Origin of the sequence: Streptomyces sp. 2A115, assembly GCF_052245575.1 — a bacterium.
Taxonomy (GTDB): Bacteria; Actinomycetota; Actinomycetes; order Streptomycetales; family Streptomycetaceae; genus Streptomyces.
The window spans coordinates 55,987-108,423 of record NZ_JBQQCG010000036.1; the positions used below are offsets into that span (position 1 = coordinate 55,987).

Consider the following 52,437-nt stretch of genomic DNA (forward strand, 5'->3'; position numbering starts at 1 on the left):
TCCTCGCCGGCCGCATGCTCGCCCCGCTGACCCGCATCACGGACGCCACACACATGGCCACGAAAGGATCCCTCTCCCACCGGATCCGGCTGCCGGGCCGCAGGGACGAGTTCCGCGACCTCGCCGACGTCTTCGACGGCATGCTCGAACGGCTCGAAGCGCACGTCGCCGAACAGCAGAGATTCGCGGCCAACGCCTCTCACGAGTTGCGCACCCCGCTGGCGGTCTCGAAGGCACTTCTCGAGGTGGCCCGCACCGATCCGACACACAACACCGGTGAAGTCATCGACCGCCTCCACGCCGTCAACGCCCGAGCGATCGACCTCACTGAGGCATTGCTCCTGCTCAGCCGCGCTGAACAGCGGTCCTTCAACCGAGAACAAGTCGACCTGTCTCTCCTGGCGGAAGAAGCCACCGAAACGCTCCTCCCCCTGGCAGAAAAGCGTGGCATCACCATCGATACCTCCGGCGACATCACCCCCACCGTCGGCTCACACGCGCTCCTGCTGCAGCTGACCATGAACCTCGTGCAGAACGCGATCGTCCACAACCTGCCTGAACAGGGCACCGTGTGGGTCAATACCAGCGTTCGCCCCGAGACGGTGCTGCTCACTGTCGAAAACACCGGCCAGAAGCTCGCCCCACAGCTGGTCTCGACACTCACCGAACCATTCCAGCGCGGCACCGAACGCATACACGCCGACCATGAAGGCGTCGGCCTCGGCCTCGGCCTGGCGATCGTCAAAACCATCACCCGAGCACACCACGGAACACTCACCCTCACCCCGCGCTCCGCCGGCGGGATCCGCATCACGGTGGAGCTACCCGCGATATCCCCGCACACCGACGGGTGAAGAATCAGGTAATTGATCCCGCGACCACCGCGGTAAACGGCCACCGCGGTAAATCTGCGACAAGAGAACTGAGGGCAGGGGCCTGAAATCCCCACAGATGGCGCCGTCATTATTTCGAGAATATCGAATACGAAAGTCCAGGCGCCGGCGCATGAAGCGGCGGACGGGGCCGAGACAGGTCGCCGGTCCGTTGACGCGCGGACCGGCGCGAAAGATGCCGTCGGGCTGCCAACCTCGCTCAGGCCCCCGGTTCCTCCGGTGTCGCCGGCGGCTCGGTGGGCGTCGGCGCGGGCGGACGGAAGAGGACGGCCCGGGCCACGGGCGGGGCGAACAGGGCGGTGACGGGCGCGGAGAGGGTCAGTACGGAGCGGAAGGCGCGCCCCACGACGGGGTCGCCGGGGTAGCGCTCCTGGACGCGCCGCAGATACCAGTCGGCGACGCTGTCCGCGAGCCCGACTGCGACCGCGTTGCCGATCGCGCCCGGCATCTTGCGGTCCGCTCCGGCGGAGATGTCCCACGCCTGCCGGGACGCCGCGAGGAGTGCCCGCTGCACGTGCCGCGTCGTGGGGGTCCGGCGCGGATCGGCCAGCGCGTCGCGCAGGGCGACCGCGCTCATCGCGGCGACGGCCATCCCCTGCCCGTAGATCGGGTTGAAGGTGCACAGGGCGTCACCGGTGGCGAGGAATCCGGCCGGGCGGCGGCCGGGCAGATCGTAGCGGCGCCGGACATTCGCGGTCCGCCGGTAGCCGAACGCCGGCGAGAGCGGTTCGGCCTCGTCCAGCCACCGGTGCAGGAGCGGATGCGGCAGCCTCTTGGCGTACGTCACGAACTCGTCGTCGCCCGTGGGCGGTTCGTCGCCGCGCAGCCCCGAGACGATGACCAGATGGGTGCCGTCCTCCAGCGGCAGCGCACCGCCGGCATGGACCTGTGCGGCGTCGGGGTAGACGTAGTAGCCGACGGTGTCGCCGTCGAGGACGCCGCTCCTGCCACGGTAGACGCGCGAGGCGTACGCGAGCCCGGTGTCGATGGTCTCCTCGTGCGGGGCCTCGGCCCCGATCGCCGTCAGCCACTGCGGGGCCTTCGTGCCGCAGCCGGAAGCGTCGACGACCAGGTCGGCCTCAAGGGCCCGCTGCTCCCCGCGGGCGTCGCCGGAGCGGTCCCGCAGCAGCACACCCCGCACGCGCGAGACGTCACCGAGGAGCCCGACGACTTCGGTCCCCTCCACCGCACTGATCACCGGGTTGGCGAGAACCCACCGCCGCACCCGCTCCTCGAGCTGCGCGCGGGAACCCGTGTAGATGTGCGTCGTCGCGGGCAGCCGCCGCAACCAGCGCCCGGTCTGCCACAGCACCATGTCCGACGGCATGCCCACCCGAGGCGCCCCCGCCGCCCGCAGCTCCGCCACGAAGCCCGGCAGCAGCGACTCCACGGCCACCTGGCCGCCCTCCAGCAGGACATGTGGATGCCGGCCCTGCGGTACGCCTGGCCGCGGCTTCATGCCGTCCGGGAACCGGTCGCGCTCGACGACGGTCACCCGGTCCGCGTGCCCGGCGAGGACGTGTGCCGCGAGCAGCCCCGCGAGGCTCCCGCCCACGACGACCGCATGCCGCCCGCCCCGGCCGCCGCCCTCCACGCTCCAACGGCCCGTTTCTCCGGCAGAGTTCACCGATCCGCTCCCCTGGTCGCCACGTCGCGAGAAGGCACCAGTATCCCGCTCCGCAGGTCCAGTTGACCGTGTTCCAGCCGCCCAGCGCGTCCCGGATACACCCGCCGGATCGCTCCCCCGGCCACACCGTCAGGCGCGGTACGACAGCAGGGTGTCAAGGAACTTCTGCGCGTCCGGTTCCTTGATCAGATTCCCGGGGCGGACATCGAACAGCCACAGACCCCGTCGGGCAGCACCGCCACGAAGTCCGGGATGTGCCGGCTGCGGCCCTGCCCGTGTTCGAAGTCCAGGCCGAACGGCTGCGGCAGCGCGCCTCCCACCGAATGCGCCCATAACGCGGTGCTGACCGGATTTCCACCGTCGAAATCCTGCCCCGTGTCCTGATCCATCCGGAAAAACGGGCAGCGAACGGGCACGATCCAGTCCGCGAGCAGACATCGGCTTCCCTCGCCCCGGAGTCCTCCACCGCATCAACCAGGGGCTCCGCGCTCCAGAGAACGGGCACATTCGGTCACGAACCGCCCCGCGATGAACCTGTTCAGTAACCGCAATCGCCTTGTAGAAATTGGGCCACCAGAGCCCGAACGGGCCGAGCTCCGGAAGCAGCCCACTCGGGCGCAACTTGCGGAGCCGTGAACGGAGGTGTCGCCGTGGACACCGAGGAACGAAGACGTGGAATCCTGGAAACGGCACGCCGTGACGGATCCGTTGACGTCGGAAAGCTCGCCGCCGACCTCGAGGTCTCCAAGGAGACCGTGAGGCGAGATCTGGCCCTGCTGGAGAGGCACGGACTGGTCCGGCGTACCCATGGCGGTGCCCATCCCGTGGAGAGCGCGGGCTTCGAGACCACACTCGCCTTCCGCACCACGATGCACGTCCCCGAGAAGTCCCGGATCGCGGCCGCCGCGGCCGCACTGCTCGGAGACGCCGAGACCGTCTTCATCGACGAGGGCTACACCCCGCAGCTCATCGCCGCCGCCCTCCCCCGCGACCGGCCACTGACCGTGGTCACCTCCTCGCTGACCACGGCGGGCGCCCTGTCCTCCGCCGAGAACATCACCGTGTTGCTGCTCGGCGGCCGGGTACGCGGCGGCACCCTTGCCACAGTCGACCACTGGGCCACCCGTATGCTGTCCGGCTTCGTCATCGACCTGGCGTATGTCGGCGCGAACGGCATCTCCCGCGAGTACGGACTCACCACGCCCGATCCCTCGGTCAGTGAGGTCAAGGCCCAGGTCGTCAGGACCGCCAGGCGCCGCGTGTTCTCCGGGGTCCATACGAAGTTCGGTGCCTCGAGCTTCTGCCGCTTCGCGGACGTCACGGAGTTCGAGGCGATCGTCACCGACGCCGGGCTGCCGGCCTCCGAGGCACATCGCTACTCGCTGCTGGGCCCCGAGGTCATCCGGGCCTGAGCCGCTTCATCCCCCTCCCCACCCTCGCAAAGCCGGGGGCCTGGTTCCCCATGCCCTCGAAACATCCCCTGGAGTCAGTCATGCGCGCACGAAGAATGACCCACGTCCTCATCACGGCCACCGCCGCAGGCTCGCTGCTGGCCGCATGCAGCGGGGCGGGCGGCTCCACATCCGGCGGCGGTGACGGGGAGAGCATCAATGTGCTGATGGTCGGCAACCCGCAGATGGAGGACATCGCGAAGCTGACGAAGAGCACGTTCACGAAGGACACCGGTATCAAGGTGAACTTCACGATCCTTCCCGAGAACGAGCTGCGCGACAAGGTCACCCAGGACATCGCCACCAAGGCCGGCCAGTACGACGTCGCCACCGTCGGTGCGTACGAGGTCCCTGTCTGGCACGAGAACGGCTGGCTGCACGAGCTGGGCTCGTACGCCGACAAGGACTCGTCGTTCGACAAGGGCGACCTGCTCAAGCCCATGGTGCAGTCCCTGTCGGGGGCGGACGGCAAGCTGTACGCCCTGCCGTTCTACGGCGAGTCCTCCATGCTCATGTACAACAAGGAGGTCATGGCGGAGAAGGGCATCACGGTGCCGGAGCGGCCGACCTGGCAGCAGGTCGCCGACATCGCCGCCAAGGTCGACGGTGGTCGTCCCGGGATGAAGGGGATCTGCCTGCGCGGCCTGGCCGGCTGGGGCGAGCTCGGCGCGCCGCTGACGACGATGGTCAACACCTTCGGCGGCACCTGGTTCACCAAGGACTGGAAGGCACAGGTCAACAGCGGTGGCTTCAAGAAGGCGACCAACTTCTATGTCGACCTGGTGAAGAAGCACGGTGAGGCGGGCGCCCCGCAGGCCGGCTTCACCGAGTGCCTCAACGCGATGAGCCAGGGCAAGGTCGCGATGTGGTACGACGCGACCAGCGCGGCCGGGTCACTGGAGGACGCCAAGTCCAGCAAGATCGCCGGCAAGGTCGGCTACGCCTACGCACCGACCGTCGAGACCAAGAGCAGTGGCTGGCTGTGGACTTGGGCCTGGGCCATGCCCAAGACCACGAAGAAGGCCGACGCCGCCTCGCAGTTCATGCTGTGGGCCTCCAGCAAGAAGTACGAGCAGCTGGTCGGCGAGGAGCTCGGCTGGGCGCGGGTTCCCTCCGGCAAGCGAGCCAGCACCTACGAGATCCCCGAGTACAAGACGGCCGCCGCGGCCTTCGGTGACATCACCCTGAACTCCATACAGGAGGCCGACCCCACCAACCCGGGCGTCCAGCCCAGGCCCACGGTGGGCGTCCAGTTCGTGGCCATCCCCGAGTTCCAGGACCTCGGGACCAAGGTGACCCAGGAGATCTCCGCCGCCATCGCCGGCAAGACCAGCGTGGACAAGGCGCTCGACAACGGCCAGAAGCTCGCCGAGGAAGTCGCGAAGAACTACAAGTGACCTCCGCTGCCCGGCCGGCCCTCCGGCCGGCCGGGCGCCGCTTCCCCCTACCCGGCCGTCATTGGCGGAGGAAAGTTCCCATGACCACGCTCACCGCTCCCCCCAGGACAGCTCCACCACCCGTCCGTCCGCGGACGCCCTCGGGCATCGGCAAGTGGCGGCGGCGCATCCCGCTGCTGCCGGCGCTGATCTTCGTCGTCATCGTCACGCAGCTGCCCTTCGTGGCCACGTTGATCATCTCCACCTTCCAGTGGAACATCCTCAAGCCGGGAGAACGGCACTTCACCGGCCTGTCCAACTACGCGTTCGTCTTCACCGACGACCGGCTGCGCGCGGCGGTGCTCAACACCGTCATCCTCACCGCATCGGTGGTGCTCATCAGCGTGGTCCTCGGACTGGGTCTGGCGATGCTGCTCGACCGCCGGTTCGCCGGCCGCGGCCTGGCCCGCACCCTGCTCATCGCCCCGTTCCTCGTCATGCCGGTCGCCGCCGCGCTGCTGTGGAAGCACGCCATCTACAACCCCGACTACGGACTGCTCAACGGCACCTTGAACGCCGTATACCGGTTGTTCGGCGCGGACAACGGCCCCACCGTCGACTGGATCTCCTCCTACCCCATGCCGGCCGTCGTGCTCTCGCTGGTCTGGCAGTGGACCCCGTTCATGATGCTGATCCTCCTGGCCGGCCTCCAGGCGCAGCCCGGCGACGTCCTGGAGGCGGCCCGCGTCGACGGGGCCTCGGCCATGGCGACCTTCCGCCACATCACCCTGCCGCACCTGCGCCAGTACCTCGAGCTGGGCATCCTGCTCGGCACGATCTACGTCGTACAGACCTTCGACGCCGTCTACACCATCACCCAGGGCGGCCCCGGCTCCCAGACCACCAACCTGCCCTACGAGATCTACCTGACCATGTTCCGCAAGTACGAGTACGGCGAGGCGGCCGCCGCCGGCGTGATCGTCGTACTCGGCTCGATCGTGATCGCGACCTTCGCGCTGCGCACCATCGCGTCGCTGTTCCGCGAGGAGGTATCCCGATGACCGCTCACACAGCAGTCACCGCCCCCGGGGCGAGACTCAAGAAGCTCCTCCGCCGCCACGACGACCCCACCGGTACGCCCCGGCTGTCTCCCCTGTGGACCTTCGTCGCCTGGCTCGCCACGCTGGCGTTCTTCGCGCCGGTGGCCTGGATGGTTCTCACCTCCTTCCACCAGGAGGCCGACGCCGCGACCAACCCGCCGACCCCCTTCGCCCCGCTCACCCTCGACCAATACGAGCTGCTGTTCAGCCGGGACATCACCCCCTTCCTCCTCAACTCGGCCATGGCCAGCATCCTTTCGACACTGCTGGTGCTCGCCCTGGCGGTGCCGACGGCCTACGCGCTGTCCATCAAGCCGGTCGAGAAGTGGACCGACGTGATGTTCTTCTTCCTCTCCACCAAGTTCCTGCCCGCGATCGCGGCCCTGCTGCCGGTCTACCTGATCGTCAAAGAGGTCGGGATGCTGGACAACGTGTGGACGCTGGTCGTCCTCTACACCGCCATGAACCTCCCGATCGCGGTGTGGATGATGCGCTCGTTCCTCGCCGAGGTCCCCAAGGAGATCCTGGAAGCGGCCGAGATGGACGGCGCGGGCCTGCTCACCGTGCTGTGGCGGGTCGTCGCACCGGTCGCCATGCCCGGACTCGCCGCCACCTCGCTGATCTGCTTCATCTTCAGCTGGAACGAGTTCATGTTCGCCGTCAACCTCACCGCCACCCAGGCGTCCACCGCACCGGTGTTCCTCGTCGGCTTCATCACCAACGAGGGCCTCTTCCTGGCCCGGCTGTGCGCCGCGGCCGTGCTGGTCTCCCTGCCGGTCCTCATCGCCGGTTTCGCCGCCCAGGACAAACTCGTCCGCGGCCTCTCCCTAGGAGCAGTCAAGTGAAAGCCGCTGTCATCGAGGCCCCCGGCAAGGTCACCGTCACCACCGTGCCCGACCCCACTCCCGGGCCGCGCGAGGTCGTGGTCGACGTGGCGGCCTGCGGGCTGTGCGGGACCGATCTCCACATTCTGCAGGGCGAGTTCGCACCGACCCTGCCGGTCGTGCCGGGGCACGAGTTCGCCGGGGAGGTCGTGGGCCTCGGCAGCGAGGTCACCGAACTCGCGCTCGGCGACCGGGTCGCCGTGGACCCCTCCCTGTATTGCAACGAGTGCCGCTACTGCAGGGCCGGACGCAACAACCTCTGCGACCGGTGGCAGGCGATCGGAGTGACCGTGGCCGGTGGCGCCGCCGAGTACGCCGTGGCGCCCGTCGCCAACTGCGTACGGCTGCCCGACCACGTGGACGTCCAGGACGCGGCCCTGATCGAGCCGCTGTCCTGCGCCGTGCGCGGCTACGACGTGCTCAACAGCAGGCTCGGCTCCCATGTGCTGATCTACGGCAGCGGGACGATGGGCCTGATGATGCTGGAGCTGGCCAAGCGCACCGGAGCCGCCTCGGTCGATATCGTCGACGTCAATCCCGAGCGGCTGACGACGGCGAAGAAGCTGGGCTGCTCCCAGGCGGCGCTCTCGGCCGACGAGTTGGGGCGGCCGACCGGCTGGGACGTGGTGGTCGACGCGACCGGCAACGCCGCCGCCATCCAGGACGGCCTGGAACGGGTCGCCAAAGCCGGGACGTTCCTGCAGTTCGGGGTCTCCGACTACGCGACGACGGCCACCATCTCGCCGTACCGCATCTACAACCAGGAGATCACCATCACCGGGTCCATGGCGGTGCTGCACAGCTACGAACGCGCGGCGGAGCTGTTCGCCACCGGGGTGCTCGATCCCCAGGTCTTCATCAGCCACCGGATGCCGCTGACGGAGTACCCGCAGGCACTGGACCAGTTCGCCGCCGGCCAGGGACGCAAAATCGTCGTACTGCCCTGACCCGGCCCGCACGATGCGCCCGTCGGCGGCACACGGCAGCGATGTGGAGGCCGGAGAAAGCCCCGGCGGGCAAGGTGACCGCATGGAAACCGGCGGGAGGACGACGACCACACGGTTGCGCGCGTGATCAGTGGCCGGCCGTCGCGATGAGGCGTCGCAGCGCGGCGTGGGCGGGTGAGCCCCAGCTGGGCTTGCCGCCGGGGCGGCCGTGGACGCCGGCGTCTCCGATGAAGACGCAGGCGAGGGCGCGCAGCACCGCCCAGCCGCGGGCGCGACGCAAGGTCGCGGCGTCCGGGGCCGGCTGGTAGGCCCCGTGGAAGCGGTCGGCGGCGCCGTCCGGCAGCAGGATCCAAGCGGCGGCGAGGTCGAATGCCGGGTTGCCGGGCAGCGGCCCGCCGCTCGTGACGCCCAGCACCAGCCGCTGAGCACACGAGCGGCCGACCGAAGCGCTCAGTCACACACGTTCGCGTGAAGTCCCCAAGGAACTCGCATCCCAAAATCGAACAGGCGTACCATTGCCGCGTGGCTGCGACCTATGACTTCCCGAGTGACCTCCTGGCCGGTCAGGAGGAGCTGCATCAGGTACGGGCCGAGCTTCTGGCCCTCCTGAAGCGGCTCCCCTGGTCGGTCGAGCCCCTGGACGGCTTCAGTGACGAGCACGGCTGGCGCAAGGTGGAACGCCCCGCGTCCCCCGGCTGGACCGCCGACGAACAGGCCGAGGTGGAGAAGCTCCGCCGACGAGAGCGAGAGCTGGCGGTCTTCGTGACCTGCCACCGCTTCTGGTCGGAGGTCACGACAGCGGACAAGGTGGACGCACGGATGAACCTGAAGCACGCCCAGGAGACGGAGCAGGGCTCCGCGTAGGGTCCGCAGAACGCGAAGACCCTCGGCCGAGATCGACGGTGGTCCTCGTTCCGGAGTGGGCGCGGATGGCTTCGAACCGGCGGCATCCGTCCCGCGGCCCTGGCTCCGGCCTCCCCCTCTGGTGCCTGCCGCCGGGCCCGGGTACGGTCCGCCCGCATGGCCTTGAGTTACAACGATCACTACCACCCGCTGCTGTTGAAGCAGGTGCCGTACGGAGCAAGAACGGTCCTGGACGTCGGGTGCGGCACGGGGCGGTTCGCACGGCTGCTCGCGAGGCAGGGACTGGACGTCGAGGCGGTGGACGCCGACGCGGACGTCATCGAGGCGGCGCGAGCCGCCGGGGGCGGCCCCCGGTACCGTCAGGCCGACGTGCGCCAGGCCCAATTACCCGACTCGCACTACGACTTCATCTCGTGCATCGCCAGTCTCCACCACGTGCCGTTCGACACGGTGCTGACCTTGCGGAAGGCCCTCGCCCCGGGCGGCGTTCTGGCGGTGCTGGGGCTCTATCCGATCAGGACGGCGACCGACTTGGCGTGGGCTCTCCCGGCGCTGTCCCTCCTCAGGGCGAACCAACTACTGGAGAGGCGCCGTCCCGGCCCGTCCGTTCAGGCTCCGATCGCCTGGCCGCCTCCGCTGACGTACGCCGAAACCCGCGCCGAATCCGCCCGCCTCCTGCCCGGCTCGACCCTGCGCCGCCTGCTGTTCTGGCGGTACCTGTTGATATACCGGGCCTAGAGAGGCAGGGCCCTCCACGTGGGCTTCCTGGCGCGTCAGTGGCTCGATGCCATTCAACGACCGAGAAAGACCAAGGCCCAGGTCTCCGGGTTGCCACCGGCTGACCTGGGCCTTTCTCACGTCCTGGAACTGGTGGGCGCGGACGGTTTCGAACCGCCGACATCCGCCTTGTAAGGGCGGCGCTCTACCACTGAGCTACGCGCCCAGGACGAGTCGACAGCCTACATTGCCCGGAGGACTGCCCGGCAAACCCGTATCCGCCCCCGGCTTCTGATTCCGGCCCCCGGTTCCGGCTGCCCGTTCCGGGCTCCAGCCCCGGTCGCCGGTCCCGCGCGATGCGGGGGTATGCCCTACCCCCGATCCGGGAGCGGCCCGGATCCCCCGGCGGGCCCCGGCTCCGTACGGTCGAAGAACGTCCCAGCCACCGTACGGCCGAGGGCGTCCACAGCCAGGGGGAGTCCGCCATGACCAGTCGTATCCGCCGTTCCGCCGTCCTCGCCGGGGCAGGTGTCGTCGCCGTCAGTCTGTTCGCCGTGGGATGCGGCGCCAGTGCCGGGGACGATGAGGAACCCGAGCGGCGTTCGTTCGCGCTCAGTGGCCGCACACTGACCGTCGACTCCGATGACTCCGCGCTCGAACTGGTCGCCGCGGACGTCGACAAGGTCGAGGTGACGCGGTGGTTCGAGGGCAGTGTCGTCGTCGGGGAGGACCCCGAGGTGACCTGGGGGATGAAGGGCGACACGCTCAAGCTCAGGATGAACTGCTCGGGCGTGGTCGCCGACTGCTCGGCCAAGCACCGCATCGAGGTGCCGCGCGGCGTCGCGGTCACCGTGAAGGACGGCGACGGCAGCGTGCGGGCCCGGGGCTTCGAGGAAGCTCTCAGCATCCGGTCGGGCGACGGTTCCCTCCGCGTGGAGGACACGAGCGGGCCGCTGACCCTGCGTACCGGCGACGGCTCGGTCACCGCGACCGGCGTCGACTCCCGGCAGGTGGACGTGAACACGGGGGACGGGTCGGTGCGGCTGGAGCTCGCCGCCGTGCCGGACCGGGTCGAGGCGCGGGGGCAGGACGGCTCCCTCACCATCGATTTGCCGGACGACGCGACGTACCGCGTCACCGCCGGTACCGCGGACGGATCCGTGGATGTGTCCGTACCCCGTGACGAGCGCAGCAGGCATGTGGTGTCGGCCCACACTCAGGATGGGAAAGTCACGGTGCGTACCGCGAACTAACCGGCCCGTGTGTTCGTCCTTACCTGGTGGGAGAATGACACCGGGCAGGGTGGATGACAGCACGGGAGAGGGAAGTGACGGCGACACCTTCGCAGCCGTACACGCCGTTTGTGCCACGGGCACAGCAACTACCTCGCCCCCGTGCCGGGTTCAGGGTCACGGGGGCGCGTGGTGTTGCCCGTGACCTGCTGACTCTCGTCCTGCTGCCGCTTCCGTTGCTCGCCCTGACGCTGCCCGCCGCGTTCGCCGGCGGCGGCACGCGGCGTTGGTTCGGCGGGCGCTCCGAGAGCCAGCGGGCCGAGGCGCAGGCGGCCAAGGACGCCGCGGCGGCCGCGTTCTACGAGCTGGACACGGCACAGCGCGATCTGCGGATCTCGATCGAGACCATCACGGCCGTCGACGACTCCCCCGCGGCCCGGCGCGCGGTCTCCGGCTTCGAGACGCTCGGCCGCCGCATCGACGAGGCCAGCAGTACGTACATCAACGCGGTCGACGCCCACGACCTCGACCGCGACGATCTGGAAGCCTCCGTCGCCGCCCACGCGCGCACCGAGCTGGCCAAGGCCAAGGACGAGCTGGACCGGGTCAAGAAGGAGCTGGACCGCTTCGAGGAGGGGCTCGGCCCGCTGCTCGGCAAGGCCGAGACCCAGCTGGCCCGGCTCGCCCCGGCCGTCGAACGCGCCCGCCAGGCCCTGCTCGCCGCGTCGAACGCCCTCGATGCCGTACGGGGATCGGGGCTCAAGGCCGACGATCTCGCCGCCCGTCTCGCCGCACTCGGCCCCGAGCTGACCAAGCTCAACCAGGGCGCCGGGCAGCACGGCGTGCCGGAGACGCTCGAGCGTGCCGACCGGGTCGCGCGGGACGCCGAGGCGGTGCGCGCGGAGGCCGAGCGGCTGCCGGAGCGGGCCGCCGAGATCGACCGCCGTCTCGTGTCGCTGCGTACGCGCGCGCAGGCGCTCACCACTCGCTCCGGGCAGGTGGATCCGGTGCTGAGCGAGTTGCGGCGCCGGTTCACGGCCGCGTGCTGGCAGGACCTGCAGCACGTACCGGACCAGGCCGAGGAGACCGTACGGCAGGCCGAGCGGAAGCTGGCCGAGGCTCGGACGGCCCGCGACGAGCAGCGCTGGGCGGACGCCACGTCGCTGCTGTCCACGGTGCGGGCGTTGCTGAACACGACAGACGAGGCCGTGTCCGCGGCCGGAGATCGGCTGCGGCGGCTGAACGAGGTGTCGAAGGACCCGCAGCGGGAGATCGACCGTACGCGGTTCGCGATCCGGGATGCGCAGCGGCTGGCGATGGCCGGGCGCAATACACCCGACCCGCGGCACGCCCGGCCCCTCGATGACTCGGTGGCTCGGCTGGAGCGGGCGATCGGCACGCTGGACGGGCGTCACCCGGATTATTGGCACTTCCTCACCGAGACCGAAGCGGTGCGGGGGACTGTGGCTCGGGTGGTTTCGCAGATCCGTGAGGAGCGTGGGGGCGGGGCGTGAGGGGTAGTTCTTGCGTCTGCGGGTCGTGGGGGCTGATCGCTCCCCCACTCTCGGCTTCTCCCCCACTCTCGGCTGCGCCGCAAAACCCCTTGGGGGCGCCCTGAGCGGGTGCCGCCCGCTAACCTGTGCGCATGCCTCGCTACGAATACCGCTGCCGGACCTGCGGTGACACCTTCGAGAAGAGCCGTCCCATGGCCGAGTCGTCCGCACCCGCGGCCTGCCCGGCCGGCCACGACGACACGGTGAAGCTGCTGTCGACGGTCGCCGTCGGCGGCTCGGCCGCGGCGCCCGCACCCCGCGCGAGCGGTGGCGGAGGCGGCGGTGGGGGCGGTTGCTGCGGCGGGGGCTGCTGCGGCTGACCCTCTCGGTTGCCGGCCGGCTGAGCCTTCCGGTCCGCTTCAGTCTGGCTTCAGCTTCCGTTCCCTAGCGTCACCCGTGTGACCGACAGCAGCGCACCGCAGTGGATCAACAGCCTCATGGACACGCTCGGGGCACCGGGCGCGGGCATCGCCATCGCCCTGGAGAACCTGTTTCCACCCCTGCCGAGCGAGATCATCCTGCCGCTGGCGGGGTTCGCGGCGAGCACCGGACAGATGAATCTGTTGGCGGCGCTGCTGTGGACGACGGCCGGCTCGGTCGTAGGCGCGCTCGCGTTGTACGGCGTGGGGGCGCTGCTCGGCCGCGAGCGCACGGTGGCGATCGCGGCCCGGCTGCCGCTGGTGAAGGTCGCGGACATCGAGAAGACGGAGGCCTGGTTCTCCCGGCACGGCACCAAGGCCGTGTTCTTCGGACGGATGATCCCGATCTTCCGCAGCCTGATATCCGTGCCCGCGGGCGTCGAACGCATGCCCCTGCCCGTCTTCCTCGGCCTGACCGCACTGGGCAGCGCGATCTGGAACACCGTCTTCGTTCTCGCCGGCTATCTGCTCGGCGAGAACTGGACGGATGTCACCGGGTACGTGTCGACGTACTCGAAGGTCGTGCTGGTCGCGGCGGTGCTCGCGGTGCTCCTCTTCGCGGCGGTACGGCTGTTCAGGCCGGGGCCGGGCGGCCGACGGCGCGAAAAGGAACGCGCAAAGGAACGGGAAGAGGCTCGGGAAGGGGCACGGGAAGAGGTTCGGGAAGGGGCACGAGAACCGGCCGCCGACAGCCCTACCGGGACCCACACCCCTCCCCGTACCGACACCCCTACCGGCACCTCTACCGGGACTCCCGCAAGAACTCCCGCAGAATCCGCTCGCCCGCGATGACACCCCGCTCCGGGAGGGACGTGATCCCGGGAGCCGTCCACCCCGCGTCGGCCAGTTCGCCGTGGCCCGGGCGCCAGGCCCGGTCCGCGGCCAACAGCAGGTCGGCGTCGAGGAGGGAGTCGCCGGCCGCGAGTGTCAGGGTCGCCCCGGTGCGGCGCGCGACCTCACGCATGGCGGCGCTCTTGGTGAGCGGCTTCGGCACGGCGTAGATCTTGCGGCCCTGGAGGGAGACGGTCCAGCCGCGGTTCTCCGCCCAGACGGCGAGTTCCTTCACCCAGTCCTCGGGGAGCAGTTCGCGCTCGACGACGACGTACACGAAGAGGTCCTCGGCGACGCGATGCTTGCGCACCCACGCCGGGTCGGAGGTGGCCGCGATGTGCTCGCGCACCTCGTCGAGCGGGGCGCACTCGCGGGCGAGGCGCTCGGTCACCCGGGCGTGCCACGCCTCGTCGGAGACGCCGTCGACGAGGAGGTGGCCGCCGTTGGCGCAGATGGCGTACTTCGGGGCGAGGCCGGGGAGTTGGATGCGCTGGTACTGCTTGCGGGTACGGGTCGTGGTCGGTACGAAGTCCGCCGCGGCGCCGAGTTCGGTGAGCAGGCCGGCCGCGATCTCGGTCATGTACGACAGCGGCCTGCTTTCGTGCACCTCGACGCTGAGCAGTCGGGGCGCCTCGGCGTCGGGCATCGTCAGCGCGAGCGCGGCGGCGGAGTAGATGAGCGTGCGGTCCAGGTCGCTGGCGATGAGCGCCTTGGGCGAGGAGATGGGGTTCGTCATCAGACCGGCGTTCGTCATCAGACCGTCACCGCCTTGCCGTCGGCGCCGGTCGCTCCGCGCGTGTACTTGGGGTGGATCAACCCGACGCAGGTGTAAGGGAGTTCGGCCACCTCTTCGACGGGTACGCCGCGCTGCTCGGCGAGGAGGCGTACGTGGTCCAGGTCGGCGCCCGCTCCGGCGCGGGCGAGGATCTTCCAGGGGACGCGACGCAGCAGGACGCGGGTCGTCTCGCCGACGCCCGGCTTGACGAGGTTCACGTCGTGGATCTCGTACTCCTCGCTGATGCGCTCAACTGCGGCCCAGCCCTCCCAGGTTGGGGTGCGGTCGGTGGAGAGCAGTTCCTTGACCCGGTCGTCCACCGCTTGGTCGACCTCACCGAAGCGGGCGGAGACGGCGTCCAGGAAGTCGACGGAGACGTCCACTCCGGCGAGCTCACGGTAGAACTTCGCGCCGTGGTAGTCGTGTTCACCGACCAGGTCGGCCCGGAGGACCGTACGCGAAATGAGCCCGGACACCGTCGAGTTGAGGCAGGCGGAGGGGATGAGGAAGTCCTCGCGGGTGCCGTACGTACGGACGCAGGAGCCGGGGTCGGCGAGGACCGCGATCTCCGGGTCGAAGCCCGTGATGCCGTCGGAGGTCTCGAACTCCTCGACGGCCTGGGTGAGTTCGCGGGTGATGGCGCCCTTGCCGGTCCAGCCGTCGACGAAGACGACGTCGGCCGGGTCGTGGTGTTTCGCGAGCCAGCGCAGCGCGTTGGCGTCGATGCCGCGGCCGCGCACGATGGAGACGGCGTAGTGCGGCAGGTCGAGGCCGTGGCGGTGCTGGGCCCAACGGCGCATCAGGACGCCGACGGGTGTGCCGGCGCGGGCCAGCGACACGAGGACGGGGTGCGGTGACCGCTCGGCGAGCACCGTCTCCGTGACCGCGCCGACGGCCTGGGCGATGCGGGTGGCCGAGGTGCCGAGCGCGTTGTGGAAGAGCTCCTGGTACTGGGGGCTCGGCTGGTACTCCACGGGCAGCGACTCCGCGTAGTGTGCGCCGCCGCTCTGGATCGCCTCCTCACGCTCCTCTGTCGGCGCCTCCAGCCGCGTGTCCGAGAGGTCCTGCAGCAGCCAGCCGACCTCGTCGGGGGCGTACGAGGAGAAGTCGGGGCCGCGGAGGGGCTCGGACAGCATGGAGGGCCTTTCGGTGGACGGCTCTGTGAACGGCACTTCCGTCAACGGCACTTCTGTCAACGGCACTTCTGTCAACGGCGCTGCGGACGGCTCGGGGTTCAGCTCCGCGGACAGCCGCTCGGGTGCGTACTCGTCGGGTGCGTACTCGTCGGGTATGCACTCCTCGGGTACGTACGAGGGGACGACGGCGAGCAGCACGCTCGCCGTGTGCGCGGCGAGCTGCGCCAACAGGCCGCCGGGGCCGTGCAGTTCCGGGGTGTCGGCCACGGAGTCGACCACGGCGACGACGGCGTCGAAGCCGGCGCCCGCGACGTTGTAGGCGTAGCGCTCGCCGGGGCCGTCGGCGGGGTCGTCGTGGGCGGGGAAGACGAGCCGGGTGCGGATCGCGTAGCCGGGGTCGTCGAGCGCGAGGACCGGGGAACGGGTGGTGGTGGAGTAGCGGACCGCGGCATCGGTCAGCTTCTCCAGCGCCACGCCGAGCCGGAGCGGCGCGTACATCAGCTCTTCGAACCCGAGGACGAGAACCCGTCCGCTGCCGCGCCGGGCTCCGAGGGGCAACGCCTCGGCGATCCGCCCGGCCATGGCAGGCAGCGCCTCTTCCAGCCGCACCCGATGCTCGGGCGTGAACCCGTGCCGCCCGCCGTCGGGTATCCCGCCCGGCCAGCCCAGCTCTACGCGGACGACCGGCGTGCGGACGGGCGCCGGGGCGCTCGGAGTCGCCCGCACGACGGCGCTCACGCCGGGCTCGGTCGAGGGCACCGTTCCCCCACCGGACTCGTACCGCGCAACCAGCGCCTGGCCCTTCGCCAGGACCCCCTCGGGAAGCCGCACCGTTCCGCTCGCCGCGGTCACGAGGTCCACGCGGGCGCCGATCTCGCGGGCGAAGTCCTCCAGGCGGCCGAGGTCGGCGGCCGAGCGCATGTCGACCAGGGCGACGATGACGTACCGGTCGCGCGGATAGCGTTCGTGCAGGTCACGGATGGTGTTGAGGACCGTGTTGCCGGTGGAGAACTCGTCGTCGACCAGGACCAGCGGGCCGTCGCCGGCCAGCAGGGCAGGGTTCTCCGGGAGGAGCAGGTGCGAGGTGGCGTGCGAGTGGGACTCCTCGAAGCCGCCCGCCCGGGCGACGCCGTCGACCGGGCGGCGGGTCGAGTGGAGGCAGGGCGCGAGGCCCACGCCGTCCGCGACCGAGTGGCCGAGCCCGGTGGCCGTCTCGGCGTACCCGAGGACGACGGCCCGCCGCGCCTCGTCCTCACCGAGCAGATCCCGCACCCGGAGGCCGAGCGCGAACCCGTATCCGTACACGACCGCGGGTGACTGCGGTACGTGCTTGCCCAGCACGTTGGACACGAGCAGATGCGCCCGCTTGGGGTTGCGCCGCAGCGCGAGCCCCAGCAACTCGCCGAGCCCCTCGTCCCCGACGAGCTCGACCCCGAGCCGCCCGGCGACCCACGCCCCGGACCAGACCTCGGCCTCGGACCGGACGCCCTTCTCCGCACGGGCGCCGGCACCGGACCCGGCCCCGCCCCGGAACCCCGTCCCGGACCAGACGCCGGCCTCGCGCCGGCCTTCCGCTCCGGCCCGTGTCCCGGCCCCGGTCCCTGTCCCGGAGTCGGTCCCGGAGTCGGTCGTCCCGGAGCCGACCCCGTCGTTCACAGCCTTGTTCATGGATTCCTTGTGTGTCTCAGTGTGTGTCTCAGTCGGGGATTCCGGCGGCGAGCAGCTCCACGAAGCCGATGTCCTGGTTGGCGACACCGAAGACCTCGGCGCGCTGGATGGTGCGTTCGGCCCAGGCGCGGTGCGGCTTCACCTCGTTCATCTTGTTCGTGTACGCGGACCGCAGGACGCCCCCGCCGCCGCGCTCGGGCCGCAGGATGTCCTGGGCGTCGCTGAACTCTTCGTGGCTGACCACCGAGAGTGCGTGTACGGGCGCCACATGCGAGGGGTGGATGCAGGTCTTGCCCTGCAGACCGTTGGTCCGGTCGAGGGAGATCTCGCGCAGCAGTCCGTCCATGTCGTGCTCGATCAGCGCGTCGCGCAGGTCCTCGGCCTCCGGGGAGAAGGGGCTGCGGCGCAGTTGCGGCTTGAACATGCGCTCCTGGACCCGGAAGTACTCCCACACGGGCCCGGTCACCGTGAATCCGGTGCCGTCGGCCCGCCCCAGCACGTTCACCACGTCCGCGATCACGGAGGCGACGATCTGCACGTCGTACGCGGTCATGTCGGGCGCCCTGCGCAGCCCGTACGCCGAGCAGAAGTCGGTGACGCCGAGCCGCAGCGCGAGCACCCGGTCGCGGTACTTGTCGACGGCGCGGAAGATCCCCGCGAGGGTCTCGGCACGCGACTCCCGGTACAGCAGATCGGGCGATTCGAGAACGGGCATCGCGAAAAGCCGCCGTCCGCTCGCGGCCTCGGACGCCGTGAGGGCCTCCAGGAACGGGATGCCCCGCTCCTCGGTGAACTTCGGCAGTACGAATCCGGACAGCAGCCGGACGGCGGAGCCGAGCCGCCCGACCAGGTCGGGGATCTGCTCGGGCGCTCTGACCCGGATGAACAGCAGCGGCAGCTCGGTCTCCGGGCAGCGTTCGGCGAGGTCGTTGAACTGCCGGACCAGGTTCTCCTCGGCGTCGGGGACCTCCGCGTCGTCGATCGAGTCCTCCAGGCACAGCACCATCGATACGACTCCGCGCCCGGTCTGCTTCACGATGTCGTCGGCCAGTTTCTGCCTGGTCGCGGGGCTGTAGAGGGTTGCTCCGAGGGCCGAGGCGAGCACCCGGGCAGGGGAGTCCGCCGTGAAGACGCACGGCTCCTGGTGGAAGAGTCGCTCCCGCACTTCAGGGGTTATATGTCCGAAATGACGCATTAGTCTCCCCCGGGGCGGCTAGACGGCCTGACAATAAGTGGCCGGTAATAGTACGTAGAGATCCATGTCAAGGGTTCCCACCGGGCATGAAATTCAGGTAACGCAGACACACACGATTGTGTCGTCCGGCCGCGTGTCGGGCCAGGCGGGAAGGCACCCCCATGTTGTCGTGACCAGGACCGAGAGGGCAGGATGACCGCATGACGCACGCCATGCTGAAGGGGTCGAACGTCCCGCTGGACGCCACAGCGGTGCGCGCTGTGCTGCGCTGGACGCCGGGGCCCGGGGTCCCGGTCGTGGACGCCTCGGCGCTGCTCCTCGGCCCCGACGGTCGTGTGCGATCCGACGAGGACTTCGTGTTCTACAACCAGCCCCGGCATCCCTCGGCCAAGGTCTGGCGACTCGGTCAGAAGCGCGTTGCCGAGGGTCACACCGACACGATTCAGTCGGATCTGGCGGGCCTTGACAATGAGGTGGACCGGATTCTCCTTGTCGCTTCCGCCGAGGACGTCACCTTCGACCGGGTCCCCGCGCTGCGGATCCTGCTGTACGACGCCACGCTCGCGGACGCCGAGCCGCTGGCGTACTTCGACATCAAGCCGGAGACCGGCGAGGAGACCGCGCTGATCTGCGGCGAACTCTACCGGCGGGGTGAGGGCTGGAAGTTCCGGGCGCTCGGCGAGGGCTACTCGAACGGTCTTCAGGGGCTGGCGTCCGACTTCGGCATCATGGTGGACGAGTCCGAGGCCGCCGCCGAGCCGGCGTCCGCACCCCCCGCCTCGCCGCCGCTGCCGCCCGAGCAGCCCGCCCAGCTGCCCCAGCAGCCGGCTCAGCCGTCCTACGGCTATCCTCCGGCCGCCCGCCCGGACCCGGACCTCACCCGGCAGCAGCCGCCGGCCGCCCAGCCCGCGTACGGCTATCCGCAGCCCACCAGCCCGCCCGCCTACGGCTACCCGCAGACCTCCCCGGCCCAGCCCGCGGCGGCGGCCGCCCAGCCCGCATACGGCTTCCCACAGCCGCCCGGCGCCTTCCCCGACCCGGAATTCAAGCTGCCGCCCCAAGGCCCGCAGTTCATCGGACGTTAGGGGCGCGGTCGCGCCCGGCCCCGTCAGGGGCGCGGGGCTGTGACATATGCGGCTCCGCCGCGTGGGCGCGACCAGCCACGTACAACCCGCAGCCGCCACCGAACCGAACACCCCGAGCTCTTGGGCGCTCCTGCCAAGCCCAGCGGCAGCGCGGCTCAGCGGTCGGCCTTCGCCTTGTAGCCGCGGCCCCACTGGAGTCCCCAGCCGTAGAGCCGGTCGAGCTCGGCCTGGAAGCCGTACACGAACTTCACCTCGCGGCGCACCACCAGCTCGTTCTTGATGTTCTCGATCATGACCACCGCGCAGGACCTGGCCTGCGGATGGCGCTCGTCGAGGCCGACCTCGATGCGGGGGCCGTTGCTCGGGTAGAGGGTCACGATGGCGTGCGTACGGTCGAAGGCCGGGGTCTGGTCGTATATGTAGACGAAGACTAGGAGCCGCTTGATCTCCTCGCGGTGGTCGAGGTTGACGAATATCGTCTCGCCCGAGCCGGAGCCGAAGCGGTCGTCGCCGCTGAGCTTCACGTACGGCGCCGAGTTGAGCTCACCGAAGAAGCTGCCCAGTGGCTGGACGACGCCCTTGGTGCCGTCCGCAAGCTCGTACATGCAGCCCAGGTCGAGGTCGACGTTGACCATGCTCTGGGTGTGCGCCTGCACCACCTCGGGCTTGAATGCCTTGAAGGGGTGGCGCAGCAGGCTCTCCCGCTGGGGCCCGCCTATGTCGGAGGTGCGCATCCGCCAGGAGAGGTTGATGCGCAGGTTTCCGTTGGCCGCGCCCTGTTTGGTGAGTGAGATCGACTGGTTCCGTTTGGTCAGTTCGATGGCGTTGGTCGCCGCGCTGCCCGAGTCGAACTGCGTCGACCGCCCGCCGCGCCACAGGCCTTCCCAGAAGCTCATTCCCGCCCCCACGCTTCCCTCTGTTCGCCTCGACGAATACGCCGGGGCGGCCGCTCGGGCTTCCCCGACGGCCGCCCCTCACAGAGCGTTCCTCAGCTGGACCGGTGTCACACCCCGGACGAGACTTCCGCCTTCTCGCCCGAGGACTCAGCTTTTCCCCCGGACTCCGCGAGTGCGCGGTTGCGGCGCACAGAGGACCAGAAGGACCAGGCGATCAGGATGACGCCGATGAGGCCGGTGACGATCTCGTTGACCTCGAAACGGATGGTGATGAGCAGGATCGCGGCGAGGGCGCCGATGGCGTAGTGGGCGCCGTGCTCCAGGTAGACGTAGTCGTCGAGGGTGCCCTGGCGGACCAGGTACACGGTGAGCGACCGGACGTACATGGCGCCGATGCCGAGGCCGAGGGCCATCAGGATGATGTCGTTGGTGATGGCGAAGGCGCCGATGACGCCGTCGAAGGAGAAGGACGCGTCCAGGACCTCGAGGTAGAGGAACATGAAGAAGGCCGCCTTGCCGACGAGTGCCGTGCCGGTGACGCTCTTGCCCTCCTGCTTGGCCTCCTCCTCGGCCTCGTGCTCACGCTCCTCCGCTTCCTCGAGGCGGTTCTCGAAGAAGCCGGAGAGCCCGCCGACGACCAGGTACGTGATGAGGCCGGCGACGCCGGCGAGCAGCACCGTCTCCGCCTTGTCGGCGGACCCGGCGTGCAGGTGGGCCTTCGGGGCGAGGTACAGCGCGGTGATCAGCAGGACGATCAGCGCGATGCAGGCCGACAGCATGTCGACCTTGCCGAGCTTGGCGAGCGGGCGCTCCAGCCAGCCGAGCCACTTGATGTCCCGGTCCTCGAAGATGAAGTCGAGGAAGATCATCAACAGGAACATGCCGCCGAAGGCAGCGATCGACGGGTGGGCGTCGGTGACCAGTTCCTCGTAACGGTTCGCGTCGTTCAGCGCCAGGTCGACCGCCTCGATGGGGCCGAGCGAGGCGCTGATGGCGACGATCACGACGGGGAAGACGAGCCGCATTCCGAAGACGGCGATCAGGATGCCGATGGTGAGGAAGATTTTCTGCCAGAAGGCGCTCATCTTCTTCAGGATTCCGGCGTTGACCACCGCGTTGTCGAAGGACAGCGAGATTTCGAGGATGGAAAGGATCAAGACGATCCCGAACGCGGTCCATCCGTCGATCAGCACCGCTGCGACCAAGCCGACCGCGGTGACCGCGAACGACCAGCCGAAGGTTTTCAGAACCACTGGCTACCCAATCGTGAGTTGGGGGGCTACCCCCGGACGAAGTCCGGAGGGGGTTTCCCCCCGCCGTACCCGGCTTTACGAAACATTGACCTCAAAGTCTAGAGGGCCGACCCTCCGGACGAGTGGGCCGGGCCCTCTCACCAGGAGAATCGCAGGTCCACGGGGTTCGAACACCGGTGACGCCCCTTCACCTCTCGCGATGCCCTGCCTTTCGGGACCGAGAGACCCTGCAATTCGGGGTGCGGCGGGTGACCTTACGTCATGGCCGAGGTCGGCCTCTGCGGACTCCACTCTCTGGACTCCACGGACCCGGGCTCCACTCACCCGGGCTCCACGGACCCGGGCTCCACGGACCCGGGATCAAGAAACGTTGACCCCGAAGTCCAGGGCGATACCCCGCAGTCCCGACGCGTACCCCTGTCCCACCGCTCGGAACTTCCACTCGCCGCCGTAGCGGTAGACCTCGCCGAAGATCATCGCTGTCTCCGTGGAGGCGTCCTCGGAGAGGTCGTAGCGCGCGAGTTCCTGGCCGTCGGCCTGGTTGACGACGCGGATGAACGCGTTGCTGACCTGGCCGAAGGTCTGGCCTCGGTTGTCGGCGTCGTGGATGGAGACGGGGAAGACGATCTTGTCGACGTTGGCGGGCACCTTGGAGAGGTCGATCAAGAGAGACTCGTCGTCGCCCTCGCCCTCACCGGTGAGGTTGTCACCGGTGTGCTCGACCGAGCCGTCCGGGCTCTTGAGCTGGTTGTAGAAGATGAACCACTCGTCGCCGAGCACCCGCCCCGAGTTGCACAGCAGTGCGCTGGCGTCGAGGTCGAAGTCGGCTCCGGTGGTGGAGCGCGCGTCCCAGCCGAGCCCGATCAGCACCTGCGTGAGGTTCGGTGCGGCCTTGGAGAGGGAGACATTGCCCCCCTTGGCGAGCGTGACGCCCATGATCCTGGTCCTCCCCGGTCAAGCCATTGGGTTGTTGAGCACATCCGGCGCCGCACTCGAAGTGTGCGGCGCCGGACGACAAGCGGTGAATCGGGTGAAGCGGCTCGGGCCGGACGTCGACCCCGAGGTGGCTCAGACGTTGACGCCGAAGTCCTGCGCGATACCCCGCAGGCCCGAGGCGTACCCCTGACCGATGGCGCGGAACTTCCACTCCGCGCCGTGGCGGTACAGCTCGCCGAAGACCATCGCGGTCTCCGTCGAGGCGTCCTCCGAGAGGTCGTAACGGGCGATCTCCGCCTCGCCCGCCTGGTTCACGACGCGGATGAACGCGTTGCGCACCTGGCCGAACGACTGCTGGCGGTTCTCGGCGTCGTAGATCGAGACCGGGAAGACGATCTTGTCGACGTCGGCCGGAACCGTGGCGAGATTGACCTTGATCTGCTCGTCGTCGCCCTCGCCCTCACCGGTGATGTTGTCACCGGTGTGCTCGACCGAGCCGTCCGGGCTCTTGAGATTGTTGAAGAACACGAAGTTGGCGTCACTGGTGACCTTGCCGTCCGTGCCCGCCAGGATGGCGCTCGCGTCGAGGTCGAAGTCGGTGCCGGTGGTGGTACGAACGTCCCACCCCAGACCGATGATGACCGCGGTAAGGCCGGGCGCCTCCTTCGAAAGCGATACGTTGCCGCCCTTGCTGAGGCTGACTCCCACGAGTCCTCCCTTTGGTGTCCAGGGGCGGGGAGCCCCGTAGTGCGTTGGTATCGGATCAACGTATCGATCCTAGTGAGGGGTTCCCCATTGCCGCAGGCCCTGCGGCCGAAGAATCACAGAGTGTCGAGCGCCTTCACGTACTCGTTCAGGTCGCGCGCGTCCGGCAGGCCGTTGACGACGGTCCAGCGGACGGCGCCCTCCTTGTCGATGACGAACGTGCCGCGCACCGCGCAGCCCTTGTCCTCGTCGAAGACGCCGTACGCGCGCGAGGCCTCGCCGTGCGGCCAGAAGTCGGACAGCAGCGGGTACTCCAGGCTCTCCTGCTCGGCGAAGACGCGCAGCGTGTGGATGGAGTCGTTGGAGACAGCGAGCAGCTGGGTGTCGCGGTCGGAGAACCTCGGCAGGTTGTCGCGCAGGGCGCACAGCTCGCCGGTGCACACGCCGGTGAAGGCGAAGGGGTAGAAGAGCAGCACCACGTTCTTCGCGCCGTGGAAGTCGGAGAGCTTCACGGTGGCGCCGTGGTTGTCCTTGAGCTCGAAGTCCGGGGCCTTGTCGCCGACCTCGATCGTCATGGTCCTGCGTCCCTTCCCTGGGGCTGTTCGGGTGAGGCCCACCCTACGCAGCGTTCCCCCGGCGCCCATGCAGAGGCCCCCGCCGACCGGGGGTCGGCGGGGGCCCAGGAGCCCAGGGCTCAGGTCAGCGCTTCGACGACTTGGCCGCTTTCGGCGTCGCCAGCTTGCTGCCGCTCCAGTCCTTCCCCACGCTGATGCTCTTGGTCTGGGACAGACCCGCGGTCGTCGCGGCTTCGGCGATGTCGCTCGGCTCCACATAGCCGTCTCGGCCGGTCTTCGGCGTCAGCAGCAGCACGGCGCCGCCCTCTTCGACGTACGTGGTGGCATCCACCAGCGCATCCGTCAGGTCGCCGTCGTCGTCTCGGAACCAGAGCACCACGGCGTCGGCGACGTCGTCGTACTCCTCGTCCATGAGCTCGCTGCCGATGACTTCTTCAATGGCCTCGCGGAGCTCCTGGTCGACGTCGTCGTCGAAGCCGATCTCCTGGACCACCTGCTCGGGCTGGAATCCCAGCCTGGCGGCCAGGCTCGTCCGCTCCTCCGCGTGGTCCGCGGTCGCGCTCACGGGTTGCCTCCTGATCATGTTCGGTAATGGGGTCCTCCCCTGCTCGAACGAAGTCGAGTGCTTGGGGAAGTTCAAGCCACGCGCGTGCGCGCAGCATTGGCCGTAGTCCACACGGGCGGGACGGATCGCGCAAGTACCCGGCGGTCGAGACCGCCGAAACGGTGACGATCCTGGCGGTCTCGCCGCAACTCCAGCCAAGGAATCATGGCACCAGGTGACGCACACCACACCAATCTGCCCGCTTTGCGAATTTCAGAACCATACAAGGGTACGAGAGCCGAATGGCTTCGCGGTACGCGTCACGGGCCGGGCGTATCGTTGCGATTTGCCGGGCCCACTCCTGGGAGAACGGGATGAACGTCTCGGTTACCTCTCGGTAGAGATGACGTTTCGGTTCCCGAGGTACACGATGGGGAACGGCGCGTACACCCAGGAAACCAGAGATCAAACCGAGAGAAAACCAAGAAAAAGCGGCCCCCTGAGAGCGAAGGAACAGCGTGGCTTCCGGACCCGATCGCAACCCGATCATCATTGGCGGCCTTCCGAGTCAGGTCCCTGACTTCGATCCCGAAGAGACCCAGGAGTGGCTCGACTCCCTCGACGCCGCTGTCGACGAGCGCGGCCGTGAGCGGGCGCGCTATCTCATGCTGCGGCTGATCGAACGGGCCCGCGAGAAGCGCGTGGCCGTGCCCGAGATGCGCAGCACGGACTACGTCAACACCATCGCCACCAAGGACGAGCCGTTCTTCCCGGGCAACGAGGAGATCGAGCGCAAGATCCTCAACGCGACCCGCTGGAACGCGGCCGTGATGGTGTCCCGGGCCCAGCGCCCCGGTATCGGGGTCGGCGGCCACATCGCCACCTTCGCCTCCTCCGCCTCGCTCTACGACGTGGGCTTCAACCACTTCTTCCGCGGCAAGGACGAGGGCGACGGCGGCGACCAGATCTTCTTCCAGGGGCACGCGTCGCCTGGCATCTACGCCCGCGCGTTCATGCTGGACCGGCTGAGCGAGCAGCAGCTCGACGCCTTCCGCCAGGAGAAGTCCAAGGCGCCCTACGGCCTGTCCTCGTACCCGCACCCGCGGTCGATGCCGGACTTCTGGGAGTTCCCGACCGTCTCCATGGGCCTCGGCCCGCTCGGCGCGATCTTCCAGGCCCGCATGAACCGCTACATGGAGGCGCGCGGCATCGCGGACACCTCCAAGTCCCACGTATGGGCGTTCCTCGGCGACGGCGAGATGGACGAGCCGGAGTCGCTCGGCCAACTGTCGATCGCAGCGCGCGAGGGCCTGGACAACCTGACGTTCGTCGTCAACTGCAACCTCCAGCGCCTCGACGGCCCGGTGCGCGGCAACGGAAAGATCATCCAGGAGCTGGAGTCGCAGTTCCGGGGCGCCGGCTGGAACGTCGTCAAGCTGGTGTGGGACCGCAGTTGGGACCCGCTGCTCGCGCAGGACCGCGACGGTGTGCTCGTCAACAGGATGAACACCACGCCGGACGGCCAGTACCAGACGTACGCCACCGAGACCGGCGCGTACATCCGCGACCACTTCTTCGGTGACGACCACCGGCTGCGCGCGATGGTCGAGAACATGACCGACGACCAGATCCTGCACCTGGGCCGCGGCGGCCACGACCACCGGAAGATCTACGCGGCGTACTCGGCGGCCCGCGCCCACAAGGGCCAGCCGACGGTGATACTCGCCAAGACCATCAAGGGCTGGACGCTCGGCCCGAACTTCGAGGGCCGCAACGCGACCCACCAGATGAAGAAGCTGACGGTCGCCGACCTCAAGGGCTTCCGCGACCGGCTGCACCTGCCGATCTCCGACAAGCAGCTCGAGGACGGCCCGCCGCCGTACTACCACCCGGGTCCCGACTCGGAGGAGATGCAGTACATGCACGACCGCCGCAAGGGGCTCGGCGGGTACGTCCCGACGCGCGTCGTGCGGTCGAAGCCGCTGGCCCTGCCTGAGGACAAGACGTACGCGAGCGTGAAGAAGGGCTCGGGTCAGCAGTCGATCGCCACGACCATGGCCTTCGTACGGCTGCTCAAGGACCTCATGCGGGACAAGGAGATCGGCAAGCGGTTCGTGCTGATCGCGCCCGACGAGTACCGCACCTTCGGCATGGACTCGTTCTTCCCGAGCGCGAAGATCTACAACCCGCTGGGCCAGCAGTACGAGGCCGTGGACCGCGATCTGCTCCTCGCGTACAAGGAGTCGCCGACCGGGCAGATGCTGCACGACGGCATCTCCGAGGCGGGCTGCACGGCCTCGCTGATCGCGGCCGGCTCGGCGTACGCGACGCACGGCGAGCCGCTCATCCCGGTGTACGTCTTCTACTCGATGTTCGGATTCCAGCGCACCGGCGACCAGTTCTGGCAGATGGCCGACCAGTTGGCGCGCGGCTTCGTGCTGGGTGCGACCGCGGGGCGCACGACTCTGACCGGTGAGGGTCTGCAGCACGCGGACGGCCACTCGCAGCTGCTCGCCTCGACGAACCCGGGCTGTGTCGCGTACGACCCGGCGTACGGCTTCGAGATCGCGCACATCGTGAAGGACGGGCTGCGCCGGATGTACGGCTCGTCCGACGAACACCCGCACGGCGAGGACGTCTTCTACTACCTCACCGTCTACAACGAGCCGATCCAGCACCCGGCCGAGCCGGAGGGCGTGGATGTCGACGGCATCCTGAAGGGCATCCACCGCTTCTCGGAGGGGACTTCGGGATCCATTCCGGCGCAGATCATGGCGTCCGGTGTCGCGGTGCCGTGGGCCGTCGAGGCGCAGAAGGTCCTTGCCGAGGAGTGGAACGTCAAGGCCGATGTCTGGTCGGCGACCTCCTGGAACGAGCTGCGGCGCGAGGCCGTCGACGTGGAGCGGCACAACCTGCTGCACCCCGAGGAGGAGCAGCGCGTTCCCTATGTGACGCGGAAGTTGTCCGGTGCCCAGGGACCGTTCGTGGCCGTGTCCGACTGGATGCGGGCGGTTCCGGACCAGATCTCGCGGTGGGTGCCGGGGACTTACCAGTCGCTGGGCGCGGACGGGTTCGGCTTCGCGGACACGCGTGGTGCGGCGCGGCGGTTCTTCCACATCGACGCGCAGTCGATCGTGGTCGGGGTGCTTACGGAGTTGGCGCGTGAGGGCAAGGTCGATCGGTCGGTGCTGAAGCAGGCGATCGATCGGTATCAGCTGCTGGATGTGGCTTCGGCTGATCCTGGGGCGGCTGGTGGCGATGCGTGAGCGCTCCGCTCGGCTGCACTGGATAGCTTGCGGTTCGGTGTGTGACCTGCGGGTTCGTGGGGGCTTGTCGCGCAGTTCCCCGCGCCCCTGAAGGGGCGCCCCGTCGGAGCGCGGTTGCGTCGCATGGCGTCTGAAGGGGTGGGGTGGCCTGTGGGTCACCACCACCCCTTCACGTTTTCTACGATGCGCACATGGAAGAGCAATCGGCGCAGGTCCGTTGGGAGCGGCGTACGTATCGGCCGCTGTTGGGGTTCGCCGTGGCGTTCGGCGTCGCCTATGCCGTGCCGATCGTGCGGCCCGACGCGAGTCGGGAGGTGACGTACTGGTGCGCGGTGGTGGAGTGGGTGGTGTGGGGGGCGTTCGCCCTGGACTACGTCGTGCGGCTCGCGCTGGCCGAGCGGCGCCGGGAGTTCGTCCGCGCGCACTGGCTCGATCTGTGCGCGGTGTTGCTGCCGCTGATCCAGCCGGTGCGGTTGCTGCGGCTCGTCTCCACGCTGCTGCTCGTCGGGCGGCGGGCCCGGCTGGCCTCGCAGATACGGCTGACCACGTATGTCGTGGGCACCGTGGTGGCGCTGCTGATGTTCGGTTCGCTGGCCGTGCTGTCCGTCGAGCGGAACTCGCCGGAGGGAAACATCAAGACGATGGGCGACGCGTTGTGGTGGTCCTTCACCACGATGACGACCGTCGGGTACGGCGACCACGCGCCGACGACCGGGCTCGGCCGGGTGATAGCGGTCGGTCTGATGCTCTCCGGGATCGCTCTGCTCGGTGTGGTGACCGCCAATATCGCGGCCTGGTTCATCTCCCGCTTCGAGTCGGACGACGTGGAGGAGCGGCGGCAGACCGCTGCGATTGAGGCTTTGGCGGAGGAGGTGCGGGCCCTGCGGGCGCAGGTAGCTGCGCTGGCTGAACCGTCTGGTGTGGTTCCGCAGCCCGTGCCGCGGGCTGTGGAGGAGCGGTTGAGTTGACGTGCGGGTGTGTGGGGGCTGGTCGCGCCCACGCGGCGGAGCCGCATATGTGACGGCCCCGCGCCCCTGAAGGGGCGCCCCTGCGGGCGCGCCCCAAACACGAGCGCGCCCTTTGGGGACGTGGTCCCTCGCCGGCCCCGGGCTAGAGCATTCCGTTCCCCGGGGCTGCCGTTCCGGCCAGCCAGATGATGGCCAGGAGGGTGTCGATCGCGCCCAGTACCAGGGCGACGAGTGCCGGTACCGGGCGGGCACCGTTCCAGGTGCGCCCCATGGCGAGCCAGCCGCAGACGACCGCCACCGGGCCGAGGATGATCCCCAGCACGAAGAAACCGGCGACCGCGCAGATGACTCCGATGATTCCGAGCGTCGCGCGATCCGGCCCGCTCCGACGCCACGTTCGGCCCCGTGAGCGGGGGTGCTTGCGCGTGGTGTGACCGAAGCCCGCCATCATCAACTCCCTGGACCTTTGAGCCGGCCGGATGCCGGCCGGTTCGGGCTCGATGCGGCGAGTACCCCGGGTCGTTTTCTTAAGACCCCTGGTTCTGGCCACTTCTGGTGCGGAGTCAGGTTCTGGGGCGGATTCAGGTCCGTACTTCGTTTTCCTTCGGTCCCACGGCGCGCTGCCCCCCTCCGGCAGCACGCCGCGACCTCACCGAACTGCCGTGTCGTACGGATCAGTTGGGAGCACTGTGACCCGCCGGGCGATCGATATGACAGTCATACGGAAAGGCGTCACCCTGATAGGCGAAAGCCCCGCCGGGTGAACTCGACGGGGCCGGGCCGCCTTGCCGGTCAGACGTGTCCGACTCCCGCGCCCGCCTCCGCGTTGACGCCCCGCTTGGTGAGCAGGGCGACGAAGATCGCCACGATGGCGACGCCGGCCGCGACCAGGCTCGCCAGGCTCATGCCGGAGATGAACGTGTCGTGCGCGACGTTCGTGATCTTCTCCGCGACCTCCGGCGGCGTGCCCTGCGGTACCGGGGCGGCGCCGACCTGGACCGCCTCCGAGGCCTGGCCCTGCTGGGCCGGGGTGAGCGGCGGGAGCTTGGCGTCCGCCCAGTTGCCCGCGAGGTCGCTGTTGACCTTGGAGGCCATCACGGCGCCGAGGACCGCCGTGCCGAGGCTGCCGCCGATCTGCATCGCGGCCTGCTGGAGACCGCCGGCGACACCGGAGAGCTCCATCGGCGCGTTGCCCACGATGACCTCGGTGGCGCCGACCATGACGGGCGCGAGGCCGAGGCCCAGAAGCGCGAACCAGATCGACATGACCGGGCCGGACGTGCCCGTGTCCAGCGTGGACATGCCGTACATGGCGAGGGCGGTGAAGGCCATGCCGCCCGCGAGCGGGATGCGCGGACCCGTCTTGGTGATCACCGCGCCCGCGAGGGGCGAGCCCACGATCATCATCCCGGTGAGCGGGAGGAGGTGGAGACCCGCGTCGATCGGGCTCATACCATGCACGTTCTGCAGGTAGAAGGTGACGAAGAACAGGCCGCCCAGGAAGGCGATGGCCATGAGCACCATCAGGACGACACCGGCGGACAGCGGTACGGAACGGAAGAGCGCGAGCGGGATGAGCGGCTCACGCACCCTGGTCTCCCAGAACGCGAACAGGCCGAAGCCGACCACGGAGACGACGATGAACGTCCAGGTCAGGCCGTCGCCCCAGCCCCAGTCCCCGGCCTTGATGATCGCCCAGACCAGGCAGAACATGGCGCCGGACAGCAGGCCGATGCCGAGCAGGTCGAAGGAGCGCGGCGCGTTCTCGGCGCGGTGGTCCAGGAGGATCCCCACGCCCAGGGCGACCGCGAGGATGCCGACCGGCACGTTGATGAAGAACACGGACTGCCAGCTGACGTGCTCGACGAGCACGCCGCCCAGGATCGGGCCACCGGCCGTGGAGGCACCGATCACCATGCCCCAGATGCCGATCGCCATGTTCAGCTTCTCGGCCGGGAAGGTGGCCCGCAGCAGACCGAGCGCGGCCGGCATCAGCAAGGCGCCGAACAGGCCCTGGAACACACGGAAGACGATCACGAAGGCGATGCTGTCGGACAGTCCGATGGCCCCCGAGGCGGCCGCGAACCCGACCACGCCTATGAGGAAGGTCTGCCGGTGGCCGAACCGGTCGCCGAGCTTGCCCGCGGTGATCAGCGTGACCGCGAGCGCGAGGAAGTAGCCGTTGGTGATCCACTGGACGTCCGCGAAGCTCGCGTTCAGGTCCTTCTGGATGGCCGGGTTGGCGATGGCCACGATGGTGCCGTCCAACGCCACCATCATCACGCCGACGGCCACGGTGAACAGGGTGAACCAGGGGTGGCCGCGCAGCCCCTTGGCCGGGGTCGGTCCCGAGGCGGCGGACGAGGCCTTGTCGGCGGGGCCCTTCGGGTCGACGGTGGTCTGACTAGTCATGCGGTCGAGGCTAATGACAGCCACTGACAGTTGACAAACCAATTCACAAGTCGGTAACTGTCACGTCACTCACGGATAGGCTGAACTGGGCCGACGGACACCGGACGGACACCGGCAGCCCTGCGGACGTACGAGGGAGTCGGCCGGACGAAGAAGCCGGGCGGACGAAGAAGCCGAGCGGACGAAGAAGCCAGCCGGACGAAGAACTCGACAAGGGGTTCCCCATGGAGACAGTGCCACGACCGGGCCTGCGCGAGCTCAAGAAGCAGCGCACCCGGGACGCGCTGCTGCGGGCAGCCCTGGAACTGTTCACGACCAAGGGGTACGAGCAGACGACCGTCGACGAGATCGCCGAGGTCGTCGACGTCTCGCAGCGCACGTTCTTCCGGTACTTCGCCGGCAAGGAGGAAGCCGCCTTCGCCGTCCAGGTGATGGTGGAGTCGCACTTCGTCGAGTCGGTCCGCCGACGCCCGCTCCACGAGGCGCCGTTGGAGGCGCTGCGCAGGGCCGTCCTGGAGAGCTGGGACACCTTCGGAGAGGTCATCGAAGCAGTCATCCCGATCGAACTGCACATGCGCACCTTCCAGTTGATCGAGTCGACGCCGGCACTGCTCGCCGCCCACCTCGCCCGCCAGGAGGGACTGGAGGAGGAGGTCGCACGCGTGATCGCGGAGCGTGAGGGCCTCGACGTGGACGCCGACCCGCGACCGCGCGTGACGGTGGCCCTGTTCGGTGGCGTGATTCGACTGACGAGCCGACTGCTGGGTGCGGGCGAGGACCTCAGCGTCGAAGCGATCCGCGACCTCACCGCCCTGTATCTCGACCAGATCGGGCCCGCGTTGGCGGAGAACTGGCACACGGTCGGCGCGGCGGACAGGGAGTGACTCCCACCGCACACAGAGTCGCGTCGCGGTGCGCACGAGACCCGTCACGTACGCACACAGCGTGATGGCCCGACTCAAGGTGCGTCCGGTTTAACCCAATTACCCCTACCGAAACGTGATCCGCCTCACTCGGTTAACGCGAGACCCGTTCGTTCTCCTAGTGTGTCCTTTCAGTGACTTCCTTCGACTCCACCCCTCAACTCAACGTCTGGCGCATGCTGCTCGCGCTGGCCGTCGTGTTCGTGATGCTCGCGACCACCGGCTGGACCGCGGTGCGCAACCAACGGGGAGCGGCCACACCGCTCGCGGCCTCCCTGTCCGCCTGGGAACGCGGTCACATAGACGGGCTCCGGCTGCCGGACCCGGACTCCGCGCCGGCCGGGCTGACCCGGTTCTTCGCCTCGCTCGACGCCCACCAGCGCACACGGCTCGCCAGTCGCTACCCGCTCGCGGTCGGCAACATGAACGGGGCGCCGGTGAAGCTCCGCTACCGCGCCAACCGCATCGCCCTCGACCAGGCACGCAAGGTCGAGCTCAAACGCACGCACGACAAGCGGCTCTCGGAGCGCGGACAGCACAACGCGGCCCGCCGGATGCACCGGTACGAGGACCTGATGGCCAAGGAGCGCCGGATCCTCGCCTTCGACCCGATGGGTACGGGCCGGGTGGCGGAGGTGTTCGGGGACCTCGGCAAGGCCGAGCGGGTCTCGGTCGTGGTGCCCGGCGTCGACACCGACGTACTGAACTTCCAGCGCACCAACCGCATGTACTCGGCACCCGTCGGGATGGCGAAGTCCCTCCACCAGGCGGAGCAGTGGGCGAGCCCCGGGACGCGTACGGCCGTGATCGCGTGGGCCGACTACACGGCACCGAGCGGGCTCGGCATGGACGCGGCCACCGGGGTGCGCGCCGAGGAGGGCGCGGTCCGGCTCAACGACCTCGTGCGGGCGCTGCCCGGCCGTTCGCAGGTCGCGCTGTACTGCCACAGCTACGGGTCCGTGGTCTGCGGTGTCGCCGCACACTCCCTGCCGTCCCGGGTCTCCGACATCACGGTGGCGGGCAGCCCCGGGATGCGGGCCGAGAAGGCCTCACAACTGGACACGTACGCCCAGGTGTGGGCCATGCGGGACTCCGACGACTGGATCCAGGACGTGCCGCATCTGGAGTTCGGCGGACTGGGGCACGGGGCCGATCCGGTGTCCGCGGCGTTCGGGGCGCGGGTGCTGTCCTCACAGGGCGCCGAGGGGCACGGCGGATATTTCGAGCCGGGCACCGAAAGCCTGCGGAACTTCGCCCAGATCGGCATTGGCGCGTACCGGGCGGTGCGCTGCGCACATGAGGATGATGTGTGCCAGAAGGGTTTGCCCGGCACGGCAGAGGCCGGACGCGCGTAGAGAACGAAGAAAGTGCGGTCTGCTCAGGGAGGGGACTTGGAAGCGCATGCCGCATACGATGGCCCGCATGGGTGACGTATTGGCCGGATTTCATGCCGCCTGGGAGTTCGAGTCGGACTCCGTGCTCATCCGCTTCGAACGGGGGATCCGCACGCCGAAGCTGTTCCAGGCGCTCGGTGAGCGCCGCATCCCGCTCGACGCGATAGCGGCTGTGACACTGACCCCCGGCAAACGCGGGACGGTCGTCCTGCGCGCCGAGCCGAGACCGGGGGCGGATCCGCTGATGGAGGCGGCCGCGGGACAGCTCAAGGAGTCGGCCGACCCTTACCGGCTGGTGCTGCCCGCCGAGCGCGAGACTCTCGCCGAGTACTACGCGGACGAGCTGCGGGCTCTCCTCGCGACCAACGACACGGACCCGCCGGAGCGCTATCTGGTGGACGCGCCGGAGACGCCCCTGCAGTTCAAGGCGTACGACGGGAAGGCGTCCTTCGACGGCAAGTCCGTGCACTACCGGTGGTTCTGGACGGGCGCGTCCTCCGCCAAGTGGAAGGCCGGCGACCAGAGTTTCGCCGTCTCGGACCTGATAGGTGTCGAATGGCGCTCACCGGAGGTCTTCGAGGGGCACCTCCGGCTGCTGCGGCGTGAGTCGGCGGTCCCTCAGCCCGCCCAGGCCGACCAGGATCCGGCCGCGGTTGTCTTCGGGCTCGGGTACGGGCCGGTGCACGAGTCTCTTCCCTTCGCGGCGTCGGTCCTCGCGGCGGTGCGGGGGGCCGGGTCGGCCGCCAAGGTCGAGGCCTCGGTCCTGGCGGCCGACCCGCGCCGCGATCCCGCCGACATCGCCGAGCGCATTCGTCACCTGGGCGAGCTTCATGAGGCGGGGCTCGTCACGGATGAGGAGTTCAGCACGAAGAAGGCGGAGTTGCTGGCGGAGCTTTAGGGCTTCGCTGCTTCAGGGCTTCGCTGGGGGAGTTGGGGAACCGCGGTCGTTTTTACAGTGCGGGTGATTCGTGGCTGGTCGCGCAGTTCCCCGCGCCCCTTTCAGGGGCGCTCTTCTACTCCCTGCCCGCCGATGCGAACGTCATGTCCGCGTAGCGGTTGCCCGCCACCTTGGAGGCGATCGGTTCCAGCAGCGTCATGTCGTCCTCGCCCAGTACGATCCGCGTCGCCGCCACGTTCTCCTCGACGCGTGTGCGCTTGCGCGTGCCCGGGATCGGTACGGCCGGGAGGCCGTGCACCGTCGCCTGGCACTGCACCCACGCCAGCGCGATCTGGCCGAGCGAGGCGCCGTGAGCCTTCGCGACCACCCGGATCGGCTCCAGCAGCGCCGCGTTCGCCGCCGCGTTGTCGCCCGTGAAACGGGGTTGCTGGCGGCGGAAGTCGCCGTCGGTCAGGTCCGTGTCGGCGTTCACGAAGGAACCGGTGAGAAAGCCCCGGCCGAGCGGTGAGTACGGGACCAGGGCCACGCCCAGCTCACGCGCGGCCGGTACGACGCCGGCCTCGATGTCGCGGCTGAACAGCGACCACTCCGACTGGACGGCCGCGATCGGGTGCACGGCCTGGGCTGCCCGCAGCTCGCCGCCCGTGACCTCGCTCAGTCCGAGGTGCTTGACCTTGCCCTCGCGGACCAGCTCGGCCATGACGCCGACGGTCTCCTCGATGGGGACGTTCACGTCACGGCGGTGCATGTAATAGAGGTCGATCACTTCGACATCCAGGCGCTTCAGGCTCGCCTCGACGGCCTGGCGGATGTACGGCGGGTCGTTGCGGATGACCCGCTTCGTCGGCTCGCCCGGCGGGATCCCCAGGGCGAACTTCGTCGCGATGACGACCTCGTCGCGGTGCGCCTTGAAGAACGGGGACAGGAACTTCTCGTTCTCCCCCTGGCCGTACGCGTCAGCGGTGTCGTAGAGCGTGACGCCGAGTTCCAGCGCCCGCTCGAGGGTGGCCCGTGCCTCGTCGGTGTCCGTGGGGCCGTACGCGAAGCTCATGCCCATGCAGCCGAGACCCTGCACCCCCACCTCGGGGCCGCCCGTGCCGAGTTCGACCTTCGCGATCCTGCTGTCCGTCATCGGGACCTCTCCGACGCCAGGGCCCGCCCGGCGTCCGCATAGAAATTGATCTTCCGGTCGAGCACCGCGAGCGTGTCCTGGAGCTCGGCGATCCGCTCCCGGACGTCCCGGCGGGTCGCCTCCAGCAGCTCGAAGCGCTCGGTGTACGTGTGGTCGCCCTCTCGCACCATCTCCGCGTACCGCACCATGTCGGCGACCGGCATCCCGGTCAGCCGCAGCTTGCCGACGAGGTCGAGCCAGTCGAGGTCGCGGTTGCTGTACCGGCGCTGGCCGGTGTGCGAACGGTCGATGTGCGGCATCAGCCCGATCCGCTCGTACCAGCGGAGGGTGTGCGCGGTCAGGCCGGTGAAGGCGACGACCTCGCTGATCGTGTACTGGTCCTGGCCGTCCGGACGCCGCTCCGCGTGTGGTAGGCCTGCACAGCTGTCGGTCCTGGTGTCCGTGGTCTCCATCACCGTCATGGCCCCAACGCTAAAACCTTGGAGTGCGCTCCAAGCAAGCGGATTCCGGTGAAATTCCGTCGACTTGGTGGCGCTGCGCTGGCTACGGTGCCGATCATGAGTCTCGTACGCCGGGCTGTGCCCGAGGATGCCGAGGAACTGCTTCGGCTGCGTCAGGTGATGATCGACTCGATGGCCGGTTCGGACTCGTCCACCCAGTGGCACGCCGAGTCCCTGCCTACCGTACGCGGCAGGCTCGCCGACCCGCACGGGGGTTTCGCCGCGTTCGTCGTCGACCACCCGGAGCGGCCCGGGGTGCTCGCGGCGCTTGTGGTCGGGACGTTGGAGTACCGGATCGGGCGGGCGGGGAATCCGCACGGGCGGGTCGGGTACGTGTTCAGTGTCGCCACCGATCCGGATGTGCGGCGGCGGGGATATGCGCGGGCCTGTATGGAGGTTCTCCTCGACTGGTTCCGTGAGAAGGGTGTCGCGCAGGTGGACCTCAATGCTTCCTCAGAGGCCGAGCCGCTGTACGCCTCGCTCGGTTTCGTACGTAAGCCCGATCCCTCGATGCGGTTGCGGCTTTGACTACGGGTTGGTGGGGGCTGGTCGCTCCCCCACTCTCGGCTGCGCTCGAGCGGGGCCCCCATCGCGGCGGAGCCGCAAATGTCACAGCCCCGCGCCCCTGAGGGGCGGGACCCGAACCGGCGCATCAAAGTGCCCTTAGGCTCTTGTGCATGTCTTTGCAGAGCCTCGCGTTGATCGAGAAGTGGCCCGTCCCCACCGCCGCCGCTGCCGTTGTACGCGCGGACGGCACCGTACTCGGGACCCATGGCCCCGTTACGCAACGCTTCGCGCTCGCCTCCGTCACCAAGCCCCTCGCCGCCTACGCCGCCCTGGTCGCGTACGAGGAGGGGGCCATCGAGCTCGACGAAGCGGCCGGGCCGGAGGGGTCGACCGTGCGGCATCTGCTCGCGCACACCAGTGGGCTCGCCTTCGACGAGCACCGGGTGACGGCGGAGCCGGGGGTGCGGCGGCTGTACTCCAATGCCGGGTTCGAGCAGCTCGGCGATCACATCGCGAAGGCGACCGAGATCCCCTTCGCCGAGTACCTGAAGCAGGCGGTGCTCGAACCGCTCGGGATGGCGCACACCTCCCTCGACGGCTCCCCCGCGAAGGACGGCGTCTCGACCGTCGACGACCTGGCGCGCTTTGCCGCCGAGGTGCAGGCGCCCCGGCTGCTCGACCCGCGGACGGTCGCCGAGGCGATGACCGTGCAGTACCCGGGCACGAAGGGCGTCCTGCCGGGCTACGGCCACCAGAACCCGAACGACTGGGGCCTCGGCTTCGAGATCCGCGACTCCAAGTCGCCCCACTGGACCGGGAGTTCATCCTCTCCGCGTACCTTCGGCCACTTCGGCCAGTCCGGTACGTTCCTGTGGATCGACCCGGCCGCAAGCACGGCCTGCGTGGCGCTGACGGACCGGGCGTTCGGGCCGTGGGCGGTCGAGGCGTGGCCGGCCTTCACGGACGCGGTGCTCGCGGAGCTGTAGCGCGTACGCGCTCCGGGTCAGCCCTGGGTCATCTCCCAGAGCAGCAGCTCCGACTCGCCCCGGGCCACCGCCTCCAGGTCCTTCGCGTCCGTGATGCGGGCCGCGTCCCCGGGGCTCAACACCGAGCTGTCCAGCAGGACTTCACCGCGTACGACATGCGCGTAGACGAAGGGCGCGTCCGGGACCGCCGTGCGCTCGCCGGACGCGAGACGGCGTACGTGCAGCATCGCGCCCGCCTCCGGGACCGCGTACGGCGTGGAGTCCGCGATGCCGTGGACGATCTCGTAGGCCGGGTCGCCGCCCGGCTCCAGCGGGGCCAGCCACATCTGGACGAAGACCAGCGGCTCGGACCCGTCGTTGCGTTCGACGTGGCGGACACCGCCCGCCGAGCTGAGCCGCTGGACGTCCCCGGGGCGTACGAGCGACTCGTGGCCGGCCGTGTCGCGGTGGGTGAGTTCGCCCTCGACGACCCAGGTGACGATCTCGGTGTGGCTGTGCGGGTGCTCGTCGAAGCCGGCGCCGGGTGCGAGGTGCTCCTCGTTGCAGGCGATGACCGCGCCGAAGCGGAGGTTGTCCGGGTCGTAGTGCGGGCCGAAGGAGAAGGCGTGCAGGGACTCGATCCCGGCCGCCGGGTCGCCTCCGCGGTAGCGCTCGTCGGCGCGCCGTACGTCCATCACGCACCCCACCGTAGACCCGCGCTTCCCCTCGTCCGGGACTCGCACGGCAGACGGCCGCGTCGCTCACCTGTGCCCCGCCGCCGCACACTCACGTCCTGATAAGGCAGTCTTGTCCCGTGCCCGAACCCGAAGCCAGCAACACCCAACGCGCGGCGCACGCCGTCCACGCCCACACAGCGACCCTGAAGCGGCTGGAGAGGTCGGCCGGAAGTCTCGCCGCCCAGGCCATCGCGCGCATGGACGAGACGCTGCCGTGGTACCGGGCGATGCCCCCGGAGAACCGTTCGTGGATCGGCCTCGTCGCGCAGGCCGGTATCGCCGCGTTCACGGAGTGGTTCCGGCATCCGGACGCTCCGCAGGCGATCTCCACGGACGTCTTCGGCACCGCGCCGCGCGAGCTGACCAGGGCGATCACCCTGCGGCAGACCGTGGAGATGGTGCGTACGACGATCGAGGTGATGGAGTCCGCGATCGACGAGGTCGCGGCGCCGGGCGACGAGTCCGTGCTCCGCGAGGCGCTGCTCGTGTACGCCCGGGAGATCGCCTTCGCCACGGCTCAGGTGTACGCGCAGGCCGCCGAGGCACGCGGTGCCTGGGACGCCCGGCTGGAGTCCCTCGTCGTCAACGCGGTGCTCTCCGGAGAGGCCGACGAGGGCGCCGTCAGCCGTGCCGCGGCTCTCGGCTGGAACTCGCCCGAGCATGTGTGCGTGGTCCTCGGCACGGCGCCGGACGGTGACAGCGAGCTGACCGTCGAGGCGATCCGGCGGGCCGCCCGGCACGCCAAGCTCCAGGTGCTGACCGGGGTGCTCGGCGACCGGCTCGTCGTCATCGCGGGCGGCAGCGACAACCCGCTCGCCGTCGCGAAGTCCCTGATCGGGCCCTACGCCGCGGGGGCCGTCGTCGCCGGGCCCGTGGTGCCCGACCTCCAGGCCGCGACCCGGTCCGCGCAGGCCGCGGCCGCCGGGCTCAAGGCGTGTTTCGCCTGGCAGGACGCCCCGCGACCGGTGCTGGCGGACGATCTGCTGCCGGAGCGCGCGATCGCCGGGGACCCCTCGGCCCGCGACCAACTGGTGGAGGAGATCTACAGACCACTGGAGGAGGCCGGGTCCGCTCTTCTGGAGACACTCAGCGTCTATCTGGAACAGGCGAGCAGTCTCGAAGGCGCGGCCAGGATGCTCTTCGTACATCCCAACACCGTGCGCTACCGGCTTCGACGTGTGACTGACGTCACCGGCTGGTCACCGTCTGATGTACGTTCGGCGTTCACGCTGCGAATCGCGCTGATCCTGGGGCGTCTGGCCGATGGAGATCCTCAACTCTAGGCTTTTGTCGGGGACCTACAATTCCCCCTCCTGTTCTTCGTCCTTGTCCCCACGGGCGGCCGTGCCCATCCACAAGAGAGAGTGTGAGAGTGCTCGTACTCGTCGCTCCCGGCCAGGGCGCCCAGACGCCCGGCTTCCTGACTCCTTGGCTCGAACTCCCCGGTGCCGCCGACCGCATCACCGCGTGGTCGGACGCCATCGGGCTCGATCTTGCCCACTACGGTACGAAGGCCGACGCGGACGCGATCCGGGACACGGCCGTCGCTCAGCCGCTGCTGGTCGCGGCCGGGCTCCTCTCCGCCTCGGCACTCGGTGACATCGCTCCTGGTGCCGTCGCGGGGCACAGCGTCGGCGAGTTCACCGCCGCCGTTTGCGCGGGCATCCTCGACGAGGCGCCCGCGCTCGGACTCGTACGCAAGCGGGGCCTGGCGATGGCCGAGGCCGCCGCCGTCACGCGGACCGGTATGTCGGCGCTGCTCGGCGGGGACCCCGAGACGACGATCCCGCACCTGGAGAAGCTGGGCCTGACTCCGGCGAACGTGAACGGCGCGGGCCAGATCGTGGCCGCCGGCACGCTGGAGGAGCTTGCCGCCCTGGAGGCCGACAAGCCCGAGGGCGTACGCCGGGTCGTGGCCCTCAAGGTCGCCGGTGCCTTCCACACGCACCACATGGCCCCGGCGGTCGAGACGCTCGCGCGGGGCGCCGCCGAACTGACGCCCGCCGACCCGAAGATCACGTACCTCTCGAACAAGGACGGCCAGGCCGTCACCACCGGCACGGAGGTCCTCTCCCGCCTGGTCGGCCAGGTCGCCAACCCGGTCCGCTGGGACCTGTGCATGGAGACCTTCAAGGAACTCGGCGTGACCGCGCTGCTCGAGGTGTGCCCCGGCGGCACGCTGACCGGTCTCGCCAAGCGCGCGCTGCCCGGCGTGAAGACGCTGGCGCTGAAGACCCCCGACGACCTGGACGCGGCTCGCGAGCTCATCGCCGAGCACGCTTCCGCCTGAGCGCGTAAGGAGCCGACAGAGCATGTCGAAGATCAGGGCCCGCAAGGGCGCCCCGTACGCGCGCATCCTCGGCGTGGGCGGTTACCGTCCGACCCGTGTCGTGCCGAACGAGGTGATCCTCGAGACGATCGACTCGTCCGACGAGTGGATCCGCTCGCGCTCCGGCATCGAGACCCGGCACTGGGCGAACGACGAGGAGACCGTCGCCGCGATGTCGATCGAGGCGTCCGGCAAGGCGATCGCCGACTCCGGGATCAGCGCCGAGCAGATCGGCGCCGTGGTCGTCTCGACCGTCTCCCACTTCAGCCAGACCCCGGCCATCGCCACCGAGATCGCCGACAAGCTCGGCACCGCGAAGGCCGCGGCTTTCGACATCTCGGCGGGCTGCGCCGGTTTCGGCTACGGACTGACCCTCGCCAAGGGCATGATCGTCGACGGTTCGGCGGAGTACGTACTCGTCATCGGCGTCGAGCGGCTCTCCGACCTGACCGACCTGGAGGACCGCGCCACGGCCTTCCTGTTCGGCGACGGGGCAGGTGCGGTCGTCGTGGGTCCCTCCCAGGAGCCGCACATCGGCCCGACCGTCTGGGGCTCCGAGGGCGACAAGGCGGGCACGATCAAGCAGACCGTGCCCTGGGACCGCTTCCTCCCCCACTCTCGACTTCGCTCGAGCGGGGGGACCCCCACCGGCGACGTCTCCCAGCTGCCCCTGGACTCCAAGGGCGAGGTCAAGTTCCCCGCGATCACGCAGGAAGGCCAGGCGGTTTTCCGCTGGGCCGTGTTCGAGATGGCGAAGGTCGCCAAGGAGGCGCTGGACGCCGCCGGACTCACTGCGGACGACTTGGATGTCTTCATTCCCCACCAGGCCAACGAGCGGATCATCGACTCGATGGTGAAGACTCTCAAGCTGCCGGAACACGTCACGGTCGCCCGTGACGTGCGCACCACCGGTAACACCTCGGCCGCCTCGATCCCGCTCGCTATGGAGCGGCTCCTGGCGACCGGCGAGGCGAAGAGCGGCGACACCGCGCTCGTCATTGGCTTCGGGGCGGGTCTCGTATACGCAGCGACGGTCGTTACCCTCCCCTAGGCACGCCGTCCGGATCTTTCCGGGCGGCAGCACCGCCACACCCTCTGGATACACAAGAAGGAGCGCCTGACATGGCCGCCACTCAGGAAGAGATCGTCGCCGGTCTCGCCGACATCGTTAACGAGATCGCCGGCATCCCGGTCGAGGACGTCCAGCTGGAGAAGTCCTTCACCGACGACCTGGATGTCGACTCGCTGTCCATGGTCGAGGTCGTCGTCGCCGCCGAAGAGCGCTTCGAGGTCAAGATCCCGGACGACGACGTCAAGAACCTCAAGACCGTCGGCGACGCGACCGAGTACATCCTCAAGAACCAGGCCTGAGCACCTCGTCGGGCAGCGGGCTCCGGCCTGGCTGCCCGCGCCTGGAGCTGAAGCAGACCTGTCGCTGAAGCTGACGCTGAATGCCCCGCCACCCGGCGGTGGCGCCGCTGAATCCTCGTATCCGTTGGAGAAAGAATTCCCGTGAGCCCGACCAATCGCACCGTGGTCGTCACCGGTATCGGCGCAACCACACCGCTGGGTGGCGACGCAGCCTCTACCTGGGAGGGCCTGGTCGCCGGACGTTCCGGTGTCCGCGCCCTGGAGCAGGAGTGGGCCGCCGACCAGGCGGTCCGTATCGCGGCGCAGATCGCCGTGGAACCGAGCGAGGTCATTCCGCGCCCGCAGGCCCGCCGCCTCGACCGCTCGGCGCAGTTCGCGCTGATCGCGGCCATGGAGGCCTGGGCCGACGCCGGTTACACCGACACGGCGGGCAAGGACGGCAAAGTCGACCCCAACCGCCTCGGCACGGTCATCGCCTCCGGCATCGGCGGCGTCACCACCCTGCTCGACCAGTACGACGTGCTCAAGGAGAAGGGCGTCCGCCGCGTCTCCCCGCACACCGTCCCCATGCTGATGCCGAACGGCCCCTCGGCCAACGTCGGTCTGTACGTAGGCGCCCGCGCCGGTGTGCACACCCCGGTCTCCGCCTGCGCGTCGGGCGCCGAGGCCATCGGCTACGCGATCGAGATGATCCGCACCGGCCGCGCCGACGTCGTCGTCGCCGGCGGCACGGAGGCGGCCATCCACCCGCTGCCCATCGCCGCGTTCGGCAACATGATGGCGATGTCCAAGAACAACGACGACCCGCAGGGCGCCTCGCGTCCCTACGACGTCGGCCGGGACGGCTTCGTCCTCGGCGAGGGCGCGGGCGTCATCGTCCTGGAGTCGGCCGAGCATGCCGCGGCGCGCGGTGCCCGCGTGTACGCGGAGGCGGTCGGCCAGGGCATCTCCGCCGACGGCCACGACATCGTGCAGCCGGAGCCGGAGGGGCGGGGCATCGCCCACGCCCTGCAGAACCTGCTGGACAACACCGGTCTGGACCCGGCGGAGATCATGCATGTCAACGCGCATGCCACGTCGACGCCGGCCGGGGACGTGGCCGAGTTGAAGGCGCTGCGCAAGGTCTTCGGCGACGAGGCCGATCACTTCGCGGTCTCCGCGACCAAGTCGATGACCGGGCATCTGCTGGGCGGTGCGGGTGGTGTGGAATCGGTCGCCACGGTTCTCGCCCTGTATCACCGGGTGGCGCCGCCGACCATCAATGTCGACAACATCGATCCTGAGGCCGAGGCGAACGGGGATGTCGTTCGCGGCGAGGCCCGCAAGTTGCCTGTCGAGGGGCGGATTGCGGCCCTGAATGACTCGTTCGGGTTCGGTGGGCACAACGTGGTGCTGGCGTTCCGCACAGTCTGATTTCGGCCGTAGTTTGTGCTGAACGGTGAGTGGCCCGGCTCCTCTTTGAGGAGTTCGGGCCACTCACCGTTTGTGGTTTGTCGTTTGCCGACTGCGGGGCCTCTTGGGCTGGTCGCACCCACGCGGCGGAGCCGCATAGGGAGCTTGTCAGTCAGACGACCTGGTGGAGCCAGCGCACGGGAGCGCCCTCGCCCGCGTAGCGGAAGGGTTCCAGTTCGTCGTCCCAGGGCTTGCCCAGGAGCTTGGTGAGTTCGGACTCCAGTTCCGTTTCGCCGCGTTGGGAGCGGACAAGGGCGGCGCGCAGTCGGTCCTCGGGGATCAGGATGTCGCCGTGGATGCCCGTGACGGCGTGGAAGATTCCCAGGTCAGGGGTGCAGCTGTAGCGCTCGCCCTCGGCGGTGGCGCACGGCTCGGCGGTCACCTCGAAGCGCAGCATCTGCCAGCCGCGCAGTGCCGAGGCGAGTTTGGAGGCGGTGCCGACCTCGGCCTTCCAGGAGAACTCCGATCTCCACGTGCCGGGTGCCGCCGGCTGCCGGATCCAGTCGAGGTTGACGCGCGTGCCGAGTACGCCCGCGACTGCCCACTCGACGTGCGGGCACAGCGCGCGCGGCGCGGAGTGCACGTAGAGAACTCCACGTGTCGTCACTGGGACCTCCGGACAGAGCGGGCATCTTGCAACTTGGCGGAACATCAGTGGCAGGGCCGCCACGGGGCGAGGCTATCGTGCGGCGGCGCAAGGAGTGTGACGTACCGTCGGTCCCAACGCCTGGAAACACTGAGGTTTCACCCGGGGGGACGTCACAGGGGTGGCCTGCAGTTGCGTGAGGAACGAGGGGAACTGGGATGCGGAAGCGTGGTCACCGTTCGCAGGCCGTCGTCGCGACCGCGGCGGCGGCACTTCTGAGCGTTGCCGGACTGGCCGGATGTGATGCGAGCGGCGGCAATTCCCCAGGGCCGAACGGCACCTCCGCGAGAGGCTCGAAGCCCTCCCCGACCCCCTCCCCCGCCTGGGACCGCAGCCCGCGTTCGGTGGCCGCCGTCGGCGACTCCATCACGCGCGGCTTCGACGCCTGCAAGGTGCTGTCCGACTGCCCCGAGGTGTCGTGGGCCACCGGGACGGACTCGAAGGTGAACAGCCTCGCGGTACGCCTCCTCGGCAAGGCCGGGGCCGCCCAGCGCAGCTGGAACTACGCGGTGACCGGCGCCCGCATGGCCGACCTGACCGACCAGATGGCCCGGGCCGTCACGAAGAAGCCCGAGTTGGTCGCGGTGATGGCAGGCGCGAACGACGCCTGCCGTCCGACCACGTCCGCGATGACATCGGTGTCGGACTTCCGCGCCGAGTTCGAGGACGCGCTGGGCACGCTGCGGGAGGCGCTGCCCAAGACCCAGGTGTACGTGGCGAGCGTGCCCGATCTGAAGCGGCTGTGGTCGGAGGGCCGGGGCAACGAGCTGGGCAAGCGGATCTGGAAGCTGGGCATCTGCCCGTCGATGCTGGGCGACGCGGACGCGCTGGACTCGGCGGCGACCCTGCGGCGCGACACGGTGCAGGACCGGGTGGAGGCGTACAACGAGGCGCTGAAGGACGTGTGCGGTAAGGACCGGCTGTGCCGCTTCGACGGCGGGGCGGTCTTCGAGTTCCGTTTCGGCATCGAGCAGTTGAGCCACTGGGACTGGTTCCACCCGAGCAAGAACGGACAGGCACGGCTCGCGGAGATGGCGTACGGCGTGGTGACGGCGGAGAAGCCGCCCGCGTGAGCGCATGCCTGACCGGCCGCGCGACCGCATAGAGTTTCGATCATGCACAGCGAGCGCAGTCAGCACAACGAACTCTTCGGCACCCTTCCCGACGGCTCTCCTGTCCACCGCTGGACGCTTGAGCGCGGCGGGGTGCGGGTGCGTGTCCTCACGTACGGCGGCATCGTGCAGTCGGTGTTCGTTCCCGACCGGGACGGCCGGTCCGCGGACGTGGTGCTCGGCTTCCCGGACCTCGCGGGCTACCTGACGCATCCGGAGCCGTACTTCGGGGCGCTGGTCGGGCGATACGCGAACCGGATCGCGGGCGGTCGCTTCCCGCTCGCTGGGCGGACGTACCAGTTGGCCCGGAACAACGAGCCCAACTCCCTGCACGGCGGCGAACGCGGCTTCGACAAGCGCCTGTGGGACGCTGAGCCGCTCGAACACGGCGTGCGGCTGTCCCGGGTGAGTCCGGACGGCGAGGAGGGCTTCCCGGGCCGTCTGGAGGTCTCGGCGGAGTACACGCTGGACGAGTCCGGTGCGCTGCGGATCTCGTACGAGGCGGTCACGGACGCGGTGACCGTGGTGAACCTGACGAACCACACGTACTGGAATCTGCACGGGTCGGGGAACGCGGGCGGGCACGAGGTGCGGATCGCCGCGGGGCGGTTGACGTCTGTGGACGCCAACCTGATTCCTACGGGTGCGCTCGCGGAGGTCGAGGGAACGCGGTTCGACTTTCGCGCGGCGCGGAAGGCCGGTGCCGGATACGACCACAACTTCGTGCTCGACAAGGGGGTGACCGATTCGGCTGTTGAGGTGGCCGAGCTGTGTGATCCGTCGTCCGGGCGGGTGTTGAGGGTGGCTACGACCGAGCCTGGGCTTCAGCTCTATACCGCGGATCATCTTGGTGGGTCGCTGCCGTTCGCGCCGGGGGACGGGATCGCGCTGGAGACTCAGCACTTTCCCGACTCCCCGAACCGGCCGGAGTTCCCGAGTACGGAGCTGCGGCCGGGCGGGGTGTATCGGTCGGAGACCGTCTACGCGTTCTCATGGCGGTAAGCGTTGTGCGTAGTCCGGAGACCTGTGGGGGCTGAGCGCGCAGTTCCCCGCGCCCGCTAAACAGACCTGGTACGGGCGTTAGAACTCGACGGTTGCTGTCAGCCTGCGGTCCGCGATTGAGTGGGCCGCCTCGACCTCGTACGAACCCTTCATGTATGTCCAGGAGTTGGTCCGGTCGTCCCAGATCTCGAAGGCGCGGCGCGGGAGTTCGATGGTGATCTCGGTACTTTCGCCGGGAGCGGCCTCGACCGTCGCGAAGCCTGCCAGCCAGCGAGCGGGACGGGTGGCGTCGGGCTCGGTGGGGGCCAGGTAGAGCTGGACGGTCTCGTGGCCCGTGCGCGTGCCGGAGTTGGTGACCTGGACGGTGACCGTCGTGCCGCTGATGCCGATCGAGTCGTACGTCCAGTCGGTGTAGCCGAGGCCGTGGCCGAAGGGGTACGAGGGGGTCCTGTTCCGCTTCTCCCAGGCCCGGTAGCCGATGAAGACGTCCTCGGTGTAGGGGAGTTCGCCTTCGGACGGAGTGACCTGGGTGATGGGGACGTCGTCGAAGGAGCCCCAGGTGGTGGGGAGGCGGCCGCCGGGCTCGTGTGTGCCGGTGAGGACCTCGGCGAGGGCGGCGCCGCCCTCCTGGCCGGGGAACCAGGTGAGGAGTACGGCGGCGACTTCGTCGCGCCACGGAAGTTCCACCGGGGAGCCTGAGTTGACGATCACGACGGTGTTCGGGTTGGCGGCGGCGACCGCGTGGACGAGTTCGTCCTGGCGGCCGGGGAGCCCCAGGTTCGTACGGTCGTAGCCCTCGGACTCGACGCGGTCCGTGGTGGCGACCACGACGACCGCGGTGTCGGCGGCGCGGGCGGCCTCGACGGCCTCGGCGATCAGCTCGTCGGGGTCGCGCCGCGGTTCCTGGTGGGCGAGCGTGAAGCCGATGACCTTCATGGGGGCGTCGTCGGGAAGGGCGATCTCGTGGCGCAGTGAGACCTCGTAGGTGGCACCGGCGGTGAGGTCCACCGTGGCGCGCTCGACGGGAGCGCCGAAGAACGTCACGAACGGGTCGTCCGTCTCGGCGCGTTGGGTCTCGTCGAAGTACGTCGTGCCGTCGACCGTGAGCGTGAAGTCGCCCAGGCCCTTGATGCCGAAGGTGTGCCGGCCGCTCTCGCGCGGGGTGAACGTGCCGGTCAGCTCGACGGTGTGCAGGACATCGTGGCTGACGCCTTCGGGGAGGTCCGAACCCATCCACTGGATCTGTCCGTTGGGCGCGGAGCCGGTGCCGATGACGGTGCCGTCGGCGTCGCGGCAGACGGCGCGCAGCTCGAACCCCTTGTCGGCGGCGGTGAGTTCCTCGTTCGGGTCGGCGCCGACCGCGTACGTCAGCGTGCCCTCGGGCAGGGCGGCGGTGAGGCCGTCGAGCGGGGAGACGACCCGGGCGGGGAAGACGGTGGCGGAGCCGCCGCCGAGGACACGGGCGTCGCGGGCCGCGGCGCCGATCAGAGCGACCGAGTGGCCTTCGCCGAGCGGGAGGGCACCCTGATTGCGTACGAGGACGAAGGAGCGGCGGGCGATCTCGCGGGCCAGGGCCTCGCCGTCGACCTCGTCCGGCAGCTCGGTGACGACCGGCTCGGCGCCCTCCAGGATGCCGACGCGGGCGGCGAGCCGCAGTACGTTCCGTACCGCCTCGTCGACCTTGGACTCCTCGGCCCGGCCCTCTCGTACCGCTTCGGCGAGCGCCTCGCCGTACACCGTGGTCGGGCCGGGCATCGCGACGTCCAGGCCGCCCTCGATGGCGCCGACGGTCGCGCGGGCGGCCATCCAGTCGGAGACGTTGAATCCGTCGAAGCCCCACTCGCCGCGCAGCACCTCGTTCACCAGGTAGCGGTGCTCGGTCATCGTCGTGCCGTTGACCGAGTTGTACGCGGTCATGATGCCCCAGGGGTGGGCGTTCTCGACGATGGCCTCGAAGGGCGCCAAGTAGAGCTCGCGCAGGGCCCGTTCGGAGACTCGGTTGTTCACCGTGAAGCGGTCGGTCTCGGCGTCGTTGGCGACGAAGTGCTTGACGGTGGTGCCGACGCCGCCCGCCTGTACGCCGTTGACGTATCCGGAGCCGATCCGCCCTGTCAGATACGGGTCCTCGCTGTACGCCTCGAAGTGGCGGCCGCCGAGCGGTGAGCGGTGCAGGTTGACCGTGGGGGCGAGCAGGACGTGGACGCCCTTGCGGCGGGCCTCCTGGGCGAGCAGCACCCCTGCCTCGCGGGCGAGTCCGGGGTCCCAGGTGGCGGCGAGCGCGGTCGGGGACGGCAGGGCGATGGACGGGTCGTCGGCGGTCCAGCGCACTCCGCGTACGCCGATCGGGCCGTCGGACATGACCAGGGACTTCAGGCCGATCTCGGGCAGTGCGGGCAGGGACCACATGTCCTGGCCGGCGAGCAGGTGCGCCTTCGCGTCCAGGTCGAGCTTGCCGAGTGCCGCCTCGACGACTGCCTCGCGCGCCTGGTCGGCCTGGGTGGGGTCGGTTCCCGCCATGGGGGTGCCTCCTCGTTGAAGTCCCGTTCGGTCCTGAAGTCCGTACCGTCCCTCCATCCTGCATCCGTCACCTGTAGATCGGTAGGTTTCGTTACGTTGACGTTATAAATGGTCGGCGGGGAGATCGTGCCCATGTCGTACGGTGACGTCATGGCAAGCAAGGCGCCCAGGGCGACCAGGAGCGCGGAGAGGCGCGCGGAAATCCTCCGGGCGACGCTGGAGGTGATCGCCGAGCGCGGTTACCGGGGCGCGAGTCTGGCGGCGGTCGCCGAGCGGGTGGGTCTCACCCAGCAGGGGCTGCTGCACTACTTCCCTACCAAGGAAGCGCTGCTTGTCGCCGTGCTGGCGGAGCGCGACCAGTGGGACGCGGTGCCGGACACGCAGTGGCGGCTCGATCTGCTCGAGTCGATGGTCGAGTACAACGCGATGCGGCGCGGCATCGTGCAGACCTTCTCGGCGTTGCTCGGCGAGAGCGTCACGGAGGGGCATCCGGCGCGCGAGTTCTTCACCGAGCGGTACGAGGCCGTGCGCGCGAGTTTCGCGCAGGTGCTGCGCGTCGAGTACGGGGAGCGGTTGCCGAGCGGGCTCACGCCGGAGCGGGCCGCTCCGCTGCTGGTCGCGGTGATGGACGGGCTTCAGTACCAGTGGTTGCTCGCGCCGGAGGCTGTGGACATGCCGGGGGCGTTCCGGGACTTCCTTGCGCTGCTCGGTGAGGGTTCTGGGCTCGGCGAGGGCTGATTGGGGTTGTCTGCGGTTGTCTGCGGGTTGGTGGGGGCTGGTCGCGCAGTTCCCCGCGCCCCTTGGGTGTGTGGGGGGTCGGGGCCGCGCCGGGGCATCCGACCGCCGCTCTGAGGTGGTTGGGTTGGCCGGGAAGCGCGGCGCTCGGACGCCCCGGCACGTCCCCTCACGCCGACGGAAGGCTGCGGACGGGTAGGGGCTGGGGTTACGGCCCCTACCCGTCGGGGGCGCGGGGAACTGCGCGACAAGCCACTGCCGGCCCGCACTGTACGAACCGGCCTGAGGCTCTCTTTTTGGGGGCGCGGGGAACTGCGCGATCAGTCCACGACGACCGGCAGTCCAGGAACCGCAGGCACGAAGATCTCCATGTGACCCACTCAGGTCACTGGAGCACCATGGCGCACGTCCCGTCTGTCACGCATACTGCCGCCATCCGACGACGTCCCCCACTCGCGACGGAAGGCCCTGAACTGCCTTGACCAACATACGTTTTCAGATCGGCGCCCTTGGCCTGGCGGCCCTGTTTGCGGGACTCGCCGCGCCGCCCGCCCTCGCGGCGGAGGACCCCGTGGCCGCGCCCACTGTGGAGGAGCAGCGCCTCGACAAGGCGGCGCCCCAGGAAATCCTGGCCCGCTCCGGATTCGACACGGTGGCACCGGAGTTCGCCCGGGCGCTGGGCAAGGCGCACTCGTACGCGGAGGCCGAGCGGGTGGCCGTGCGGCAGGGTGGGCGGTTGTGGCGGCAGGCGGTCGACCGGGCGCAGGGGCGGGGGCCGGCCGGTGGTGATCTGAGTCGGGACGACGACCGGCCGCTGTACTGGGCGCGGCTCGGCATGACGCGTGAAGTGCGCCAGTGGGAGCCGGAGTTCGGCCTCACGGAGACTCAGCGCGGGAAGCTGCTCGACTCACTTGAACGGACCTCTCGCGGTCAGGACACCATCCGCTACCCGCACACCAAGGGCGTCAAGCGGATCCTGGTGACCGGCTTCGACCCGTTCACGCTGGACCGGGACATCCGGATCTCCAACCCTTCCGGAGCCACCGCCCTCGCCCTCGACGGCACCGTGATCGAGACGGCGGACGGCCCCGCCCGCGTCGAGACCGCCCTCTTCCCCGTGCGCTGGCAGGACTTCGCCGACGGCACGGTGGAGCGGACGCTGCGCCCGCACCTGCCCCACGTCGACCTGTTCGCGACGGTCAGCCAGGGCCGCGTCGGCCGCTTCGACGTCGAGCGCACCAACGGCGCGTGGCGGGGCGGCTTCCCGGACAACGAGAACCTCTCCCGCACCGAGACCGTCCCGGTCACCGACCCCGCCTCACAACCCCAGTGGACGTCAACGACCTTGCCGTACAAGGAGATCGTGGCCGCGAGCACGGGCCGCTTCCCCGTGTACGACAACACGTCGGTGACCGAGATCCCGGCGGGTGGCACCGAGCCCGTCGTACGCCCCGAAGGCCCGACGGCCGGCTCGACGGCTCGTGCGGGCGGTGGTGGCAACTACCTCTCCAACGAGATCGCGTACCGGGCGACGCTCCTGCGGGACCGGCTGGGCCTGAACTCCTCGCTGCCCGGCGGGCATGTCCACACGCCGGTACTGCAGTTCGGCGCGGGCAACACGGATCCGGCGACCGGGACGGTCACGGATCCCGAGTTCGTCCAGAACCGGCTGGACATCATCGCCCAGGTCCGCTCGATCCTGACGGCGGCGGCGGACGTCACCGGCTGACGCTGTCCGCCTGCTCCCCGTCGTCCGAGTTCTCCTCGTCCTCACGGGTTTCCTCGCCCAGCAGGTCGCGGGCCATCAGTGTGGCGCCCGCGACCGCGCCGGGCATCAGGAAGACGGCGACGAAGGGCACCACGAAGGCGAGGGCCAGCGGGGTGCCGAAGCCCCAGATCAGGGTCTTGCGGGCGCGCAGCATGGTGAGGCGGTCGCGGAGTTCGACGCGGCGGCGCTGAAGGGCCACCGCCGTCAGTTCCTCTGTCAGGAAGAAGCCGGTGACGATGAAACCGATCACCGGGACGACGGTCTGCCCTACCAAGGGGATGAATCCCAGAGCGAAGAGCAGTACGCCCCACACGGCCGCCCTGAGCACGATCCTCAGGCTGTCCCGTGCCGAGATCAGCAGCTCGCGCCACAGAGGCAGGCCCGACTCCGGTGCCGTGCCGTCCGGGGAGACGTCCCTGTCCACCTTCTCGGAGAGGTTTTCGTAGAAGGGCTGGCCGATGAGGAGGGTGACCGCGGTGAAGGTGACTACGGCGAGGAGGAGTGCGAGGGCGAAGAGGACTGCCGTCAGGAACCCTCGGAAGAGGCCCAGCCACGGGCTGGACCAATCGTCGGCGAACGGGGTGGCCCAGTCCACGAAGTCCGTGCCCCACAAGGCCAGGGACGTCAGGGCGGCCGCGTACAGCACGAGGGTGATCAGTCCTGGGATCAGGCCGAAGCCGAACTGCTTTCCGTGTCGGGCGACCCACCGCTGGCCTCGCACCAAGTACTTGAACCCCACGCCGAGATCATGCATGTCTGCACCTTACCGGGGTGCCGGGGCCGGGTTCCGGGGGCTTCTGCGGGTCGGCCGGGGCCGAGGTGGGTGGCTTTCCTTTCCCCAACCCCACCCCTTCCCGAAACTGGGGACTCCGCCCCCAGACCCCCAGGTCGGAAGGGGGTCTTGAGGTGGTGTGTTTACTGCGGGTGGGTGGGGGCTGGTCGCGCAGTTCCCCGCGCCCCTAAAAGACTTGGGGGCCTCAGGTCGGTTCTCACACTGCCGGTCCTCGTGGGCTGGGCGCGCAGTCCCCGCGCCCCTGAAGGGGCCTCGGCCCCCACCCGTCCGCAGCCTTCCGTCGGCGCGAGGGGACGTGCCGGGGCGTCCGAGCGCCGCGCTTCCCGGCCAACCCGACTACCTCAGAGT

Annotated in this window: 48 protein-coding genes, 1 tRNA gene and 1 pseudogene (1 of these 50 only partly in view); 29 read left to right on the plus strand and 21 right to left on the minus strand. The window is 69.4% G+C overall.

The genetic code is table 11. From position 1 onward, the window contains the following. Nucleotides 1–854, plus strand: the 3' portion of a protein-coding gene (locus ACTWQR_RS28280) for a sensor histidine kinase (RefSeq protein ID WP_443229995.1). 250 nt of this gene lie to the left of the window's left edge; 854 of the gene's 1,104 nt are visible here — the last part of the coding sequence; its start codon lies off the left edge, out of view; its stop codon occupies nt 852–854. A gap of 238 nt (nt 855–1,092) precedes the next feature. On the opposite strand, the gene ACTWQR_RS28285 is transcribed toward ACTWQR_RS28280, so the two are convergent. Both ACTWQR_RS28285 and ACTWQR_RS28290 read right to left on the minus strand, forming a co-directional pair. Further along, entirely contained in the window at nt 1,093–2,448 is a 1,356-nt protein-coding gene (locus tag ACTWQR_RS28285; RefSeq protein WP_443230043.1) for an NAD(P)/FAD-dependent oxidoreductase, read from the minus strand. A gap of 257 nt (nt 2,449–2,705) precedes the next feature. Next, nucleotides 2,706–2,909 (minus strand): hypothetical protein, encoded by a 204-nt coding sequence (locus tag ACTWQR_RS28290; RefSeq protein WP_443229996.1) that lies wholly within the window; start codon nt 2,907–2,909, stop codon nt 2,706–2,708. A gap of 261 nt (nt 2,910–3,170) precedes the next feature. Between ACTWQR_RS28290 and ACTWQR_RS28295 the strand changes: the two genes are divergently transcribed. From ACTWQR_RS28295 to ACTWQR_RS28315, 5 genes are all read left to right on the plus strand, one after another. Then, on the plus strand, nt 3,171–3,932 hold the full coding sequence (locus ACTWQR_RS28295; protein ID WP_443229997.1) for a DeoR/GlpR family DNA-binding transcription regulator: 762 nt from the start codon (nt 3,171–3,173) through the stop codon (nt 3,930–3,932). 80 nt (nt 3,933–4,012) lie between these two features. Then, complete coding sequence (locus ACTWQR_RS28300; RefSeq protein WP_443229998.1) at nt 4,013–5,368, plus strand: ABC transporter substrate-binding protein; 1,356 nt, start codon at nt 4,013–4,015, stop codon at nt 5,366–5,368. A gap of 80 nt (nt 5,369–5,448) precedes the next feature. After that, nucleotides 5,449–6,408 (plus strand): carbohydrate ABC transporter permease, encoded by a 960-nt coding sequence (locus ACTWQR_RS28305; protein ID WP_443229999.1) that lies wholly within the window; start codon nt 5,449–5,451, stop codon nt 6,406–6,408. Continuing rightward, nucleotides 6,405–7,292: a carbohydrate ABC transporter permease gene (locus ACTWQR_RS28310; RefSeq protein WP_443230000.1), complete on the plus strand. Its 888-nt coding sequence runs from the start codon at nt 6,405–6,407 to the stop codon at nt 7,290–7,292. The genes ACTWQR_RS28305 and ACTWQR_RS28310 overlap by 4 nt, the downstream gene beginning before the upstream one ends. After that, a complete protein-coding gene (locus ACTWQR_RS28315) occupies nt 7,289–8,278 on the plus strand; it encodes a zinc-dependent alcohol dehydrogenase family protein (RefSeq protein WP_443230001.1) in 990 nt (329 codons plus the stop codon). The genes ACTWQR_RS28310 and ACTWQR_RS28315 overlap by 4 nt, the downstream gene beginning before the upstream one ends. A 127-nt stretch (nt 8,279–8,405) precedes the next feature. Here the strand turns inward: ACTWQR_RS28315 and ACTWQR_RS28320 are convergent. Next, nucleotides 8,406–8,666 (minus strand): annotated as a pseudogene (locus ACTWQR_RS28320) (aminoglycoside phosphotransferase); the annotation flags it as partial. Nucleotides 8,667–8,800: 134 nt separating this feature from the next. Here ACTWQR_RS28320 and ACTWQR_RS28325 point away from each other — a divergent pair. Next, nucleotides 8,801–9,142, plus strand: a complete 342-nt coding sequence (locus ACTWQR_RS28325; protein ID WP_443230002.1) for a hypothetical protein — start codon at nt 8,801–8,803, stop codon at nt 9,140–9,142. A 156-nt stretch (nt 9,143–9,298) separates the two neighbouring features. Next, entirely contained in the window at nt 9,299–9,880 is a 582-nt protein-coding gene (locus ACTWQR_RS28330; protein WP_443230003.1) for a class I SAM-dependent methyltransferase, read from the plus strand. A 130-nt stretch (nt 9,881–10,010) separates the two neighbouring features. Here the strand turns inward: ACTWQR_RS28330 and ACTWQR_RS28335 are convergent. Beyond that, nucleotides 10,011–10,085: transfer RNA gene (locus tag ACTWQR_RS28335), tRNA-Val, on the minus strand. A 259-nt stretch (nt 10,086–10,344) separates the two neighbouring features. Here ACTWQR_RS28335 and ACTWQR_RS28340 point away from each other — a divergent pair. The 4 genes from ACTWQR_RS28340 (at nt 10,345) to ACTWQR_RS28355 (ending at nt 13,855) form a co-directional block, all read left to right on the plus strand. Next, nucleotides 10,345–11,112, plus strand: a complete 768-nt coding sequence (locus ACTWQR_RS28340) for a DUF4097 family beta strand repeat-containing protein (protein WP_443230004.1) — start codon at nt 10,345–10,347, stop codon at nt 11,110–11,112. 74 nt (nt 11,113–11,186) lie between these two features. Beyond that, the gene (locus ACTWQR_RS28345) at nt 11,187–12,605 is read left to right on the plus strand and encodes a hypothetical protein (RefSeq protein WP_443230005.1); all 1,419 of its coding nucleotides are present in this window, start codon (nt 11,187–11,189) and stop codon (nt 12,603–12,605) included. A 131-nt stretch (nt 12,606–12,736) separates the two neighbouring features. Then, a complete protein-coding gene (locus ACTWQR_RS28350) occupies nt 12,737–12,964 on the plus strand; it encodes an FmdB family zinc ribbon protein (RefSeq protein ID WP_443230006.1) in 228 nt (75 codons plus the stop codon). Nucleotides 12,965–13,081: 117 nt separating this feature from the next. Then, nucleotides 13,082–13,855: a DedA family protein gene (locus ACTWQR_RS28355; protein WP_443230044.1), complete on the plus strand. Its 774-nt coding sequence runs from the start codon at nt 13,082–13,084 to the stop codon at nt 13,853–13,855. Here ACTWQR_RS28355 and ACTWQR_RS28360 read toward each other — a convergent pair. From ACTWQR_RS28360 to ACTWQR_RS28370, 3 genes are read right to left on the minus strand one after another with little or no spacing between them, the layout of a single operon-like run. Next, complete coding sequence (locus tag ACTWQR_RS28360; protein ID WP_443230007.1) at nt 13,806–14,648, minus strand: HAD family hydrolase; 843 nt, start codon at nt 14,646–14,648, stop codon at nt 13,806–13,808. The genes ACTWQR_RS28355 and ACTWQR_RS28360 overlap by 50 nt on opposite strands. Next, nucleotides 14,648–17,473: a phosphoribosyltransferase gene (locus ACTWQR_RS28365; protein ID WP_443230008.1), complete on the minus strand. Its 2,826-nt coding sequence runs from the start codon at nt 17,471–17,473 to the stop codon at nt 14,648–14,650. Before ACTWQR_RS28365 ends, ACTWQR_RS28360 begins: the two co-directional genes overlap by 1 nt. 28 nt (nt 17,474–17,501) lie before the next feature. Beyond that, nucleotides 17,502–18,668: an HpcH/HpaI aldolase/citrate lyase family protein gene (locus ACTWQR_RS28370; protein ID WP_443230009.1), complete on the minus strand. Its 1,167-nt coding sequence runs from the start codon at nt 18,666–18,668 to the stop codon at nt 17,502–17,504. 200 nt (nt 18,669–18,868) lie between these two features. Here ACTWQR_RS28370 and ACTWQR_RS28375 point away from each other — a divergent pair, with 200 nt between their 5' ends. Continuing rightward, nucleotides 18,869–19,753 carry a TerD family protein gene (locus ACTWQR_RS28375; RefSeq protein WP_443230010.1) on the plus strand — a complete coding sequence of 295 codons (885 nt, stop codon included), beginning with the start codon at nt 18,869–18,871 and terminating at the stop codon, nt 19,751–19,753. Between the two features lie 155 nt (nt 19,754–19,908). On the opposite strand, the gene ACTWQR_RS28380 is transcribed toward ACTWQR_RS28375, so the two are convergent. The 6 genes from ACTWQR_RS28380 to ACTWQR_RS28405 all read right to left on the minus strand — a co-directional run bounded on the left by ACTWQR_RS28380 (nt 19,909) and on the right by ACTWQR_RS28405 (nt 24,683). Continuing rightward, on the minus strand, nt 19,909–20,649 hold the full coding sequence (locus ACTWQR_RS28380; RefSeq protein WP_443230011.1) for a TerD family protein: 741 nt from the start codon (nt 20,647–20,649) through the stop codon (nt 19,909–19,911). A 107-nt stretch (nt 20,650–20,756) separates the two neighbouring features. After that, entirely contained in the window at nt 20,757–21,902 is a 1,146-nt protein-coding gene (locus tag ACTWQR_RS28385; protein WP_443230012.1) for a DUF475 domain-containing protein, read from the minus strand. A 360-nt stretch (nt 21,903–22,262) separates the two neighbouring features. After that, entirely contained in the window at nt 22,263–22,838 is a 576-nt protein-coding gene (locus ACTWQR_RS28390; protein WP_363103233.1) for a TerD family protein, read from the minus strand. Between the two features lie 132 nt (nt 22,839–22,970). Then, nucleotides 22,971–23,546, minus strand: a complete 576-nt coding sequence (locus ACTWQR_RS28395) for a TerD family protein (protein WP_386356559.1) — start codon at nt 23,544–23,546, stop codon at nt 22,971–22,973. Between the two features lie 113 nt (nt 23,547–23,659). Beyond that, nucleotides 23,660–24,118, minus strand: a complete 459-nt coding sequence (locus tag ACTWQR_RS28400; RefSeq protein WP_443230013.1) for a peroxiredoxin — start codon at nt 24,116–24,118, stop codon at nt 23,660–23,662. Between the two features lie 124 nt (nt 24,119–24,242). Next, a complete protein-coding gene (locus ACTWQR_RS28405; RefSeq protein ID WP_443230014.1) occupies nt 24,243–24,683 on the minus strand; it encodes a DUF3052 domain-containing protein in 441 nt (146 codons plus the stop codon). A 497-nt stretch (nt 24,684–25,180) separates the two neighbouring features. Between ACTWQR_RS28405 and aceE the strand changes: the two genes are divergently transcribed. Together aceE and ACTWQR_RS28415 are read left to right on the plus strand one after the other, a co-directional pair. Further along, nucleotides 25,181–27,928, plus strand: a complete 2,748-nt coding sequence (gene aceE / locus ACTWQR_RS28410; protein ID WP_443230015.1) for a pyruvate dehydrogenase (acetyl-transferring), homodimeric type — start codon at nt 25,181–25,183, stop codon at nt 27,926–27,928. Between the two features lie 191 nt (nt 27,929–28,119). Next, nucleotides 28,120–28,896, plus strand: a complete 777-nt coding sequence (locus ACTWQR_RS28415) for an ion channel (RefSeq protein WP_443230016.1) — start codon at nt 28,120–28,122, stop codon at nt 28,894–28,896. Between the two features lie 142 nt (nt 28,897–29,038). Here the strand turns inward: ACTWQR_RS28415 and ACTWQR_RS28420 are convergent, their stop codons facing one another. Both ACTWQR_RS28420 and ACTWQR_RS28425 read right to left on the minus strand, forming a co-directional pair. Continuing rightward, nucleotides 29,039–29,347, minus strand: coding sequence for a small hydrophobic protein (locus ACTWQR_RS28420; RefSeq protein ID WP_443230017.1), 309 nt, complete (start codon nt 29,345–29,347; stop codon nt 29,039–29,041). Nucleotides 29,348–29,688: 341 nt separating this feature from the next. Then, the gene (locus ACTWQR_RS28425; protein WP_443230018.1) at nt 29,689–31,308 is read right to left on the minus strand and encodes an MFS transporter; all 1,620 of its coding nucleotides are present in this window, start codon (nt 31,306–31,308) and stop codon (nt 29,689–29,691) included. A 224-nt stretch (nt 31,309–31,532) separates the two neighbouring features. Between ACTWQR_RS28425 and ACTWQR_RS28430 the strand changes: the two genes are divergently transcribed. The 3 genes from ACTWQR_RS28430 (at nt 31,533) to ACTWQR_RS28440 (ending at nt 34,523) form a co-directional block, all read left to right on the plus strand. Further along, entirely contained in the window at nt 31,533–32,192 is a 660-nt protein-coding gene (locus ACTWQR_RS28430; protein WP_443230019.1) for a TetR family transcriptional regulator, read from the plus strand. Nucleotides 32,193–32,365: 173 nt separating this feature from the next. Beyond that, a complete protein-coding gene (locus tag ACTWQR_RS28435) occupies nt 32,366–33,586 on the plus strand; it encodes an alpha/beta hydrolase (protein ID WP_443230020.1) in 1,221 nt (406 codons plus the stop codon). Between the two features lie 58 nt (nt 33,587–33,644). After that, on the plus strand, nt 33,645–34,523 hold the full coding sequence (locus tag ACTWQR_RS28440) for a DUF4429 domain-containing protein (protein WP_443230045.1): 879 nt from the start codon (nt 33,645–33,647) through the stop codon (nt 34,521–34,523). Between the two features lie 115 nt (nt 34,524–34,638). On the opposite strand, the gene ACTWQR_RS28445 is transcribed toward ACTWQR_RS28440, so the two are convergent. Both ACTWQR_RS28445 and ACTWQR_RS28450 read right to left on the minus strand, forming a co-directional pair. Further along, nucleotides 34,639–35,655, minus strand: coding sequence for an aldo/keto reductase (locus tag ACTWQR_RS28445; RefSeq protein ID WP_443230021.1), 1,017 nt, complete (start codon nt 35,653–35,655; stop codon nt 34,639–34,641). Further along, on the minus strand, nt 35,652–36,116 hold the full coding sequence (locus tag ACTWQR_RS28450) for a MerR family transcriptional regulator (RefSeq protein WP_443230022.1): 465 nt from the start codon (nt 36,114–36,116) through the stop codon (nt 35,652–35,654). Before ACTWQR_RS28450 ends, ACTWQR_RS28445 begins: the two co-directional genes overlap by 4 nt. A gap of 96 nt (nt 36,117–36,212) precedes the next feature. Between ACTWQR_RS28450 and ACTWQR_RS28455 the strand changes: the two genes are divergently transcribed. Then, nucleotides 36,213–36,683: a GNAT family N-acetyltransferase gene (locus ACTWQR_RS28455; protein WP_443230023.1), complete on the plus strand. Its 471-nt coding sequence runs from the start codon at nt 36,213–36,215 to the stop codon at nt 36,681–36,683. 149 nt (nt 36,684–36,832) lie between these two features. Next, nucleotides 36,833–37,648: a serine hydrolase domain-containing protein gene (locus ACTWQR_RS28460; protein WP_443230024.1), complete on the plus strand. Its 816-nt coding sequence runs from the start codon at nt 36,833–36,835 to the stop codon at nt 37,646–37,648. A gap of 17 nt (nt 37,649–37,665) precedes the next feature. Here ACTWQR_RS28460 and ACTWQR_RS28465 read toward each other — a convergent pair whose 3' ends face one another. Then, nucleotides 37,666–38,322, minus strand: a complete 657-nt coding sequence (locus ACTWQR_RS28465; RefSeq protein ID WP_443230046.1) for a pirin family protein — start codon at nt 38,320–38,322, stop codon at nt 37,666–37,668. A 119-nt stretch (nt 38,323–38,441) separates the two neighbouring features. On the opposite strand from ACTWQR_RS28465, the gene ACTWQR_RS28470 reads away from it, so the two are divergent. The 5 genes from ACTWQR_RS28470 (at nt 38,442) to ACTWQR_RS28490 (ending at nt 43,477) form a co-directional block, all read left to right on the plus strand. Beyond that, entirely contained in the window at nt 38,442–39,647 is a 1,206-nt protein-coding gene (locus tag ACTWQR_RS28470; protein WP_443230025.1) for a PucR family transcriptional regulator, read from the plus strand. Nucleotides 39,648–39,736: 89 nt separating this feature from the next. Next, nucleotides 39,737–40,654 carry an ACP S-malonyltransferase gene (locus ACTWQR_RS28475; protein WP_443230026.1) on the plus strand — a complete coding sequence of 306 codons (918 nt, stop codon included), beginning with the start codon at nt 39,737–39,739 and terminating at the stop codon, nt 40,652–40,654. A gap of 22 nt (nt 40,655–40,676) precedes the next feature. Next, nucleotides 40,677–41,744 (plus strand): ketoacyl-ACP synthase III, encoded by a 1,068-nt coding sequence (locus ACTWQR_RS28480; RefSeq protein WP_443230027.1) that lies wholly within the window; start codon nt 40,677–40,679, stop codon nt 41,742–41,744. A 71-nt stretch (nt 41,745–41,815) separates the two neighbouring features. Further along, on the plus strand, nt 41,816–42,064 hold the full coding sequence (locus ACTWQR_RS28485; protein WP_443230028.1) for an acyl carrier protein: 249 nt from the start codon (nt 41,816–41,818) through the stop codon (nt 42,062–42,064). A 141-nt stretch (nt 42,065–42,205) separates the two neighbouring features. After that, nucleotides 42,206–43,477: a beta-ketoacyl-[acyl-carrier-protein] synthase family protein gene (locus tag ACTWQR_RS28490; RefSeq protein WP_443230029.1), complete on the plus strand. Its 1,272-nt coding sequence runs from the start codon at nt 42,206–42,208 to the stop codon at nt 43,475–43,477. A gap of 151 nt (nt 43,478–43,628) precedes the next feature. On the opposite strand, the gene ACTWQR_RS28495 is transcribed toward ACTWQR_RS28490, so the two are convergent. Further along, the gene (locus tag ACTWQR_RS28495; protein ID WP_443230030.1) at nt 43,629–44,123 is read right to left on the minus strand and encodes a DUF3145 domain-containing protein; all 495 of its coding nucleotides are present in this window, start codon (nt 44,121–44,123) and stop codon (nt 43,629–43,631) included. Between the two features lie 197 nt (nt 44,124–44,320). On the opposite strand from ACTWQR_RS28495, the gene ACTWQR_RS28500 reads away from it, so the two are divergent. Next, complete coding sequence (locus ACTWQR_RS28500) at nt 44,321–45,235, plus strand: SGNH/GDSL hydrolase family protein (RefSeq protein WP_443230031.1); 915 nt, start codon at nt 44,321–44,323, stop codon at nt 45,233–45,235. Nucleotides 45,236–45,277: 42 nt separating this feature from the next. Beyond that, the gene (locus ACTWQR_RS28505) at nt 45,278–46,276 is read left to right on the plus strand and encodes an aldose epimerase family protein (RefSeq protein ID WP_443230032.1); all 999 of its coding nucleotides are present in this window, start codon (nt 45,278–45,280) and stop codon (nt 46,274–46,276) included. Nucleotides 46,277–46,354: 78 nt separating this feature from the next. Here the strand turns inward: ACTWQR_RS28505 and ACTWQR_RS28510 are convergent, their stop codons facing one another. Further along, complete coding sequence (locus ACTWQR_RS28510) at nt 46,355–48,793, minus strand: glycoside hydrolase family 3 protein (RefSeq protein ID WP_443230033.1); 2,439 nt, start codon at nt 48,791–48,793, stop codon at nt 46,355–46,357. Nucleotides 48,794–48,925: 132 nt separating this feature from the next. Here ACTWQR_RS28510 and ACTWQR_RS28515 point away from each other — a divergent pair, with 132 nt between their 5' ends. Together ACTWQR_RS28515 and ACTWQR_RS28520 are read left to right on the plus strand one after the other, a co-directional pair. Next, complete coding sequence (locus tag ACTWQR_RS28515) at nt 48,926–49,531, plus strand: TetR/AcrR family transcriptional regulator (RefSeq protein ID WP_443230034.1); 606 nt, start codon at nt 48,926–48,928, stop codon at nt 49,529–49,531. A 475-nt stretch (nt 49,532–50,006) separates the two neighbouring features. After that, a complete protein-coding gene (locus tag ACTWQR_RS28520; RefSeq protein WP_443230035.1) occupies nt 50,007–51,257 on the plus strand; it encodes a pyroglutamyl-peptidase I family protein in 1,251 nt (416 codons plus the stop codon). Here the strand turns inward: ACTWQR_RS28520 and ACTWQR_RS28525 are convergent. Beyond that, nucleotides 51,247–52,050: an EI24 domain-containing protein gene (locus ACTWQR_RS28525; RefSeq protein WP_443230036.1), complete on the minus strand. Its 804-nt coding sequence runs from the start codon at nt 52,048–52,050 to the stop codon at nt 51,247–51,249. The two genes, ACTWQR_RS28520 and ACTWQR_RS28525, sit on opposite strands and share 11 nt — an antisense overlap. Nucleotides 52,051–52,437: the final 387 nt, after the last annotated feature.

Bases quoted from the DNA above. Each gene is read 5' to 3' on its own strand.
- ACTWQR_RS28290 (WP_443229996.1), bottom strand. From the start codon at position 2,909: ATGGATCAGGACACGGGGCAGGATTTCGACGGTGGAAATCCGGTCAGC.
- ACTWQR_RS28300 (WP_443229998.1), top strand. From the start codon at position 4,013: ATGCGCGCACGAAGAATGACCCACGTCCTCATCACGGCCACCGCCGCA.
- ACTWQR_RS28305 (WP_443229999.1), top strand. From the start codon at position 5,449: ATGACCACGCTCACCGCTCCCCCCAGGACAGCTCCACCACCCGTCCGT.
- ACTWQR_RS28310 (WP_443230000.1), top strand. From the start codon at position 6,405: ATGACCGCTCACACAGCAGTCACCGCCCCCGGGGCGAGACTCAAGAAG.
- ACTWQR_RS28330 (WP_443230003.1), top strand. From the start codon at position 9,299: ATGGCCTTGAGTTACAACGATCACTACCACCCGCTGCTGTTGAAGCAG.
- ACTWQR_RS28340 (WP_443230004.1), top strand. From the start codon at position 10,345: ATGACCAGTCGTATCCGCCGTTCCGCCGTCCTCGCCGGGGCAGGTGTC.
- ACTWQR_RS28350 (WP_443230006.1), top strand. From the start codon at position 12,737: ATGCCTCGCTACGAATACCGCTGCCGGACCTGCGGTGACACCTTCGAG.
- ACTWQR_RS28355 (WP_443230044.1), top strand. From the start codon at position 13,082: ATGGACACGCTCGGGGCACCGGGCGCGGGCATCGCCATCGCCCTGGAG.
- ACTWQR_RS28360 (WP_443230007.1), bottom strand. From the start codon at position 14,648: ATGACGAACGCCGGTCTGATGACGAACCCCATCTCCTCGCCCAAGGCG.
- ACTWQR_RS28365 (WP_443230008.1), bottom strand. From the start codon at position 17,473: ATGAACAAGGCTGTGAACGACGGGGTCGGCTCCGGGACGACCGACTCC.
- ACTWQR_RS28370 (WP_443230009.1), bottom strand. From the start codon at position 18,668: ATGCGTCATTTCGGACATATAACCCCTGAAGTGCGGGAGCGACTCTTC.
- ACTWQR_RS28375 (WP_443230010.1), top strand. From the start codon at position 18,869: ATGACGCACGCCATGCTGAAGGGGTCGAACGTCCCGCTGGACGCCACA.
- ACTWQR_RS28380 (WP_443230011.1), bottom strand. From the start codon at position 20,649: ATGAGCTTCTGGGAAGGCCTGTGGCGCGGCGGGCGGTCGACGCAGTTC.
- ACTWQR_RS28390 (WP_363103233.1), bottom strand. From the start codon at position 22,838: ATGGGCGTCACGCTCGCCAAGGGGGGCAATGTCTCCCTCTCCAAGGCC.
- ACTWQR_RS28400 (WP_443230013.1), bottom strand. From the start codon at position 24,118: ATGACGATCGAGGTCGGCGACAAGGCCCCGGACTTCGAGCTCAAGGAC.
- ACTWQR_RS28415 (WP_443230016.1), top strand. From the start codon at position 28,120: ATGGAAGAGCAATCGGCGCAGGTCCGTTGGGAGCGGCGTACGTATCGG.
- ACTWQR_RS28420 (WP_443230017.1), bottom strand. From the start codon at position 29,347: ATGATGGCGGGCTTCGGTCACACCACGCGCAAGCACCCCCGCTCACGG.
- ACTWQR_RS28425 (WP_443230018.1), bottom strand. From the start codon at position 31,308: ATGACTAGTCAGACCACCGTCGACCCGAAGGGCCCCGCCGACAAGGCC.
- ACTWQR_RS28430 (WP_443230019.1), top strand. From the start codon at position 31,533: ATGGAGACAGTGCCACGACCGGGCCTGCGCGAGCTCAAGAAGCAGCGC.
- ACTWQR_RS28440 (WP_443230045.1), top strand. From the start codon at position 33,645: ATGGCCCGCATGGGTGACGTATTGGCCGGATTTCATGCCGCCTGGGAG.
- ACTWQR_RS28445 (WP_443230021.1), bottom strand. From the start codon at position 35,655: ATGACGGACAGCAGGATCGCGAAGGTCGAACTCGGCACGGGCGGCCCC.
- ACTWQR_RS28450 (WP_443230022.1), bottom strand. From the start codon at position 36,116: ATGACGGTGATGGAGACCACGGACACCAGGACCGACAGCTGTGCAGGC.
- ACTWQR_RS28455 (WP_443230023.1), top strand. From the start codon at position 36,213: ATGAGTCTCGTACGCCGGGCTGTGCCCGAGGATGCCGAGGAACTGCTT.
- ACTWQR_RS28460 (WP_443230024.1), top strand. From the start codon at position 36,833: ATGTCTTTGCAGAGCCTCGCGTTGATCGAGAAGTGGCCCGTCCCCACC.
- ACTWQR_RS28465 (WP_443230046.1), bottom strand. From the start codon at position 38,322: ATGGACGTACGGCGCGCCGACGAGCGCTACCGCGGAGGCGACCCGGCG.
- ACTWQR_RS28480 (WP_443230027.1), top strand. From the start codon at position 40,677: ATGTCGAAGATCAGGGCCCGCAAGGGCGCCCCGTACGCGCGCATCCTC.
- ACTWQR_RS28485 (WP_443230028.1), top strand. From the start codon at position 41,816: ATGGCCGCCACTCAGGAAGAGATCGTCGCCGGTCTCGCCGACATCGTT.
- ACTWQR_RS28500 (WP_443230031.1), top strand. From the start codon at position 44,321: ATGCGGAAGCGTGGTCACCGTTCGCAGGCCGTCGTCGCGACCGCGGCG.
- ACTWQR_RS28505 (WP_443230032.1), top strand. From the start codon at position 45,278: ATGCACAGCGAGCGCAGTCAGCACAACGAACTCTTCGGCACCCTTCCC.
- ACTWQR_RS28510 (WP_443230033.1), bottom strand. From the start codon at position 48,793: ATGGCGGGAACCGACCCCACCCAGGCCGACCAGGCGCGCGAGGCAGTC.
- ACTWQR_RS28515 (WP_443230034.1), top strand. From the start codon at position 48,926: ATGTCGTACGGTGACGTCATGGCAAGCAAGGCGCCCAGGGCGACCAGG.
- ACTWQR_RS28525 (WP_443230036.1), bottom strand. From the start codon at position 52,050: ATGCATGATCTCGGCGTGGGGTTCAAGTACTTGGTGCGAGGCCAGCGG.